Consider the following 42,745-nt stretch of genomic DNA (forward strand, 5'->3'; position numbering starts at 1 on the left):
CGGTGAGGATCGCGGTGGCGCCGGCGGCGAGCGCCGCGGGCACGAAGCTCGCGCCGTGGCTCCGGGAGCCGGGCAGCGCCGCGAAGAGGGTGCCGGGGCGCACATGCCGGCTGTCAACCGCGAGGCCGGTCACGGCGATGTCGCCTCCGCGGCCGCCCGCGGGCGTGAGCCCGAGCGCCGAGAGTGTTGCTGCGCGATCCGCCATCAGCGGTCTCCCTGTCAGTTGCGCACCGCTGTTATCCGATCCACGGGCGGGGCTTCAACCTTGGGGCGCAGGCCGAGGAGCGGCGCCGTGCGGCGGATGATCTCGGCGGCCACGGGCACGGCGGTGTAGCCGGCCGTCCGGCGCGGCTCGGGGCCCGAGGTCTCGACCGGCTCGTCGAGCGTGACGATCAGCACATAGCGCGGGTCCGAGGCGGGGAAGATGGAGGCGAAGGGGTTCACCACCTTGTCGTGGTAATAGCCGCCGCGCGGGTTGGGCTTGTCGGCGGTGCCGGTCTTGCCCGCCACCTCGTAGCCCTCGACGTCGCCGTAGGAGGCCGTGCCGCGCGTCACCACCTGTCGCAGCATCGAGAGCGAATCGCGCGCGACCTCGGGGCGCATGGCGCGCGGGCCCTGCGGACGGTCGTTCTGGTGGAGGAGGGTGGGCTTCACGGTGATGCCGCCGTTCGCGATCGTGCCGTAGGCCGCGGCCAGATGCATCGGGCTCGCGGCGAGCCCGTGGCCGTAGGAGGTGGTGATCGTGGTGATCTCGGGCCATTTCGCGGGGACGAGCGGGCGGGCATAGGGCGCCTCGACCAGCTCGACCGGGGTCGGATCGAAGAAGCCCAGCGATTTCAGGAAAGCCTGCTGGCGCAGTCCGCCGATCTGGAGCGCGAGCCGCGCCACACCCACGTTCGAGCTCTTCACGATCACGTCGGTGACCGACAGGAGCGGGCCGTAATTGTGGTTCTTGAATTCCTTGATGAGGAATCGGCCCCAGCGCATCGGCGCATTGGCATCGACGATGGTCTGCGCATTCACGAGGCCCAGCTCCATCGCCTGAGCCACGGTGAAGATCTTGAAGGTCGAGCCGAGTTCGTAGACCCCCTGCACCGCGCGGTTGAAGAGCGGGCTGTCGCCGGGATCGGCGTTGCGGTCGACGAGGGGCGCCGGGCGGTCGTTCGGATCGAAGTCGGGCAGCGAGGCGAGAGCCAGGATCTCGCCGCTGTGCGCCTCCATCAGGATCGCCGTCGCGCCCTTGGCGTTCATCATCTTCATGCCGGCGCCGAGAACCTCGGTGATGGCCGCCTGCACGGTCAGGTCGATGGAGAGCTGCAGCGGCTCTCCGGCTGCCGCCGGATCGCGCAGCCGCGTGTCGAGCGCCTTCTCGATGCCGGCCGTGCCGATCACTTCCGCCGAATGGACGCCCTCGGCGCCGAAGCTGGTGCCGCCAAGCACATGGGCGGCCAGCCGGCCGTTGGGATAGAGGCGCATCTCGCGCGGGCCGAAGAGCAGGCCCGGATCGCCGATGTCATGCACCTGCTGCATCTGCTCGGGCGAGAGCTTCTTGCGGATCCAGAGGAAGCGGCGGCCGTCTGTGAAGCGCTTGGCCAGATCCTCTTCGTTCAGTTCGGGGAAGATCGCCGCAAGCTCGCGGGCGACCCGGGCGGGATCCACCATGTCCTGCGGGTGGGCATAGAGCGAATGGGTCAGCAGGTTCGTGGCGAGGATCCGGCCCGAGCGGTCGGTGATGTCGGCCCGCTGGTTCAGGATCTCGGCCCCGCTCGCCGCGGCGCGCGGCTCCATGGGCTGGGTCGAGGCCAGAAGCCCCATGCGGGCCCCGATGACGGAGAAGGCGAGGAAGAAGCTGAGGCCGAGCAGGAGGAGCCGGCCCTCGGCGCGGTTGCGCGCCTTGTCGCGCATCGCCTCGTGGCGGATGCGGCGGTTCTCGCGCTCGATGGAATCGGGATTCTCGCCCTTGGCGCGGGCGTCGAGGATCCGGGCCAGGGGGCGCAGCGGCGTGCGGATCACAGCGGCTCTCCCACTTCGCCCGAGATGTCGCCCGGCCGCAGATCCTGCGGCGTGACCACCTGGAGCGGATCCGGCGGATAGGAGACCTGCGCGGCCGAGCCGAATTGCGCGGCCTCGAGCGGCAGGAGGCCCAGACGGTCGAAGTTCAGCGCCGCCAGTTCGCGCAGCCGGTCGGGACGGTTCAGATAGGCCCATTCCGCGCGCTGCACCGAGAGCGACTCGCGCAGGGTCGCGATCTCGCGGTTGAGCGCCGAGACGTCCTTGAGCGCCTGCTGCGTGGCATAGTTCTCACGGTAGGCCCAGAAGGCCAGCCCCATCACGGCGAGGAAGGTGAGGACATAGAGCACGGGGCGCATTCAGCGGCGTCCTTTCTTCGGGATGAGCGGGGTGCCGAGCGCCTGCGGATCGACCTTTCCCGCGGGGGCGTCCGTGCGGACACCCACCCGCAGCCGGGCCGACCGGGCGCGCGGATTCTCGGCGAGTTCCGCCTCGTCCGGGCCGATGGCACGACGCAGCGGAAGAGTGAAGCGGGGCGCGTCGGCGCGCGTCTCGGGGGCGTAGCGGTTGCCCTGCCCCTCGCCGCCCGAGCGGAGCTGGAGGAACCGTTTCACGATCCGGTCCTCGAGGCTGTGGAAGGTGACGACGGCGAGCCGGCCGCCGGGCTTGAGCGCGCGCTCGGCCGCCTCGAGCCCCTCGACCAGTTCCGAGAATTCGGCATTCACCGCGATGCGGATCGCCTGGAAGCTGCGGGTGGCCGGATGCATCTGGCCGGGCTTCGGCCGCGGCAGGCAGCGGGCCACGATCTCGGCCAGGGCGAGCGTGCGGGTGATGGGTGCCGCGGCGCGGGCCTCGACGATGGCGCGGGCGATGCGGCGCGAGGCGCGCTCTTCGCCGTAGTGATAGAGAATGTCGGCCAGCGTCTCCTCGGAGGCGGTATTGACCAGATCGGCGGCGCTTTCGCCCTCCTGGCTCATGCGCATGTCGAGCGGGCCGTCCTTCTGGAACGAGAAGCCGCGCTCGGCCAGATCGAGCTGCATCGAGGAGACGCCGAGATCGAGCACCACCCCGTCGAGGGGCGCGCCCGCATGACTGTCGAGTTGCGAGAAGGTGCCCGCCACGAGGCGCAGCCGGTCGCCGTAGCTTCCCGCCCAGGCGGAGGCCATCTCGAGCGCGAGCGGATCGCGGTCGACGCCGATCCCCCGGTCCGCGCCCGCCTCGAGAAGACCCCGCGCATAGCCGCCTGCCCCGAAGGTGCCGTCGAGCCATGTGCCCTCGACCGGCGCCACCGCGGCCAGGAGCGGACGCAGCAGCACCGGGATGTGGGGCCGGCGCTCGGTGTCGGCCTCGGCCATGGGTCAGAGCCCCGTATCTTCGAGCAGCGAGAGCATGTCCGCCCCCGGAGGCAGGAGCACCTCCTCTTCGGCGGCGAGCTCGGCTGCGTAGGTGTCGGCCTTCCAGATCTGGAACTTGTTGAGCGTGCCCGCGAAGGTGGCCTCGGTGCCGCCCTTCAGCTCGTCGGGCGAGATGCCCAGCTTCTCGCGGCCCTTGGGCGGCAGCACGATCCGGCCGTCCTCGTCGAGCTCCATGTTGAGCGCGAGGGTAATCATGTTGCGTTCGAGATAGCGCCGCTTGGGCGTGCCCATGGGCAGGCTGCGGATCCGTTCCTCGATCCGCTCCATCTCGGAAATGGTGTAGCACTCGACATAGGAGCGGTCGCCGCCATAGACGAGCACGAAGCTCGACCGGCCGCCGGAAAATTTGGGATCGCCCGCTTCGATGACACGACGGAAGGGGGCCGGGATCGACACCCGCGCCTTGGCGTCAACCTTCTGGTTGTATTCGCCTCTGAACGCCTCCGCCACTTCCCTGCGGCTCCTTCACTGTCCGGTGCCGTCCCGGGAGGCGCAACGCGCACCCCGGAAACGAAAGCGGCGGATCGAGCGGCTGCCACTGCCCGATCCGCCGTGCCTGTCCCATCGCTGGGTGTCCAACTGCGCACACACACCTGGGGGGATGTCTGCTCGCATGCGCGCCGGATCTGTCATTGGATGAAAGCGGGTGCCTGTATGAAGCCTGCTTTTCGCCTGTTCGGGGTCTGTCGCCCCTGTTCACTGTCCCGTTCTCATCTCGTGAGCTAGGGATGCCATGGGATTTCATGGGACGCAATGGGCAGATTGGGCCGGCAGGCGCCAAAGCGCGGGAAGCCGCTGACGGTCATCGAAGCGGCCATGTCGAGCTGCACAATCTGCAACCACAGATATAGGGAGTCAGAACTCCCCTACTCCGAAATATTGTGTAAAAGGCGCGGATTGTCCCGTCCCACGATTTCCCACAGGGAATCGCGGCTGCAGCGAATTTGCCACATGTTCGGTTAAATTCGTCCGGGCAGGTCGCCGCCTGACGGTGCGAATCGCGGGGATGTGAGCAGCTTTGATTCCTCGGGATCGGCACATGAGGGCCTGTGTTCCATGGAATCCCGGAGAGGCACCAGCGGCCGGGCGCCTTTCCCACGATTTCCCGGAAGCCCGTGTCTTCCGGGTCGCAGTCCGGCCGCGGGAGGGCCTTGCGGACTCAATCCCATGATTTCCCGTGGCCTTGCGGCCATCCCCTCCCCCGACCGGGATCGCGCCGGGAAAGCCCTCGCGCCCGGTGGGCGCGCAGCCTCGGCCGAAGCCCGCCCTTTCGGGGCGGCTTCGGACGGCTCACAGGCCAGATGAGGAAGGTGGCTCCCTCCCGAGCAGGGGGCGGGAGCCGGGGGCGTCCGGCCTCAGGCCATGCCGCCCGCCACGAGGCGGCGGGCGAGATCGGCATAGGCCTCGGCGATCGGCCCCTCGCCGGCCGCGACGGGGCGGCCCTCGTCACCTGCAAGGCGGACCGACAGATCGAGGGGCAGCTCGCCCAGGAACGGCACGTCGAGGCGCCTCGCCTCCTCCGCCACGCCGCCATGGCCGAAGATATGGGCCTCGTGGCCGCAGTTCGGGCAGACGTAGCTCGACATGTTCTCGATCAATCCGAGAACCGGCGTCTTCAGCTTGCGGAACATGTCGAGCGCCTTGCGCGCATCGAGGAGCGCCACATCCTGCGGCGTCGAGACGACGATGGCGCCCGTGACCTGCGTGCGCTGGCAGAGGGTGAGCTGGATGTCCCCCGTTCCCGGCGGCAGGTCCACGAGCAGCACGTCGAGCTCGCCCCAAGCCACCTGCCCCAGAAGCTGCTGGAGCGCGCCCATCAGCATCGGGCCGCGCCAGATCACCGCCTCGTCCTCCTTCAGCATGAGGCCGAGCGACATCATGGTGACGCCATGCGCCGAGGGCGGCAGGATCGTCTTGCCGTCCGGCGAGGCGGGGCGGCGGTTCACGCCCATCATGCGCGCCTGCGAGGGGCCATAGATGTCGGCATCGAGCAGGCCGACCTTCCGACCCTGCCGCGCGAGCGCCACGGCGAGGTTCGAGGAGACGGTGGACTTGCCGACGCCCCCCTTGCCGGATCCGATCGCGATGATCCGGTCGATCCCCGCGATCGGCTGGGGCCCGGCAGGCTGCGGCGTCGGATGCTGGCCGATCTTGAGCGACGGTGCGGCAGGCCCGTGGGCGGTCATCACCGCCTGCACGCCCGCGATGCCCGGCAGCGCCCGAAGCGCCCGCTCGGCCTCGGCGCGGACGGGCTCCAGCGCACGGGCGGCCTCGGCGCTCGGCGCCTCGATCACGAAGCGCACCGCGTCGCCCTCGACGGTCAGCGCACGAATCAAATCTCTCGAAACGAGCGTGCCCCCGTCCGGCAGCGGGATGCGGTCGAGGACCGCGAGGACGGATTCACGAGCGATCGGCATGGCCTTCTCCTTTGACCCAGGCGGGCCTAGCTTGCAGGGCTTGGACAAAAGGACAAGCCCGCGTTTTCAAAGCGCCCTCGAAGCGGGCGAAGCGCCTGCAAGAGCGCGCAAATCCGGGCGGGAGAGCCATGCAGACGCCGCATGGCAGCATTGCCCATGCGGCGCATTGTGCAGATGCAGCAAATGGCCCATGTTTGCCCTAACAGCGCGACGGAGACGTCACGAACGAACCCGGTCCGCGCAGTCTAGACGAACCTGAGGCAGATGAAATGGCTTACGCAAACACCACCCGTATCGGGCACCACGGTCTGGGAGACCGTGTTTCGGCCCTGGTGGCTTCGGTGAAACTCGCTCTCGCGCAGCGCCGGATCTACCGGCAGACCGTGCGCGAACTGAACTCGCTGACGACCCGTGAACTGGCCGACCTCGGCATCCACCGCTCGATGATCACCCGCATCGCGATGGAAGCCGCCTACGGTCTCTGAGTTTCCTGCGAGGTCCCACCTCCTCCCGGGACCTGTAGCAGCAGCGGCGACGCCTCTCCTCCTCCCTGGTGTCGCCGTCCTTTCTTCCGAAGCGCAAGCTTCCCCCCTCTTCGAACGGCCTCTCCTCCTCCCTGGCCGATCGGAACCGCAGCGGCCCCCTCCTCCTCCCTGGGGTCGCTGCACCAGATCCGGGCATCGGGCCTTGCGCCCCCTGCCCACCGGACTTCGGCACTGCACCTCCTCCCGCGGTGCCGATGACCAAGCGGCGGCTCCCTCCTCCTCCCTGGAGCCGTCGCCCCCCTTCCGGGATCGGGCCTTGCGCCCCCTCCCACCGGACTTCGGTACTGCACCTCCTCCCGCGGTGCCGATGACCAAGCGGCGGCTCCCTCCTCCTCCCTGGAGCCGCCGCCTCCCCTTTCGGACCGGCGTTCCCTCACCGGCCCAGATCGAACGGCGGCGCCTTCCCCAGGGTGCCGCCGTCTTCGTTTCCCTGACCGGATTTCTTCGCTCGATGAGGGACTTCCCCTTGCGCACGCCCCGTGCGCGGGCATAGTCGGCCCGTTCGGGCGGAGGGTCTCATGCGTCTTTCCCTGCTTTCGGCGGCGCTGGTGGCCGCTCTTGTGGGCTATGGCTCGACCATCGCTCTCGTGCTGGCGGCCGCGGCCGCGCTGGGGGCCACGGAGGCGCAGACGGCAAGCTGGGTGCTGGCGATCTGCCTCGGCAAGGCCGTGGGCAGCGCCTTCCTGAGCTGGCGGAGCCGTGTGCCGGTGATCCTCGCCTGGTCGACGCCCGGCGCCGCCCTAGTGGCGGCCACCGAAGGGATCACGATGCCCGAGGCCGTGGGCGCCTTCCTACTGGCGGGGCTGCTGATCGCCCTGACAGGCGCGCTGAAGCCGCTCGGCCGGGCCGTGGCCCTGATCCCCGACGGGATCGCGGGCGGGATGCTGGCCGGCGTGCTCCTGCCCTTCTGCCTGAAGCTCGCCGGGACGGCCGAGGCTCTGCCGCTCCTCGTCCTGCCCGCCATCGCGGTCTTCGCCCTCGTCCGGCTCTGGAACCCTGCGCTGGCCGTGCTCGCGGCGCTGGCGGGGGCCAGTGCGCTGGCCTTCGCAGGCGAGGCCACGATGCCGGTGCTGCCGCTGACGCTGCCCACGCTGACCTTCATCCCGCCGGCCCTCGATCCGACGGTGCTGATCGGACTGGGTCTGCCGCTCTATCTGGTCACGATGGCGTCGCAGAACCTGCCGGGCTTCGCCGTGCTGCGGGCCGCCGGGTACGAGCCTCCGGTGCGCAGCGCGCTGACGGTGACGGGCGGGCTCTCGGCGCTGACGGCGCCCTTCGGCGCGCATACGGTGTCGATGGCGGCCATCACCGCCGCGATCTGTCTCGGCGACGAGGTTCACCCCGACCGGAGCCGCCGCTGGATCGTGGGGCTCGTCTATGCGGCCGTCTGGGTCGGGCTGGGACTGTTCGGCCCGGCGATCCTCGCCTGCATTGCGGCCCTTCCGCCCGCCCTTGTCACGGCGCTGGTGGGGCTGGCGCTGCTCGGGCCGATGACAGGCGCGCTCACGGCGGCCTTCGCCCACCCCGAGCAGAGGTTCGCCGCGGTGGTGACGCTGACCGTCACCGGATCGGGCATGGCCATTGCCGGGATCGGAGCCGCCTTCTGGGGGCTCGCCGCGGGGCTTGCGGTCCATGCGACGGAGCGCGCGGCCCGCAGGGGCTGAGCCCGGCCCCGTGCGACCCCTCTCGCTAGAAGGGGATGTCGTCGGCCTGATGCGCCGCCACCACGAAGCGGGCCACGACCTTCTTCGCTCCCGCCTTCTCGAAATCGATGTCGAGCTTGTCGCCCTCGATCCCCATGACATGGCCATAGCCGAACTTCTGGTGGAAGACGCGGTCGCCCTCGGCGAAGGCCGAGACGGCCTCGAGGTCGATGGTGACATGGCGCGACTCGCGCGGCTGGGCCATGGGGCGGCCGCCGGCACGGGTCTGCATCCGCTTCCAGCCGGGCGAATCGTAGACATCGGCCCGCAGGGCCTGCGCTTCGAGCGAGGAGGCCATGCCGGCCGCCCCGTAGCCGCCGCCATAGAGGCCCGGCGGGGTCAGCACCTCGACATGTGCCGCGGGCAGCTCGTCGATGAAACGCGACGGAAGCTGGCTCTGCCACTGGCCATAGACCCGGCGGTTGGCTGCGAAGGAGATGGTGCAGAGCTGCTCGGCGCGGGTGATGCCCACATAGGCCAGCCGCCGTTCCTCCTCGAGCCCCTTGAGGCCGGTCTCGTCCATCGCGCGCTGTGACGGGAACAGCCCGTCCTCCCACCCCGGCAGGAAGACGACGGGAAACTCCAGCCCCTTGGCCGCGTGGAGCGTCATGATCGTGACCTTGTCGACCGATTCCTCGGTCTCGTTCTCCATGATGAGGGCGACGTGTTCGAGGAACCCCTGCAGATTCTCGAACTGCTCGAGCGCCTTCACCAGTTCCTTGAGGTTCTCGAGCCGGCCCGGCGCCTCGGGCGTCTTGTCGGCCTGCCACATGGCGGTGTAGCCCGACTCGTCGAGGATCTGCTCGGCGAGGCGGATATGGTCATGGTCGCGGTCGAGCGTGATCCCGTGCCAGCGATCCATGCCGTCGACGAAGGCGCGGAGCTGCCCCGCCCCCTCCCCGCCGATCCCGCCGCGGGCCAGAAGGCTGCGCGCGCCCTCGAGAAGCGAGGTGCCATGGGCGCGGGCCTCGCGCTGGATCTCCTGCTGGGCCTTGTCGCCCAGTCCGCGCTTCGGCTGGTTCACCACCCGCTCGAAGGCCAGATCGTCGTCCGGGCTGACGGCGAGGCGGAAATAGGCCATCGCATCCCGGATCTCGAGCCGTTCGTAGAAGCGCGGGCCGCCGATCACGCGATAGGGCAGCCCGATGGTCAGGAACCGGTCCTCGAAGGCGCGCATCTGGTGGCTGGCGCGCACGAGGATCGCCATGTCGTCGAGGCGGAAAGGCCCGAGGTCGCCGCGGCCGCGCTGGAAGCTCTCGACCTCGTCGCCGATCCAGCGGGCCTCTTCCTCGCCGTCCCAATGGCCGATCAGGCGGACCTTCTCGCCCTCCTGCCGCTCGGTCCAGAGCGTCTTGCCGAGCCGGCCCGCATTGGCCGCGATGATGCCCGAGGCGGCGGCGAGGATATGCGGGGTCGAGCGGTAGTTCTGCTCGAGCCGGACCACCTGTGCGCCGGGAAAATCCTTCTCGAACCGCAGGATGTTGCCCACTTCGGCCCCGCGCCAGCCGTAGATCGACTGGTCGTCGTCGCCCACGCAGCAGATGTTGCGGTGCGTCTGCGCCAGAAGCCTCAGCCACATGTACTGGGCGACGTTCGTGTCCTGATATTCGTCCACGAGGATGTAGCGCAGCCAGCGGCGATATTGCTCGAGCACGTCGGGGTGCGTCTGGAAGATCGTCAGCACATGGAGCAGCAGGTCGCCGAAATCGGTGGCATTCAGCTCGCGCAGGCGCTGCTGATACTGGTCGTAAAGCTCGGTGCCGCGGTTGTTGTAGGCCGACGCCTCCGAAGCCGGCACCTTGGCCGGCGTCCAGGCACGGTTCTTCCAGTGGTCGATGAGGCCGGCCAGCATCCGGGCGGGCCAGCGCTTCTCGTCGATGTTGGCCGCGACGATCAGCTGCTTGAGCAGCCGGAGCTGGTCGTCGGTGTCGAGGATGGTGAAGTTCGACTTCAGCCCCACCAGTTCGGCATGCCGGCGCAGGATCTTGACGCTGATTGCGTGGAAGGTGCCCATCCAGGGCATGCCCTCGACCTGCCCCAGGAGGCGCGCCACCCGGTCCTTCATCTCGCGCGCGGCCTTGTTGGTGAAGGTCACGGCGAGGATCTCGTTCGGCCGCGCCTTGCCCGAATCGAGCAGATGCACGATTCGCGCCGTCAGTGCCTTCGTCTTGCCGGTGCCCGCCCCCGCGAGCATCAGCACCGGTCCGTCCAGCGCCAGAACCGCCGCACGCTGCGCCGGGTTCAGCTCGTCGATATAGGGACGCGGGCGCGCGGCCATGGCGCGCTGGCTGAGCGGCACGGCCGCCTCGAAGGCTTCGCTTTCATCGAACTGGCTCATGCCCGCCAATCTAGCCTGCCTCGGCCCGGAGTTAAAGAAGTGTTCTGCAATCGTTCACAAAACCTGTTCGGACAGGCGCAGGATCGGTCAGATTTTCTTCCCGGAGGTCGCCCTTGTGGTATTGCGCCGCACCGCGGCACCACTAGAGTTCGCGCACCAGCCTGAATGCCCGGAGGTGAATGCATGGCCGAGTTCCGAAAGATCCTCATCGCCAACCGTGGTGAGATCGCCATCCGGGTGATGCGGGCGGCAAACGAGATGGGCAAGAAGACGGTCGCCGTCTATGCCGAGGAGGACAAGCTCTCGCTCCACCGGTTCAAGGCGGACGAGGCCTACCGGATCGGCGAGGGCCTTTCGCCCGTGGGCGCCTATCTCTCGATCCCCGAGATCATCCGCGTGGCGCAGATGTCGGGCGCCGACGCGATCCATCCGGGCTACGGGCTTCTGTCGGAGAATCCCGATTTCGTCGAGGCCTGCGACGCGGCAGGCATCGCCTTCATCGGCCCGAAGGCCGAGACGATGCGCGCGCTCGGCGACAAGGCCTCGGCCCGCCGTGTGGCCATGGCGGCGGGCGTGCCGGTAATCCCGGCGACCGAGGTGCTGGGCGACGACATGGAGGAGATCAAGCGGCAGGCGGCCGAGATCGGCTATCCGCTGATGCTCAAGGCCTCGTGGGGCGGCGGCGGGCGCGGGATGCGTCCGATCACTTCCGAGGCCGAACTGGCCGACAAGGTGCGCGAGGGCCGGCGCGAGGCCGAGGCCGCCTTCGGCAACGGCGAGGGCTATCTCGAGAAGATGATCCAGCGCGCGCGCCACGTCGAGGTGCAGATCCTCGGCGACAAATATGGCGCGATCTACCACCTCTACGAGCGCGATTGCACCGTGCAGCGGCGCAACCAGAAGGTCGTCGAGCGCGCGCCGGCCCCGTATCTCACCGAGGAACAGCGGGCAGAGATCTGCGAACTCGGACGCCGGATCTGCGCCCATGTGAACTACGAATGCGCGGGCACGGTCGAATTCCTGATGGACATGGACTCGGGGAAATTCTATTTCATCGAGGTCAATCCGCGGGTTCAGGTCGAACATACCGTCACCGAGGAGGTGACGGGCATCGACATCGTGCAGTCGCAGATCCGCATCGCGGAAGGTGCGACCCTGGCCGAAGCCACCGGCTGCCCGAGCCAGGAAGACATCAAGCTCTCGGGCCATGCGCTGCAGTGCCGCGTCACGACCGAGGACCCGCAAAACAATTTCATTCCCGATTACGGCCGGCTCACCGCCTATCGCTCGGCCACGGGCATGGGCATCCGGCTGGATGGCGGCACGGCCTATGCCGGCGGCGTCATCACCCGCTATTACGATTCTCTCCTCGTGAAGGTGACAGCCTGGGCCCCCACGCCCGAGAAGGCCATCGCGCGGATGGACCGGGCGCTGCGCGAGTTCCGCATCCGGGGCGTGGCCACCAACATCGCCTTCGTCGAGAACCTGCTGAAGCACCCGAGCTTCCTCGACTATTCCTACACGACGAAATTCATCGACACGACGCCCGATCTCTTCAACTTCAAGCCACGTCGCGACCGGGCGACGAAGATCCTGACCTACATCGCCGACATCACCGTGAACGGGCACCCCGAGACGGCGGGCCGCGTTCGCCCCTCGGCGGATCTGAAGGATCCGAAGGCGCCCGAGCCCAGGGGCACGCCGCAGCCCGGCACGCGCACCCTTCTTGAGGAGAAGGGCCCGCAGGCGGTGGCCGACTGGATGGCCGCGCAGACCCGCGTGCTGATGACCGACACGACGATGCGCGACGGCCACCAGAGCCTTCTCGCCACCCGGATGCGCTCGATCGACATGATCAAGGTCACGCCGGCCTATGCGGCGAACCTCGGCGGCCTCTTCTCGGTGGAATGCTGGGGCGGCGCCACCTTCGACGTGGCTTACCGCTTCCTGCAGGAATGCCCCTGGCAGCGGCTGCGCGATATCCGCGCCCGGCTGCCCAACGTCATGACGCAGATGCTGCTGCGCGCCTCGAACGGGGTCGGCTACACGAATTACCCCGACAATGTGGTGCAGGAATTCGTCCGGCAGGCGGCCGAGACCGGCGTCGACGTGTTCCGCGTGTTCGACTCGCTCAACTGGGTCGAGAACATGCGCGTCGCGATGGATGCGGTGATCGAGGCCAACAAGGTCTGCGAGGGCACGATCTGCTACACGGGCGACCTGCTCGATCCCGACCGCTCCAAATACGACCTCGCCTATTACGTCGGCATGGGCCGCGCGCTGCGCGATGCGGGGGCGCATGTGCTGGGGCTGAAGGACATGGCGGGGCTTCTGAAGCCCGCCGCCGCCCGCGTGCTGGTGAAGGCGCTGAAGGAGGAGGTGGGCCTGCCGATCCACTTCCACACCCATGACACGAGCGGGATTGCGGGCGCCACCGTTCTGGCCGCCTGCGATGCGGGGGTGGATGCGGTCGATGCCGCGATGGACGCCTTCTCGGGCGGCACCTCGCAGCCCTGCCTCGGCTCGATCGTCGAGGCGCTGAAGCACACCGACCGCGACACGGGCCTCGACATCGCGGCGATCCGCGAGATCTCGGATTACTGGGGCCAAGTGCGCCAGCAGTATGCGGCCTTCGAATCGGGCCTGCCCTCGCCCGCCTCCGAGGTCTATCTGCACGAGATGCCCGGCGGCCAGTTCACCAACCTCAAGGCGCAAGCGCGTTCGATGGGGCTCGAGGAACGCTGGTCCGAGGTGGCGCAGGCCTATGCCGACGCGAACCGGATGTTCGGCGACATCGTGAAGGTCACGCCCTCGTCGAAGGTGGTGGGCGACATGGCGCTGATGATGGTGGCGCAGGGGCTGACGCGGGAAGAGGTCGAGGATCCGGAGGTCGAGGTGAGCTTCCCGGAGTCGGTCGTGGACATGCTCAAGGGCAATCTCGGCCAGCCCCATGGCGGCTGGCCCGAGCCGATCCTGAAGAAGGTGCTGAAGGGCGAGGCGCCCTCGACCGAGCGGCCGGGCGCGCATCTGCCGCCCGTCGACATCGCGGCCGCGCGCGAGAAGCTCCTGTCGGAGATCAAGCAGGGCGACGACGATCCGCTCGACACGGCTGTCGATGCCGAGGATCTGAACGGCTATCTCATGTATCCGAAGGTCTTCACCGACTACCGCGCCCGTCACAGGATCTACGGGCCGGTCCGGACGCTGCCGACCCGGACCTTCTTCTACGGGATGGAACCGGGCGAGGAGATCTCGGCCGAGATCGACCCGGGCAAGACGCTCGAGATCCGGCTGTCGGCCGTGGGCGAGACCTCGGACGACGGAGACGCCAAGGTGTTCTTCGAGCTGAACGGCCAGCCGCGGGTGATCCGCGTGGCCAACCGGGCGGTCAAGGCCAAGACGGCAACCCGGCCCAAGGCGCAGGATGGCAATCCCTCCCATGTCGGCGCCCCGATGCCGGGCTCAGTCGCCTCGGTGGCGGTCTCGGCGGGCCAGAAGGTGAAGCCGGGCGATCTCCTCGTCACCCTCGAGGCGATGAAGATGGAGACCGGGCTCCATGCCGATCGCGCGGCCACCGTGAAGGCCGTCCATGTCGGACCCGGTGCGCAGATCGAGGCGAAGGACCTGCTGGTCGAACTCGAGGACTGAGCCTCTCGGAAGCTGCCAGCGCCCCCCGCCTTACCGGGCGTGGGGGCCCTTTCCCGACCAACGCTTGCGCGCGGGAGCGGGCCGAGGCGCCGGGCCTGCTCCCTTGCGCGGGTGCCGGGACAGCCCGGCGTGAGCCGCTCTCCCCGCCCCTTGCGGCCGAGCTTCGTGAGCGCCGGAGTCTCCGCGTCACGCCCAGCTCCAGCCAGCGGACCCTCTCCGCAGTCCGAGGCGGCCGCTGCTCGGACGTGACCCGACACGGGCGGAAGCCGGCAAACGATCCATTCACCCCTCCGCGTCGGCCAGGGTCTCGTCGCTTCACTTGGGTCCGACGCAGGCGGCAGCAGGCGAGCGGCGCAGGGTTCGACAGCCAATCAAGAGGCAGACACGTCGCGGCCGGCGCGCTCCGGATGGCCCCTCCCGGGGGCAGCGCGGATGGGCGGCGGGAGAAGGCATTTCCGCCTCGGAAGCGGACCCTGGCCACCTGCCCGCCGGCCCTTTCGAACTTTTTTCTGCCGGGCCGAATTTTCCCCTTGCGGCCGCCCGCGGCTCTTTATAAATCCCCGCTCACCCAAGGACGCGGGCGTAGCTCAGGGGTAGAGCATTACCTTGCCAAGGTAAGGGTCGTGAGTTCGAATCTCATCGCCCGCTCCAAAAACTCTCGCTGGATCAGCGAGTTGAAAACGGAACCGCTTCGGCGGTTCTTTTTCGTTTCAGGCTTGAGGCGCCCTGCGCGGCGCTTCCCCGGGCATCCTCGGGAACGGCTGGCAGCACCCCCTCATCTTCTCCTTCGCGCCGGGGGTCGCCGATCCGCAAGGCCGCGAAGGCCCGGCGGTGACGGGCGCGGACAGTTTGCGGCGCGGGCGATAGAATCAGTCCTGCGCCCTCCGGGGAACGAGCGGCCACGACAGGGGGCGACCCCGCGGGCCTTGCGCAGGGATTTCCCAGCAACGCCAGCCGCTTGAGCCGGCGCCCACCCGCGGCACCCGTGCCGCTGCAAAGCCGCCGGCCCACGCGCTCTCCTCTTCCCGGCGAGGCTGGGACAGGCTATATGCCGCGCATGACCCAGCTCGACCTCATCCGCAACTTTTCCATCGTGGCGCATATCGACCACGGCAAATCCACCCTCGCCGACCGGCTGATCCAGTTGACGGGGACGGTGGCCGAACGCGACATGAAGGCCCAGATCCTGGACTCGATGGAGATCGAGCGCGAGCGCGGCATCACCATCAAGGCCAACACGGTCCGGATCGACTATCCGGCGAAGGACGGCCAGACCTATGTGCTGAACCTGATCGACACGCCCGGCCACGTCGACTTCGCCTATGAGGTCAGCCGGTCGATGCGCGCGGTCGAGGGCTCGCTTCTGGTGGTGGATGCGTCGCAGGGGGTCGAGGCGCAGACGCTGGCCAACGTCTATCAGGCGCTGGATGCCGGGCACGAGATCGTGCCGGTGCTGAACAAGATCGATCTGCCCGCGGCCGAGCCCGAGCGGGTGAAGAGCCAGATCGAGGATGTGATCGGTCTCGACGCGTCGGAGGCCGTGCTGATCTCGGCCAAGTCGGGCTTGGGCATCCCCGATGTGCTCGAAGCCATCGTCCACCGCCTGCCGCCGCCGAAGGGCGACCGTGACGCGCCGCTGAAGGCGATGCTGGTGGACAGCTGGTATGACGCCTATCTGGGCGTCGTGGTCATGATCCGGGTGATGGACGGCGTGATCCGCAAGGGCGACCGGGTCAAGATGATGCAGACGGGCGCCGTCTACGGCATCGACCGCCTCGCGGTGCTCAAGCCGCAGATGGTGGACATTGCCGAACTCGGCCCCGGCGAGATCGGCGTGCTGACCGCCTCGATCAAGCAGGTGCGCGACACGCGCGTGGGCGACACGATCACCCACGAGAAGAAGGGCTGCGCGGCGCCCCTGCCCGGCTTCAAGCCGGCGCAGCCGGTGGTGTTCTGCGGCCTCTTCCCTGTCGATGCGAACGATTTCGAGGCGCTGCGCGAGGCGATCGAGAAGCTGGCGCTGAACGACGCCTCCTTCACCTACGAGATGGAGACCTCGGCCGCCCTCGGCTTCGGCTTCCGCTGCGGCTTCCTGGGCCTCCTCCATCTCGAGGTGGTGCGCGACCGGCTGGAGCGCGAATACGATCTCGACCTCATCACCACGGCCCCCTCGGTGGTCTATCAGATCTACATGAAGGACGGCACGCTGCAGGAACTGCACAATCCGACCGACATGCCGGACCTGACCTATGTCGATCATATCGAGGAGCCGCGGATCCGCGCCACGATCATGGTGCCGGACGAATATCTGGGTGATGTGCTCAAGCTCTGCCAAGACCGCCGCGGCATCCAGCTCGACCTGAGCTACGCGGGCGCGCGGGCCATGGTGGTCTATGACCTGCCGCTGAACGAGGTGGTGTTCGACTTCTACGACCGGCTGAAGTCGGTGACGAAGGGCTATGCGAGCTTCGACTACCAGATCACCGGCTATCGCGAGGATTTCCTCGTGAAGATGTCGATCCTCGTGAATGACGAGCCGGTGGATGCGCTGTCGATGATGGTGCACCGCGACCGGGCGGACATGCGCGGGCGGGCCATGGTGGAAAAGCTCAAGGAGCTCATCCCGCGGCACATGTTCAAGATCCCGATCCAGGCCGCGATCGGGGGGCGGGTCATCGCGCGCGAGACGATCTCGGCGATGCGCAAGGACGTGACGGCCAAGTGCTACGGCGGCGACGCCACGCGGAAACGCAAGCTTCTGGACAAGCAGAAGGCGGGCAAGAAGAAGATGCGCCAGTTCGGGAAGGTCGAGATCCCGCAGCAGGCTTTCATCAATGCCCTGAAGATGGACAGCTGAGGCGGATGCGGCGCCCCCCGGGCGCCGCGTCACGAGCCTTACATCCCGGTTTGCGCCTCGCGCGATTCCTGGCTGATGGCGGTGCCGGCTGCGGAGAGATCCTGGCCCGCGCCCTCGACGGTTTCGCAGGCGGCGAGACCCATCAGGGCGATCAGCGGCAGCAGGAGGAAAGACGTCTTCATGGTGAAACTCCGTGGTTGCTGGGCCCCGAACGCACGAAAGCCGGCAGGCGTTCCCGAAGAAGTCTGCGCTTAATCCCTCCTTAAGAGTCCTGTGGCCAACTGGCCCCATGACCGAGATCGTCCTTGCCCTTTTCCTGACGGTTCTGGCGGCGCTGAGCGCGGCTCCGGTTCTCGTGCGCGACAGGCCGTCGGCGGCACGTCGACGGCTGAAGGCGCCCCGGGCGCTGCACTGGCGGAGCGGTCGCCGCGGGTGTCAGGCCGCGTCGGGGCCCTTGATGACCAGCACCCAGAAGGCATAGCCCCCAAGAAGCAGGAAGATCACGGCCCAGATCGGGCTGTGAAGCGCGAAAAGCTCCACTCCGGACCAGGCGATCGGGAAGATCGCGGTGAGCCAGCGGCGCCAGGCGGCGCGGAAGAACGGGTGGTTGGGGTCGATGAGCTGCATGGGGCGGAGCCTACTCCGCCCCCCGCCGCCCGGGTAGCGCGAAGTTGCCGCAGTCTCTTCGCGGGAAGTTCGGGGCGCAGCGGCGCCTTCCGGGGCGCGCGGCCGTAGGGGGCCGCGCTTGCGGTGCCCGGGGTGCCGCATTTCGCCGCGCTTGTGGCAAGGGGTGGCGCCGCTTAGGCTTTCCGGCAGGAGAGGAGGGCAGCCATGACCCAGATCGACCCGGCCTTCACCGGCCAGACCGTCATCACCACCTTCGAGATGACCCCCGGCACCTGCGCCGATCTGCTCGAGGAGCTGCAGGCGACACTCGACAGCTTCATCCGGCATCAGCCGGGCTTCATCTCGGCAAGCCTGCATGTGAACGACGCCCAGACCCGCATCGCCAACTATTCGCAATGGCAGCGCCGCGAGGATTTCCAGGCGATGCTCCGCACCGCCGAGATGCGCGAGCGCACCCGCCGCTTCGCCACCCTCTGCCGCAGTTTCGAGCCGGTCATGTACGAGGTGGTCGCGGGCTACTGACGCGCTGGCCGGGGCCTGCGCCACACGCTTCCTCATCTTTGTCGGGGGCGCGGACCCGAAGCCCCGCCTGCGGCGTTCGACCTGCAACACGGGGAGAAGATCATGGAAGAATTCATCCAAGGGGTCGGAATCGTCGGGCTCGTGGTGCTGGCCCTGGTGGGGCTCGCCGCCGGCTGGATCGCAAGCACCGTCGCAGGCGGACGCCATCGCGGGCGCTACATGATCATCGGCCTTCTGGCGGCTCTTGCGACGCCCTTGCTCCTGCTGGCGCTGGGTGTGACGGTGCTGGCGGCCTCGGGCCTCGTCGCGATGGTCGTGGCGGCCCTGATCGGCGCGGCGGTGGTTCTCTTCCTCGCCAAGCTCATCTTCGACTGAGAGCCTCAGAACTCGAGCCAGAGGCCCAGTTTCAGCGCAGGCTCGGAAGCGCCTTCGAGGGGCAGGATCAGGCCCATCTCCAGCTTTGCAGGCCGCGCGAGATCGTAGACCAGCGTGGTCGCCAGGCGGGCGTCGAAGCCGGCGTCCCGACCGTATTCCAGCTGAAGCTGCTCGATCCACGTCAGCCGGTCGCGCGGCGAGAGGCCGAGGGTCAGCTCGGCCTTCGCGCTCGTCTCGGGCACGAGATAGGCCACGGTCGCGACCGTCTGCGCATCGAGGCGCTGCTCGAAGGTCACGTTGCGCCCGGTGACGATGCCGCGCATCTCGAGGGCCAGCCAGCCGAGCCCGAAGCGCGTCTCCATCCCCCTGCCCCAGGCGCCGCCCAGTTGAGCCAGTGGCGCCAGCGCACCGTCGAGTCGGACGGCGCCGAGCCCGGCCGAAGCGGCGATCCGGTGCGGGCCCCTCTCCCATGCCTTCTGCGCCCAGAGGATGAGCTTGCCGTCTCCCCGCCCCGACCGGCCGGCATCGAGCCCAAGCGTGATCCGCGGCGTGAGCCCGTACTCCGCCCAGAGCCCGGTCCAGCTCTCGCCCGCGCCGTCCTGCTGCTGTGAGAGCGTGAGAAAGACCCCGCCCTTTTCGCGCGCCCAGGGCCCCGCGAGGCCGGAGGCGGGCGCCGCCATGATCCCGGCAAGCGCGAGGGAGGCGAGAGCGGTGCGCATCGGACGAGCCCTCCGAACCCCCGCCAGCCTGATGCGCCGTGGTTAACGACGGGTTAAGACCCGCAGGCCACCCTCGCCGCATCGAGCCGCCCGACCTTCCCTCCGCAGGCGACGCCCATTGGCACGAGCGATTCTACGGCATCACGCAAAAGCGGCCTGTCTAACGGGGCCGACAGCTCTCGTAACGGAGCCATCCTCCCGGCGGCTTCCCTCCTCCGTGGCCCCTGCGGCGCTTTTGGCCCCTGCCGAAGCCTGCCCTGCTCAGTAGCTCCGGCGGCGCTTGTAGCCGGCGCCGACGCCTGCGCTCCTCCGCGGCCCCGGCGGCGCTTGTCGTCGCTGCCGGCGGTTGCCCTGCTCAGCGGCCCCGGCGGCGCTTGTTGCCGCCGCGCTGGCCCGCGCGGCCGGCCGTGCTGCGGCCCGAGCTTTTCACCGCAGCCTCGGCCGCCTCCTCGACGGCCGTCTGGCGCGCCAGCGGATCGTCGGAAATGGCCAGCTCGACCGCTTCGAGCCGCTTGATCTCGTCGCGCAGCCGCGCCGCTTCCTCGAATTCGAGGTTCTCGGCCGCCTTCCGCATCGAGACGCGCAGCCCGTCGAGATGGGCGGCGAGGTTCGCTCCGACCATCGGCTTGTCGACCTTGGCCGTGACGCGGCTCTGGTCGGTGTCGCCCTGCCAGAGGCCCGCCAGCACATCCTCGACGTTCTTGCGCACCGTCTGCGGCGTGATGCCATGCGCCTCGTTGTAGGCGATCTGCTTCTCGCGCCGCCGCTCGGTCTCGCGCAGCGCCCGCTCCATGCTGCCGGTGATCCGGTCGGCATACATGATGACGCGCCCGTCCGCGTTCCGCGCCGCGCGGCCGATGGTCTGGATCAGCGAGGTCTCGGAGCGCAGGAAGCCCTCCTTGTCGGCATCGAGGATCGCCACCAGCCCGCATTCCGGGATGTCGAGCCCCTCGCGCAGGAGGTTGATCCCCACCAGCACGTCGAAGGCGCCGAGCCGCAGGTCGCGCAGGATCTCGATCCGCTCGATCGTGTCGATATCCGAGTGCATGTAGCGGATGCGGATGCCCTGCTCGTGGAAATATTCGGTCAGATCCTCGGCCATGCGCTTGGTCAGCACGGTGACGAGGACGCGCAGCCCCGCGGCCGCGACCCTGCGGATCTCGTCCAGCAGGTCGTCGACCTGCATCTCGACGGGGCGGATCTCGACCACCGGATCGAGCAGCCCCGTGGGCCGGATCACCTGTTCGGCGAAGACGCCGCCCGCCTGCTCCAGCTCCCACGCGGCAGGCGTGGCCGAGACGAAGACCGACTGCGGGCGCATCGCGTCCCATTCCTCGAACTTGAGCGGCCGGTTGTCCATGCAGGAGGGCAGCCGGAAGCCGTGCTCGGCCAGCGTGAACTTGCGCCGATAGTCGCCGCGATACATGCCGCCGATCTGCGGCACGGTGACATGGCTCTCGTCGGCGAAGACGATGGCATTGTCGGGGATGAATTCGAACAGCGTCGGCGGCGGCTCGCCCGGTGCGCGCCCCGTCAGATAGCGCGAGTAGTTCTCGATGCCGTTGCAGACGCCGGTGGCTTCCAGCATCTCGAGATCGAAGTTCGTGCGCTGCTCCAGCCGCTGAGCCTCGAGGAGCTTGCCCTCGTTCACGAGCTGGTCGAGCCGCTGGCGCAGCTCGCGCTTGATGCCCTGGATGGCCTGCTGCATCGTCGGACGCGGCGTCACATAGTGCGAATTCGCATAGATGCGGATCTGCTTGAAACTGTCGGTCTTGGCGCCGGTCAGCGGATCGAACTCGACGATGCTCTCCAGCTCTTCCCCGAAGAAGGAGAAGCGCCAGGCGCGATCCTCGAGGTGGGCGGGCCAGACTTCGAGCGAATCGCCCCGCACGCGGAAGCTGCCGCGTTGGAAGGCCTGGTCGTTGCGGCGATATTGCTGCGCCACCAGCTCCGCGATCACCTGCCGCTGATCGTAGCTCTCGCCCACGATCAGATCCTGCGTCATGGCCGAATAGGTCTCGACCGAGCCGATGCCGTAGATGCAGGAGACGGAGGACACGATGATGACATCGTCGCGCTCGAGCAGCGCCCGGGTGGCCGAGTGGCGCATCCGGTCGATCTGCTCGTTGATCTGCGATTCCTTCTCGATGTAGGTGTCCGAGCGCGCCACATAGGCCTCGGGCTGGTAGTAGTCGTAGTAGGAGACGAAATATTCCACGGCATTATCAGGGAAGAAGCCCTTGAACTCGCCGTAGAGCTGCGCCGCCAGCGTCTTGTTCGGGGCAAGGATGATCGCCGGGCGCTGGGTCTCCTCGATGATCTTGGCCATCGTGAAGGTCTTGCCGGTGCCGGTCGCCCCGAGCAGCACCTGGTTCTGCTCGCCCCCCCGCACCCCTGCGGCAAGTTCGGCGATGGCTGTGGGCTGGTCGCCCGCGGGCTGGAACGGGGTCTTCATCTCGAAACGCCGACCGCCTTCGAGTTTCGGGCGGGTCAGCACCTCGGGACGGTGCATCGGCAGGGTCGTATTGTTGTGCGGCATGATGATTCCCTTCAGCCGCCTAGATTTGATCCGTTTTTGTTCGCAAACAAGGGTGGAGCGGCAGCTTCTTTACCTTCAATTAACCCAAGACCGCTAGAAAGGCAGGGCAAGCAGCAGAACGCTGTCGGTCGGTTGCACCCCACACCCCACCCACCCCTCCGTGATCGATCGACAGCCGCTTGCCCCGCGGTTGCGGGTCTTGATCTGCGACGGAAAAGCCGCCAATAAACACGGCATCTGTCAGGGAGCATTTCATGCGCGCGCGTATCTATCAGCCAGCCCGAAACGCCATGCAGTCCGGGACCGGGAAGGCCAAGGGCTGGGTGCTCGTGTTCGAGAGCCGCGAGGCGCGCGACATCGACCCGCTGATGGGCTGGACCTCGTCGGCCGACACGCAGAATCAGGTCGTCCTGCATTTCGACAGCCGCGAGGCCGCGCTCGACTATGCCAAGGCGCACCGGATCGAGGTCGAGGTGACCGAAGCGAAGCCGCGCAAGGCCAACATCCGCCCCCGCGGCTACGGCGAGAATTTCGCGACCGACCGCCGCGGCGCCTGGACACACTGAGGCCCCGCGCCGGGCCGCGCGGCCCTGCCCGATGGGCGGCCGCGCAGCACTCCGCGCCCCTTGAAGGCATCCGGCGCCGCGGGCGGACGGCGAGGCCCCATCCGCATGACCGGCCCCGGGTCGCCGGAAGACCGCGCCCCACCCCGGTTTCCTCCACCGCCACGGACGACCGGCACTTCGCCCTGCAGGGACAGGGGCCGTCGGACGAGGCGCAGGCGCGCCCCTTCTCCCCTTGGTCCCGCGCCGCATCCGTGGCATCGGAGAGGTTCGCAAACCGCAGGTTCTTCATGCCGTCCGCCGACATCGACATCCGCCGCGACGATCCCACTGATCCGACCTTCCAGCCGATCTTCGTGCGCCATTTGACCCTCATGCGCGAGACCTCGCCGCCCGAGAGCGTTCATGCGCTCGCCCCCGCCGACCTCGCGGTCCCCGGCGTCTTCTTCTACGGGATGCGCGTCGGGGGCGCCCTCGTCGGCATGGGCGCCTTCAAGGCCATCGACGCCGCGCACTGCGAGATCAAGTCGATGCATGTCCTGTCCGAGGCGCGGGGACAGGGCCTTGCCCGGCGCCTCCTCGAGCATCTGCTGGCCGAAGCCCGCGCGGCAGGCTTTCTCCGCATGAGTCTCGAGACCGGCGTCGAGCCGCCCTTCGCCCCCGCGCGTCTCCTCTACGAGCGGGCGGGCTTTGAGATCTGCGGCCCGTTCGAGGGCTACTGGAACGATCCGAACAGCGTCTTCATGACCCGCAGCCTCTGACCCCTTGCGCCCCTTCTCCGACTGACGCAAAAGAACGGGACGCGGGCTCATAGCTCAACTGGATAGAGCAGCCGACTTCTAATCGGCAGGTTGAGGGTTCGAGTCCTTCTGGGCCCGCCATGTGCCACGCAAGTGGCTGACACTCCCCGATGTTTACGCTCCCGCAGGGTCGCGTTTTACAGGATGCCCTTCGGAGATCACCCGGCGGCGGTCGGCCCGGCGTGTGTATTCCTGCACCTCGAGCAGAGTCGTGTGCCCCACCCAAGACTGCATGACGAGCACCGAGGCGCCATGTTCGGCCAGAGCATTCATGCGGTATTTGCGCAATCCGTGGGCGGTCTGGCCTTCGAGCCCCGCCTCCCGCGCGGTGGCCGAGGCCCACTGGCTGACGCCCTTCTGCATCCTGGACTTGCCGTAGTCCGTCAGAATGTAGACCAGCGATCCGACTGGCAGGCAGCGCATCAGATCCGCGCGCTGCCCGGTCCCCTTCTTCTCCGCTGTCGCACTTGCAGCCATCGTCGTGTTCTGGCCCTGATAATCAATGAGCCTGGACCCTATCGATGGATGCTTTTCAGCATGCCTCGGACGATGACTCCATGCGCGGGCCGCACCGGCAGGATGCCCGGGACGACCAATGTTCGCATCAGATGAACCGTGAACCTTCGAACTGTTCAGACGGAAGATGCGTAGTTTGCCTTTCGCGCACCGAAGCGTGATGCCCTCCCCTTACAGGGCGAGTCCCTTGGGTTGCAAGGGACCGGGGTCGGGCAGAGGCTTCTCTGCGCCGGCCCCCTCGATCATGCGCCGCAAGTCCGGCTCAGGGCCTCGATCAGCATGCGCGGTTGGACGGGCTTCCCGATCACCGTGACATCGGTCAGGCTCTCGCCGCCCGCAAAGTCGAAGGTCCTGTAGGCCGACGTGACGATGAACGGGATCTCGAGCGCGCGCAGCTTCTCGGCCACGGGGATCGAGGATTGCCCCCGCAGGTTCAGATCGAGCGACACCACGTCCGGGCGCGTCTCGTCCAGGATCCTCAGCGCGTCATCGACCGTGCCGACCGGCCCGAGGACGGTGCAGCCCACATCCTCCAGCATCAACTGCAGGTCGATGGCGATCAGGAATTCATCCTCGACGACGAGGACGCGCAAGCCCTGCGTCTGACGAGGCCCGGCCGGCTCGGTCAGCATGGTCCACTCCGTCAGGAGGTCTGGCTCGGAAAGCTCAACTTGGCCACGAAACCGTCAGGCTCATAGGATAGTTCCGCATGCCCGCGCAGTTCGAACTCGGTCGTGAACCTGATCAGACGGGTGCCGAAGCCGGTTCGGGAGGGTGCCGCTGCCCTGGGCCCGCCACGTTCCTGCCAGCGCAGATGCACTTTCGTCGGGCCGACCTCGTCCGAGACGACCTTCCAGTCCAGCGCCACGGTGCCACTCGCTGTGGACAGGGCTCCGTGCTTTGCGGCATTCGTCGCCATCTCGTGAAGGATGAGGCCCAGCGAGGTGGCCTGCGACGAAGAGAGCCGGACGACGGGCCCTTCCGCGATGGCGACAGCCGGAGCCGCCTCGAGATAAGGCTCCATCACGGCTGCGGCCAGATCCCGCAGCTGCGGCGTCTGCTTGTGCGACGCCACTTCGAGCGATCTCGCCAGAGCATCGAAACGTCCGAGCAGCGCCGTGCGATACTCGCCGGCAGTTCTGCCTTCGACGGAGGTCTGTCGGGTCAGGGCCTGCGTCACCGACATCAGGTTCTTGATCCGGTGATCGAGCTCGTTGATCTGGAAGTCCCGGGCGGCCTCCATCTGCCGCCGGACCGTCGCATCCACGATCGAGAGGAGGAGCACGCGCTGCCCATCGTCCGGGTGGACCAGACGCTGCGCGCTGACCAGCAGGGTTCGCGAACCTACGTTCGGAAATTCGGTCTTCATTTCGTAATCCGCGACGGACGCGCTCTTCGGGATCACGTTCTCGAGCAGCAGGCGCAGCTCGGCGACGTTCCACTGGCCGTTGCCGAGCTCGTAGAGCGGGCGGCCGATGGTGCTGTCCCGGTCGGTCGCGAAGGTCCGGTAGAAGGCCGGGTTCGCGCTGATGACGGTCAGATCGCCTGAAAGGACAAGCAGCGGATCCCGGATGGTATCGACGATGTCCTGAGCCTGCACATGCGACACACGCAGAAGGCGATATAGATCATCGAGGTCCATGGGGGGTCCTTGTCAATCGATCTGCTTTAATATTCGGAGCCATCATCGCAGGCGCATGGTGATCTTGTGGCACTCCCCGATGCGCGCATCAAGCAGCACCAATGCAGGACCGCGGGGCTGTGACCCCGAATGGCATGGGATCCGGCGCTCTGGAACCGGCGGCTTCGGCGGCGAGAGCGATTGCGGCCGCGGGATCGTCGACCGGGCGCGTTTCGCGCGGATGGCCGATGCTGGCGGAGCTGACGGGTCTTCAGCCCGCATCACATGTCCCGGATCCGGGCGCTCTTCGGACGGTTCCAGCTCGAGCCGGTGCGGCTGAACTCCTCGATCTTCAGGGAGCACGGAGGCGCAGGACCTCCTCGTCTCGAACCGAGAGCGGATCGCGGTGCTTCTCTGAATGCCCATTCTCTCGCCCCCGCCCTGCCCCGCCTGAGGCAGGCCCATCAAACTCGGCCTTGAGCGCAACCGGCTCCGTTGGGGCTGCATGCCTTGTGGGAAAACTGCCTGCCGGGCAGGGGAGTTTTCCGGTCTTCAAGGTCGTCGGACTTCTTCGGGAGGCGGCCCCGACTTTCGTCCGGTCCTCGAAAGCCGGTTTCCTGCTTTTGTCGATCCAATGGAGCGCCAGTCAAAACAGGAGACCGACGATGAGAACCCGCAACCTGCTCAAGACGACAGCCTTGGTCACGCTCTCCGGCGTGATGACCCTCGCACCGTGGAGTGTCAGCTTCGATGCCAGCCGAGGGTTCGTCTCGGTGCATGACGCCGTCGCGCAGGCGAAGGGCGGCGATGACCGTGGCGGGGACGACCGCGGTGGGGACGACCGCGGGGGAGACGACCGCGGTGGCGATGACCGCGGCGGGGACGATCGCGGCGGAGGCCGCCACGGGGGCGACGACCGGGACAAGGACCGGGACGAGGATGACCGGTCGAGGGGTCGCGGACGGTCGGGGGCGGACGACATCGATGGCCCGCGGGCGCGGTCCAAGGACGATGCGCACGAGGCGACGCTGCGGGACGGCTCGCGGATCGAGATCGAGAACGGCCGCTTCGAGATGAAGAACCCGGCCGGTCGCACCATCGTCGAGCGCCCGGCCACGCCGGCCGATGTCCGGCTTCTGGAGCGGGCCCGGCAAGGGGCCACCCTCGCCTCGGCACGCAAGCCGCAAGCAGCCCCTGCCCGCCGGGGCGCCGGCGGCGGCGGTGTCGTGGCCAAGCTGGAGATCAGCGGCCGCAACATCGAGGTCACCTATTCCGACGGCTGGAAGGAGGAGATCGAGAACGGTCGCTACGAGCTGAAGGACGACCTGAACCGCACCGTCATCGAGCGCCCCGCGCGGCGGGCCGACCGCGAGCGGCTGATGACAGCCGCAAGATGAGCGGGCTCAGGACCCTCCCCAGTGCCGATGCGCGATCAGCGCGGCCTCGGTGCGGTTCCTGACCTGCAGCTTCTGCAGGATCGCCGTCATGTAGTGCTTCACCGTCTTCTCCTGGAGGTCGAGCGCCAGCGCGACCTCCTTGTTGCTGCGCCCCTCCGCCACGAGCCGCAGGATGTCCTCCTCGCGTGCGGTCAGCTGGTCGATGGGCGCGGCTGCCCCCTGCGCCCGCGGCGACTTCAGCCGTGTGAGCACCTTGGCCGCCAGCGTGGGGGCCACATAGGTGCGGCCGGCGACCAGATCTTCCAGAACCGAGATCAGCTCGCGCGAGCCGATGCCCTTCAGCAGATAGCCCGCCGCCCCGGCCGCCAGCGCCTCGATCACCCGGTCGTCGTCCTCGGAGACCGTCAGCATCGCGATCAGCGGCGCAGGCTGGCGCGACCCGATCTCGCGCAGGGCCATCATGCCGCCGTCCGGCATGGAGAGGTCCAGAACCACCAGATCGGGGGCGAGCCGATCCGCAAGCTCCACCGCCTCGCGCCCCGAGGCCGCTTCGCCCACGACGTCGAAACTTCCGCTTTCCTGCAGGGTTCGCACGACGCCCGCGCGGAACAGCGGGTGATCGTCGGCCAGCAGGACGCGCTTTCGTGTCATCTCTCTCCCCCGGTCCATAGGGTCATGCCGATCTCGGCGCCACCCGTTGCAGAAATCCCCGTCTCGAAGCGGCCCCCGAGGCTCTCGATGCGATCCCTGAGGCCGCTCAGTCCGAGGCCGAAGGCCGGTCCTCCCGCGCCGAAGCCGCTGCCGCTGTCCGCCACGCGCAACTCGATGCGGGTCGCATCGCCGGTGATCGAGACGCGCAGGCCCGCGCCCCCGCCGTGGCGGCTGGCATTGTTCAGCCCTTCCTGAACGAAGCGGTAGATGCAGATGCGGGTGGCAGGCGTGATGCCCGCCTCCGGGACCGGCTCGATCCGCTCGTCCACGGCCTCGCCGGTCCGGTCGCGGTGCGCGGCGATCGCCATGCGGGCCACTTCGGCGGGAGGCTTCTCGGCGATGTCGGGCAAGGTCAGGCCACGCGAGATCCCCCGCACCTCCTCCATCGCCATCGCCAGCGCATCCCGCACGCTGTCCAGCTCGCGCCGGGCGGCGTCGCCCGCCTGCGCCTCGCGAAGATCGTCGAGCCGGAGCGCCGCGAAGGCGAGATACTGCGCAGGCCCGTCGTGCAGGTCGGCCCCGATCCGGCGCAGGGCATGTTCCGCGGTCGCCGTGGCCCGTCCCGCAGCCTCCTCGATGCGCAATCGCAGGTCGCGGTTGTGGTGGGACAGGCCGCGCAGCTCCCGAAGCCGGGCGTCAAGGTCGCGCTTCTGCGCCTCGATGGTCCGGCTGCCGCCCAGCACGATGAGGTAGAGCGCCGCCCCGAGGCAGGCGCCGACCACGATGACCGCCAGCCAGGCCGTCCGGCGCGAGGCGGCGAGATCGTCGGCGAGCTGCTGGTTGATCTCGTAGAACTCGGCCACCGCGATGATCTCGCCCGACCAGGCCTCCCGGATCGGGCTGTAGATCTCGAGCAGCGGCAGGCCCATCGCCGCCTCGCCCCGGTCTTCGGCGTCGCCCAGACGCTCGAACTCCGCCGTGACCCTGCCGGCCCAGGCGCCGCGCAGTCCCTCGGTCGGGGGGAAGGTGCGGCCGATCAGGGTCGCGTCCGAGGCCTCGACCACCAGTCCGCCGGGCTTCCAGATCTTGTAGGAGACGACGCGCTTGCCGAGCGGCGTGTTGGTGAAGATTTCCTCCAGCGCCCGCCGGGCATTGTCCGACAGGTGCTTGCTGCCGGCCAGTTGCTGGCTGATCGGAGAGATGAAGCTCTCCATGTAGAGAGCGGTCGAGGTCGCGGTGTTCCTGACCACGCTCGCCTCGATGCGCGCGCTGACGAAGAGGCCGACCAGAAGCGACGCCACGGCCAGCACCACGCCCCCCGCGAGGCCGAAGCGCGCGGCGAGGGACAGGTGCCGCCAGCGGCGGGCGATGGCTCGGGCGTAGGTCATGGCATCTTATCGCAGAGGCCGCCGGCCCGGCCTACGGGCTTTCGTCCGGGGGTCTGTCCATCCGTCGCCGCTGCCGCGACACCGATGGGCGGAAGAGCACGAAGCCACCGCGGGAAACGCAAAAGCTGGCTGGACCTTGATCGGACAGAGGGTCAAGGCTTGACACCAGCTTCAGCAGCTGCGGCACTCCCGGACAGGGGTGAAGCCGGGTGATCGGCCCCCCGTGCGAGGCAGGCCGGCTCTCCGGCCTCCGGGTCGGCCGTCGTCGCTGTGCGGCGCCGGGCATGTCGGGCAGATGCGGGCTGACCGCGGGTGCGGTGCGAGAGGCTGATTTTCATGGGCCGGGCTTCCTGTCTTGCCGCAACGCACGGCCATGGCTTACAGAAGGCGGTCAACGACAGGCGGAGACCCTATGACCGATCCGTTTGCGTTTCTGGATCTCAGCGTGCCCATGGCGAAGCGCGTCGCGGCCTTCGACTGGGCGGCGACACCTCTGGGCCCGATCCGGGACTGGCCGCCTGCCCTCAAGGTCAGCGTGGCGATGACGCTGAACTCGGGCTTCGCGCAATGTCTGTGCTGGGGGCCGGACCACATCGCGATCTTCAACGACGCGTTCGTGCCGATCCTCGGCAACAAGGGCGATTGTCTGGGCTTGCCCTTCTCGGTGATCTGGCACGAGGCATGGTCTTCCATCGGGCCCATCGCGGCGAGGGCCCTGGCGGGCAAGTCCACCTTCATCAAGGATTTCCCGCTGTCGGTCCTGCGCAATGACCGCGGGATGGAGAAGGCCTTCTTCACCTTCTCCTACAGTCCCGTCGCGGACGAGGCGGGCGTGATCCGCGGCTTCATCGACACGGTGGTGGAAACGACCGATCGCGTCCGGTTCGAGCGCCGCGCCGCCATCAGCAACCGCGAGCTCGTTCACCGGATGAAGAATTCCTACGCTCTCGTTTCCGCCGTCGTGCGGCAGAGCGCGCGCCGGGCGGCGACGGTGGAGGACCTGACCGAGAAGCTGCTCCACCGCCTTGAAGACATGGGACAGGCGCAGAATATCCTGTCCCTGCGCGGCACCTCGCGGGCCACGGTCAACGAGGTTCTGGCCCGCGTCCACCGGCGGCTCGACGACAAGGGCTGCAGGTTCCTGGCCTCCGGCCCGGAGGTTTCCCTGACCGGCAAGCAGACGTTCGCCCTGACGCTTGCCATGTTCGAGCTGGCGACCAACGCGGTGAAATACGGCGCGCTGTCCGCGGACGAAGGGCGGGTCACGGTCGAATGGTCCGAAACCCGGGACGCAGGGGCCCGCAGGTTGCATTTGTCCTGGACCGAGCGCGGCGGACCGCCTGTCACACCTCCGAGGCATCGCGGCTTTGGCAGCTTCCTCGTCAAGCAGCTTCTCGCGGCCGAGTTCGACGGCACGGTCGAGGTGAGCTACGAGCCCGCGGGCCTCCACTTCGAACTGATCGCGCCCCTGGGCGGCGCCTGACCGGCCCGGCGACCACTCCGGACGGGCCGCAGCCCTTCGCCGGCCACTGTCTGGAAGCGATAGCAGTCTTTGCCATCGCGTCTGCATCGGCCCGCCGCCCTCTCGGGGGCGACTCCGGGCCTCTTCGGCTCAGGCGGGCGGCTTCGGTCTCCATCGCGGCCCGGCCCTCACACCGTGGGCACCGTGCCCCCGTCGATCACATGTTCCGTCCCGGTGATGCTCGCCGCCCGGTCCGAGGCGAGGAAGGCGATCAGGTTCGCGATCTCGGCAGGGGCGGAGGGGCGGCCGAGGGGGATGCCGCCGAGCGAGGCCATGATCCTGCGCTTGCCGTCCTCGAGATCGGTGCCCGCCTCGGCGGCCAGACGCTCGGCCAGCCGGAGCGAGGCCTCGGTCGCGATCCAGCCGGGCGCCACGCGCACCACGCGCACGCCCTTCGGCGCCACCTCCTTCGACAGGCTCTTGCTGTAGGCCGACAGCGCGGCCTTGGCGGCGGCATAGCCCGTCGTCGCTTCGGGCAGCGGCAGGAGGCGCTGGATCGAGGTGACATGGACGACGACGCCCGCCCCCCGCGCCACCATGCCGGGCAACAGCGCGCGGTCGAGGCGGACGGCAGGCATCAGGTTCAGGTTCAGCTCCGCCTGCCATTCCGCCTCGCCCAGAGCGGCGAAGCCGCCGCCCGGCGCAGAGGATCCGCCGAGCATATGGACGAGGATGTCCACCCCGCCCAGTCGGTCGCGCACCGCCGCGGCCACCGTCTCGCAGCCTGCAGGCGTCGTCAGGTCGGCGGCGACGAACATCTCCTCCGGCAGGTCGCCCGGGCGGTTGCGCGCCGAGGTCAGGACCTCCGCCCCGAGCTCGCGGAAAAGCGCGAGCGTGGCGGCGCCCGCGCCCTGCGTGCCGCCGGTGATGAGGGCGCGCTTGCCCTGCAGCGTCAGGAACCCGGTCATCCGCCGATCCTCAGATCGGCGATGCGGTCGCCCGACAGGCCGAAGGTGAAGGTCAGCACCGCCGGGCTGCCGGGGAAATCGCCGCTGACGCGCGCGCGGACCACGGTCTTGCCGCGGGCCTCGGTCACCTCCAGCGGTTCGGCGCGGTGGCGATAGGTCGCCTTGGCGGCCTTCCACCATGCCTCGATCTCGGCGGGGCCGCGATGGCTTCTCCCTTCGTCATGGACGATGGCGTCCGGCGCGAACGCCGCGGCAAAGCGCGCGCCATCCTGGGGCGCCTCTGCGGTGAAATAGGTCTCGATCGGCGCGGGAAGGGTCATGGGAAGCTCCTTTGCTGTGAGCCCCATCATAATCCTCGACGAAGAGCCCGATAATCGGGATAGATCGGCATCTGGAGATGACAGGATCGGGACAATCATGGAGAGCGGATTGAAGGGGCTCGAGGCGGTTCTGGCCATCGCGCGCAAGGGCTCGTTCCGGGCGGCGGCGCTGGATCTGGGCGTCTCGACCACCGCGCTGTCGCATACGGTCGGGCGGCTCGAGGCGAGCCTCGGCGTGCGGCTCTTCCACCGCACCACCCGCAGCGTGGCCCTCACCGAGGCCGGACGCGACTTCGTCGCCCGCATCGCCCCGGCCCTGACCGAGATCCGCGCCGCGATGGAGACGGTCCGGTCGCAGCGCGCAACGCCCTCGGGCATGCTGCGGATCAACGCCTCCGTGCAGGCCGGGCGGGCGGTGGCGCCGCTCGTGCTGGCCTTCCTGCGCCGCTACCCCGAGATGCGGGTCGATCTGGTGACCGAGGGGCGGCTGGTCGATATCGTGGCGGAGGGGTTCGATCTCGGCATCCGGCCCGCCGATCTGGTGCCGCGCGACATGATCGCGCTGCCGCTGGGCCGTCCCGTGCGCCATGCGGTGGTGGCCTCTCCCGACTGGCTGGCCCGCCATCCGGCGCCGCGCTCGCCCGCCGATCTGGATCCTGAAGAGTGCCTCCGCGTGCGCCTGCCGAACGGTGCGCTGCTGCGCTGGCCTTTCGAGAAGGACGGGGTGTCGCTGCCCTTCGAGGCCAGGGGCCGCCTGACGGTGGACGAGGCCGCCATCGCCCGTGCCGCCGTGCTGGACGGGGCGGGGATCGGATATGTCATCGAAGCGGATGTGGCCGAGGACATCGCCGCCGGCCGCATGATCCGCCTGCTGGAGGAGTGGACGCCCGACCGTCCCGGCTTCAGCCTCTATTACTCCGGCCGCCGCAACCCCTCGGCCGGCTTCACCGCCTTCCTCGCCCTCGTCCGCGAGAGGGAGGGGACATGAGGCGGGAAGCAGCCACCGACGCGAATCTTTCGGAGACGGGCCTCCGGGATCGGAAGAGGCCCTGTCTGTCCCGGGGCCGGATGCCGGCCGCGCCGATTTCGCCTTGTGGATAGTGCCCCCCCGGAGGGTTTGGCTAGGATGTCCGGGGCGAACATCCGTCTTCGGCCTCGGCCGGAACGCTCCGCAGGGGGAGGCTGTGACGATGAGGCGTCATCGACTGGCAGTTGCTGCCGCCGCGCTTTGCTTTCAGACCGGCGCGCCGGCGCAGGCAGAGATGAGCGACAAGGACGCGGCCGTGGCGGCGCTGGCCCTGCTTGGCGTGGCCGCGCTCGCCCACAACAGGCACCATTGCCGCGAGGGCTATGCCCCGCAGGGCGGCGACCGGATGGCCGAGTTCGAGCGCGGCTATCGCGACGGTGTCCACGGCCATGCCTACACCAGCCACGGCAGCACCGTGGATTATGCCGAGGGCTATCGGGCCGGCGACAGGGAGCGCGAGAACAGCATGGCGCATCGCAGGAACACCACGGCCGCGAGCAAGGCTCTGCCGATGGCAAACCAGGGATGTGCGAGGATCGTCGCGCAGAACTTCGCAGTCGGCACCCATCAGGTGCATATCATCCGGGCCCGGTCGCCCGCGAAGCACGAATGGCAGATCGAGGCGGCCGTGGGCCACAGCCACATGGTCTGCAGGATGCGCGACAGCGGCGAGGTGATCGAGGTGCGCGGCGGGCGCCTCTGACCCGCCTTTCCCTGTCGGAGAACCGCCATGCCCGATCCCCGCCGCCCGTCCCGACTTGCCGCAGGCATCTTCCTGTCTCTTGCCCTCGCTCAGGCGAGCCCCGCACAGCCCACCCGCACCGAGACCGTGCCGGCCCCGGCGCTCGTCGCAGGCACGATCCTGAAAGGCACCCTGCAGGGCGACGAGAGCAGGATCTATGCGGTGGACGGCGCGGCCGGGCAGACCCTGTCGGTCGATCTTCAGACCTCCAACGCCAGCCTCTCCTTCACCGTTCTGCCCGAAGGATCTCAGGAGGCGCTGTTCGATGCCTCCACCTCCGGTCCTGTGGCGGACATCCCGCTGCCCGCCCCCGGAATCTATCTGGTGCAGGTCCATCTGATGCGCAGCGCCGCCCGGCGCGCCGAGGGCGCCCGCTATGCTCTGGGGATCGGCCTCGCCGGGGCGGATCTGGCCGACGGCCTCGCTGGGGGGCCGGACTGGTGGCAGGTATCGGGGATCCGCGAGGGCGCGCTGAACGTCCGGTCAGGGCCCGATGCGCGCTACGGCGTGGTGGGCAAGGCGCAGAACGGCGAGCTGGCGCAGAACCGCGGCTGCCGGATGACCGGACCGGCCCGCTGGTGCAGCATCCGCGTCGCCGGATCGGGGCTGCAGGGGTGGGTCGCGGGACGGTATCTGATCGAAGGGGCCGCCCCTGCCGCGGCCGAGGTGCCGGAGGGCGGCCCGAAGGGCAATGGCGTGCCCTTCGATGCCGCCGGCACCGCCCGCTGTGCGCAGGCCCCGGACGCGGCGCTGGGCCCCTGCCCCTTCGGCGTCGTGCGCGAGGGTCCGGGCAGGGCCGGCGTCTGGATCGCCCTCGGCGACGGGACAGAGCGCGCCATCCTGTTCGAGGGCGGCCTCCCGGTCTCGGCCGACGCGGCCGCGCCGCTGAGCTTTTCGAAGGAGGGCGACCTGTTCACGATCACGGTCGGCGCGGAGCGCTACCAGTTTCCCGAAGCGGTGATGAACGGCGGCTGACGAAGCTCGCGCCTTCGGCTGCCGGTTCCTCGGGCGCGGGCCTCGCATCGGCACGGACCGGGGATCTGAGGCCGGCACCCGGCGGGGCAGAGCAACCCTTCGCTGCCCGAGGCCACCACCGTCCCGCACAGAGCACCTCGAAGGCCCGAGATCGCCCGGTTGCCACTGCCGGAAACCGGCGCGGTCCGGGTGGAAAGCCCTGCCGCACCCGCAGCATCGGAAGAGGTGGCTCCGACAGGCGCCTCAGAAATGAAAAACGGGCGGCCGAGCCGCCCGTTCTTGCCTTGATGTCGACCTGCCGATCAGGCGAGAGCGAGGTTCGTTGCCGATTCGCGGCCGTTGCGGTCGGTTTCGAGATCGAAGGTCACGGCCTGGCCGTCATTGAGCTGACGGATGCCGGCGCGCTCGAGGGCGCTGATGTGGACGAACACGTCCTTCGAGCCACCCGCCGGAGCGATGAAGCCGAAACCTTTGGTGGCGTTGAACCATTTCACGGTGCCATTGGCCATCGTGGTATTTCCTTATCTTGACGCCATCCGCTGTATGCGATGGCCCGGCCCAGTCTCGTCAGAGTCGCAACTGAAGCCGCAAGGAAACAGAAGGTCGAAAGAGATGCTTTGCCCCGCCTGTATGACAGAAACCGAGCGGCAAAACAACCTTTGTCGAGCGACCGGCCCCTGATCCCCTCACGGCGGCAGGCGGATGGCCGCGCATCGACCCCGTCCAGACCCTCGCGAGGGACGCTCGTCCAGCCTCTGCGGCCCGGAGGCCGGGGCTCTCTCAGGCACAGGCTCTTGCCGCGCGGGGCCCTCCCGTGGGGTGAGGGACAGAGGCGGATCGGTGCAGCCGATGTCGCACCTTCCCGCAAAGCGCAGGAGCATGTGGAGCTGTGGCCGCCTGCCATACCGGCGCCGGGCGCCGCCTGTTCGACGACGACGGACCGGCGTCTTCCACCTCGGCCGGGCTCCCGGCGGCGCCTGCCCGCACCGGGGGTCGCGGCAATGGTGGGGCCGCGAGGGGCCAGGCATCATCCTGCGACCCATGCCGCCCGACAGCCGAAAGTCAGGGCAGGTGCCCCGACTGCACCCTCCCTGCCCGGATCATCCGACGAGGGCCGCGAACCGGAAGCTCTCGGCCGCGTTCCTCTGCAGGATCACCGACGCGAGGAGCACAGGGAGGCCATGAGGACGGATCTTGCCATCGGGAGGGCGCGCGGGGCGCCGATCGTTGCGGCTTCTGGACCGGGGTGCGGTGACATCGGCTCAGGCAGGCGGGGGGCGCCACGCCATCCCGTCCTCCTCTCCGGAGGCCCGCGCTGATGCGCCCGCGGACCCTCCTCCTCGGCCTGGGCCTCTTGGGGCTCGGCGCGGTGGCGCTGGGCGCGCGGAGCCGCGGGCGGCCGGGCTGGCTCCGCCGCCTTCCGAGCCCCGCGCCGCATATCCTCGCCTTCGAGCTGGGCGGTCACGTCGGACGGCCCGAGATCCGGCGAATGGCGGAGACCGTCCTCGCGGCCTTCGACCGGTTCGAGAGCGTCGATATGCTGGTGGTGCTGCCGGAGTTCACCGGTCTCACCCCCGCCGCGGCCCTCGATCTCGAGGGGCTGAAAGCGGGCTTCCGCTCGCTCGGCAGGGTCCGCCGCTATGCCGTCGTCGAGCCTCCGAAGATCGCAGCCCTGATAATCGAGACGAGCGACTGGTTCATCCCGGTTCAGGCGCGCACCTTTCCGCTGGCGCAGAGGGCCGCCGCGGAGGAATGGGTGGCGCGCCCCTGAGCGCGTCCCGCGACGGGGGGAAGGCCCAAGCGCACGTCCTCGGGCCGTGCGGCCGCTGCGCGGCCCGAGGCGGCGGAGGCATGGCGCAGGGGGGCCGGGGGCGCTCGCGGGACCGTGATCTCTGAAGATCGCGGTGCAAGGCTCGAATCAGTTTGAAGAAATCCGCCTTTCGGGCATATTTCCCGAAGACCAAGGCGGCGGGATCAACCTGCCGGAGCAGTAAACGAGGCAGACGATGAAGAAACCGGCCCTGGCAGCGGCGGCTTTTGCCGCGCTCGTTCTTCCCACAATCGCCACCGCCGGAGGTCCGATCGAACGGGCCTGCCTGCGCTCCGACCGGCAGGCCGCCAATGTGGCGACCTGCAACTGCATCCAGCAGGTTGCGGACATGACGCTGCCCTCGGGCGACCAGCGGCGCGCGGCGAAGTTCTTCGCCAATCCCGACGAGGCGCAGGACGTGCGCTTCTCGAGCCGCAGTTCGGACACGGCCTTCTGGAAGCGCTACAAGTCGTTCGGGGAAGCGGCTCAGGCCTATTGCGGCGGCTGACGGCCGAGGGCGCGCCTCATCGCGCGCCCGGCCCGCACATCCGTGCCCTGAGGCAAGGCTCTGCGCCCATCCCGAGGAGCTGCACTTCTCGAGCCGCAGCCCGGCCGCGGCCTTCCGGAAGCCCCGCAGATCGTTCGGGGAAGCCGCTCAGGCCTGCTGCGGCGGCTGAAGGACGAGGGCGCGCGTCATCGCGCGCCCTGCCCGCATGTCAGTTGCCGTGCGTCATGCCCTTCATATGCTCGCCCATCGGCGCCTCGCGGCTCAGGTCCACCGGCGCCGTCACCTCGAGCACCTTGCCGCTCTCGAAGGTGAGCGTCAGCGCGACCTCATCGCCCTCCTTCAGCGGCTTCGCGAGGCCCATCAGCATCACATGATCGCCGCCGCGGGCGAGCGCATGGCTGCCGTGCGCGGGCACCGCGAAGCCCTCGGTCACCTCGACCATCTGCACGACCCCGTCCTGTCCGGCGAGGTGCGTGTGGAGTTCGGCCCGGGCGGCCGCGTCGGTTGCGACCGAGACGAGGCGATCATCGCTGGAACCGTGGTTCTCGATCACCATGAAGATGGCGCCCGACTGGGCGGCGGGGCTCGCAACGCGGGCATAGGCGTCGGTCACGGCAAGCTCGCTGTCGGCGAAGGCCGGCAGGGCGAGGGTCACGGCGGCGGCCGCGAGGATGGCTTGGAACGGGGTCATCTGTCTCTCCTGAATGTCTGGGATGGCGATCAGGCGGAAGAGACAGGCGGATCCCGGGCGCAGGGGACGGGAGATGCGGCCGCGATGGCGCGGATCGGGGGCGGCAGGGCCAGAGCCTCGCCCCGCCCGAGCGACAGGACGGGCAGCGCCGGGACCTGCGGAAGCGCCAGAAGGGTCAGACCTCCGAGGCAGTCCGGGCAGGGATGGAGCGGGCCCACCGGACGGCCCTGCGCATCGAGCGCGACCGCGGTCACGCCATAGCCCGTGCAGATCACCACCTGCTGCGCCCCCGCCGCGCGACCGCGCGCCTCGGCCACCGTCAGCGAGGCTGCAGCGAGACCGAGGGCGAGGAGGCAGGCCAGGAGGGAGCGCATCATGGCGCCGATCATAGGCCGCCCGGCGCCGGCCACAAGCGGCCCTCGGCGCGAAGATTGCGCCGGCGCAACCCGGGCCGCGAGGCCCGCGCTTCCGGCCGGGTCCGGGCCGCAGAGCGAGGCTTTCCGCAACGAAAAAGGCCCCGCGGGACGCGGGGCCTCGGCTCATGCGGCGAAGGCGCCGGATCAGGCCGCGGTGGCCTGGGCCTTCTCGATCTCTTTCTTGATCGCGCGGGCCTTCAGCGACAGCTCGTCGTCCTTGGCCTTGGCGAGGAACGCGTCGAGGCCGCCGCGGTGGTCGACCGTCCGCAGCGCCGCCGCCGAGATGCGCAGCTTGAAGGACTGGCCGAGCACGTCCGAGATCAGCGTGACATCGTTCAGGTTCGGCAGGAAGCGCCGACGGCTCTTGTTGTTGGCGTGGCTGACCGTGTTGCCGGTCATCGGAGCCTTACCGCTAAGTTCGCAGACGCGCGACATGGTCGAGATCCTCGTGGTTGTGCATGAAGGGCACCGCCAAAGGCAGCGCGCCGAATTCCATCGAGGCCGTTTAGGGGCAAAGCGGGGCGGCGTCAAGCGATTCAGGGGGGGAGGGAGAGTCCGCGGGCCGGGAGGCGGAGGGCGACCGCGCGGGGGCTTCGCGCCCCCGCACCCCCGCGGGATATTTGGGCCAGAATGAAGGGCCGGGGCCCTCAGAGCGTGGTCAGAAGCTCGGCCGCGGCGGCCTCGGGGGTGATCTCGCCGCGCGTCACGGCGGCGCCGAGCCGGGCCATCCGGTCGCGGGCGGGGCCGGGGCGGCTCAGGACGGCGAGGAGCCCCTCGCGCACCTCCTCCTCGAACCAGTGACGCGCCTGCTCGGCGCGGCGGCGGTCGAAATGGCCGGTCTCGCGGCGCCAGGCCACGAGCGCCTGCATCTCGGCCCAGGCATCGGCGAGACCCTGCTCCTCGAGCGCGGAGACGGGCATCGCCTTGGGGAAGCCCTCGGGATCCTGCGGCCTCCGGCGCAGGAGCCGCAGCGCGCCGGCATAGTCGGCCACGGTCCGCAGCGCGGCGGGTTTCAGATCGCCGTCGGCCTTGTTCACGAGGATGAGGTCCGCCATCTCCATGATGCCGCGCTTGACGCCCTGCAGCTCGTCGCCGCCCGCGGGCGCGAGCAGGAGCAGGAAGAGATCGCAGAGCTGGGCCACCACGGTCTCGGACTGGCCCACCCCCACCGTCTCGATCAGGATGACATCGAAGCCCGCGGCCTCGCAGAGCGCCACCGCCTCGCGCGTGCGCCGCGCGACGCCGCCCAGATGGGTCTGGGAGGGCGAGGGCCGGATGAAGGCCTGCGGGTCGCGCGAGAGCCGCTCCATCCGGGTCTTGTCGCCGAGGATCGAGCCGCCCGAGCGCGCCGAGGACGGATCGACCGCGAGCACCGCGACCTTCAGCCCCTGCCCCGTCAGCCGGAGGCCGAAGCTCTCGATGAAGGTGGATTTGCCCACGCCGGGCGTGCCCGAGAGGCCGATGCGCAGCGCCTCGCGCCCGCTCCGGGCCAGATCGGCCAGGAGCGCGAGCGCCGCCTCGCGGTGATCGGCGCGGCGGCTTTCGACCAGGGTGATGGCGCGCGCCAGGGCACGGCGGTCGCCGCTGGCGAGACGGGAGGCGAGATCGGTCATGTCCATCGGGCGCTCCGGCATGAGGGTCTGGCGATCGCGGGCGCGGTGACGCGATTGTCAGGCCCGCCCGGGGATGCGGGGCTGTTGTGCCCTCTCTTCCCGCGATATGCCAGAGGCTCGGATGCGGCAAAGGAGGGTTCGATGCGGATCGGGTTCGGGATCGCGGCGTTGATGCTGCTTCTGGCGGGGCCGGCGGCGGCCCAGTCCGACGAGGCGGTGTTCGACCTCGTGCTGCGCGGGGTGCGGGCGGGCACGCTGTCCTTTGCGGGCAGCGAGCAGGACGGGCGCTATGCGGTGAACGGGCGGCTGCAGAGCGGCGGGCTCGTGAGCCTCCTGCGCACGGTCCGCTACGATGCGCGCGCCAGCGGCCGGATCGTGCGCGGCAGGCCGCAGGCCAGCGCCTACAGCGAGACGGCCGACACCGGGCGGCGCCGGTCCGAGGTGCAGCTCGCCTGGCGGAACGGCCGGCCGGTGGTCGAACGCTACGAGCCTGCGCGCAAGCCCCGCTCCTACGATGTGGATCCGGCCGCGCAGCGCGGCACGGTCGACCCGCTGACCGCGCTCTATGCCGCGCTGCGCGACGTGGATCCGGGGCAGGAATGCCGGACCTCGCTCGAGATCTTCGACGGGCGGCGGCGGACGCAGCTCGTGCTCGGGGCGCCGCAGGCGGCCGAGGGCGGCGTCGCCTGCGCCGGCGAGTTCCGGCGGATCGCGGGCTATTCCGAAGAGGACATGGCCGAGAAATCGCGCTTCCCCTTCACGCTCCGCTATGAGCCCACCGCCGAAGGGCGCATGCGCGTGGTGCAGGTCGCCACGGACACGATCTACGGCCGGGCCACATTGCGGCGGCGCTGACCGCCCGCTCTGGCGCGCGGCCGCGCCGGGCGCCATAAGGGCCGCATGACCGAAACGCTTCCCATCGATGCCGCCCTGCCCGGGCTGATCGCGGCGCTCCGCGCGCAGCGGATGGCGGTGCTGCAGGCGCCGCCCGGCGCGGGCAAGACCACGCGCGTGCCGCTGGCGATCCTGAAGGCCGGGCTCACCGGGGGGCGCATCGTGATGCTCGAGCCACGGCGTCTGGCCGCCCGCGCGGCCGCCGAACGGATGGCCGCGACGCTGGGCGAGCCCGTGGGCCGCACGGTGGGCTACCGCATCCGGGGCGAGGCCCGCGTCTCGCGCGAGACGCGGATCGAGGTGGTGACCGAGGGCATCCTCACCCGCACCCTCCAGGACGACCCGGAGCTCACCGGCATCGGCGCGCTTCTCTTCGACGAATTCCACGAGCGCAGCCTGAATGCCGATCTGGGGCTTGCCCTCGCGCTCGAGGTGCGGAGCGCGCTGCGCGAGGATCTGCTGCTCCTGGTCATGTCCGCGACGCTCGACGCAGGCCCCGTGGCTGCGCTGATGGGCGGCGCGCCGGTCGTGACCTCCGAGGGTCGCGCCTTTCCGGTGGAGACGCGGTGGCTTTCGCGTCCCCTGCCCGGGGGCGCGCGGCTCGAGCCCGAGGTGGCGGCCCTCGTGCGGCAGGCGGTGGCCGAGACCGAGGGCGACCTGCTCGTCTTCCTGCCGGGCGAGGGCGAGATCCGCCGCGTCGAGGGGCTTCTCGGCGGCTTGGGCTGCGAGGTAGCGCCGCTCTTCGGCGCGCTCGATCTCGCGGCCCAGCGCCGGGCGCTGGAGGAGGGCCCCGGGCGGCGGATCGTGCTCGCGACCTCGATCGCCGAGACCTCGCTCACCATCCCCGGCGTGCGGGTCGTGGTCGATGCGGGCCGGGCGCGGCGGGCGCGGTTCGATCCCAGTTCCGGCATGTCGCGGCTGGTGACCGAGCGGGTGACGCGGGCCGAGGCCGACCAGCGCCGCGGCCGTGCCGGTCGGGTGGCCGAGGGCATCTGCTACCGGATGTGGACCCGCGGCGAGGAAGGCGCGCTCGCGGCCTATCCGCCGGCCGAGATCGAGGCGGCCGATCTCACCGCGCTGGCGCTCGAGCTTGCGGTCTGGGGCAGCGCCGATCTGCCCTTCCTCACGCCGCCCCATCCGGGGGTGCTGGCCGAGGCGCGCACGCTTCTCGAGGGTCTGGGCGCGCTCGAGGAGGGGCGGGTCACGGCGCACGGACAGGCGCTGGCCCGGCTGCCGCTCCATCCGCGCCTGGGCCACATGCTGACGGTGGCCGGGCCTTCGGCCGCGCCGCTCGCGGCCCTGATGGCCGACCGCGATCCGGTGAGGGGACCGCCCGACCTTGCGCTGCGTCTCGCGGCGCTGGCCGATCCGAAGCGGTTCTCGGACGAGCATCCGCATGAGGTGAACCGCCCCGCCCTCGCCCGCATCCGCGAGGAGGCCCGCAGGCTCGCCCGCGCGGTGACGACGCCCGAGGCGGGGCTCTCGGTGGGTCAGATGGCGGCCCTGGCCTATCCCGACCGCGTGGGGCTCCGGCGCAAGGGCGAAGCGCCGCGCTGGGTGCTCTCGGGCGGCAAGGGCGCCGCGATGGAGCCGGGCCAGCCGCTCGCCGGGGTCCGGCTGATCGTGGCGACCGATCTCGACGGGGATGCGCGCGAGGCGAAGGTGCGGCAGGCGGCGCCGATCCCGGAGTCCGATCTCCGCGCGCTCTTCGCGCCGCAGATCCGCTGGCGCGAGGTCTGCCACTGGTCGCGCCGCGAGGGCCGGGTGGTGGCGCGCCGGCAGGAGAGCTTCGGCGCGCTCGTGCTCGACGACCGGACCTGGCCCGAGGTGCCGCCGGAGGCGCTGGCCCTCGCCGCCGTCGAGGGGCTGCGCCAGATCGGCCTGCCCTGGAGCGCGGCCGCGCGGCGGCTCCGGGCGCGGGTGGAGCTCCTGCGGGCGGAAGGGGCCGAGATGCCCGACATGTCGGATGCGGCCCTCTTGGAAGACCCGGGCTGGCTCCTCCCCTTCCTCGGCGGCCGGCGCACCGAGGCCGATCTCCGCGCGCTCGACCTCACCGAGGCCCTGCGCGCCCGCCTCGGCTGGGAGGGGATGCAGCTCCTCGACCAGCTGGCGCCGCCGCATTTCGAGACGCCGCTCGGCCGCCGGGTGCCCATCGACTACGAGGGCGAGGCGCCGGGGATCGAGATCCGCCTGCAGGAGCTCTTCGGGGTGACGGTGCATCCGACGGTGGGGCCCAAGCGGCTGCCGCTGCGGATCACGCTCCTGTCGCCGGGCCAGCGGCCGGTGCAGGTGACGATGGACCTGCCGGGCTTCTGGTCCAGCTCCTATGCCGATGTGCGCCGCGACATGCGCGGGCGCTATCCGCGCCACCCCTGGCCCGAGGATCCGACGGTGGCCGAGCCCACGCTGCGGGCGAAGCCCCGCGGAAGCTGACCGGATCGGCGCCGGGCGGCACCTCGTCCGGGGCAGCGCCGTTCCGGCTGCGATGCTCGAAGGCAGCGCCCCGCCGCGGTCCTGGCCCGGATACGCGCAGCAGGGATCGGAGCTTCGGGGGGCGGCCGGTCGCTGACCGCAGGGATCGGCCTCGCTGGCGCCTCGCCCGCGGCAGCGCCGGTCCCGGTGTGCCCCCTGAAGGCGGCAGCCCGCTTCCGTCCTGGCCCGGGCCCGG

Annotated in this window: 40 protein-coding genes and 2 tRNA genes; 19 read left to right on the forward strand and 23 right to left on the reverse strand. The window is 69.5% G+C overall.

Going from position 1 to position 42,745, the window contains the following annotated elements; translation table 11 throughout:
- The 6 genes from A9O63_RS13590 to A9O63_RS13615 all read right to left on the reverse strand — a co-directional run.
- Positions 1-205 (reverse strand): Mur ligase domain-containing protein (locus tag A9O63_RS13590; protein WP_235836989.1); only part of this gene is annotated, 205 nt, incomplete at its 3' end.
- Between the two features lie 14 nt (positions 206-219).
- Positions 220-2,013, reverse strand: coding sequence for a peptidoglycan D,D-transpeptidase FtsI family protein (locus A9O63_RS13595; protein ID WP_069332423.1), 1,794 nt, complete (start codon positions 2,011-2,013; stop codon positions 220-222).
- Positions 2,010-2,369, reverse strand: coding sequence for a cell division protein FtsL (gene ftsL / locus A9O63_RS13600; RefSeq protein ID WP_009562985.1), 360 nt, complete (start codon positions 2,367-2,369; stop codon positions 2,010-2,012). Before ftsL ends, A9O63_RS13595 begins: the two co-directional genes overlap by 4 nt.
- Entirely contained in the window at positions 2,370-3,365 is a 996-nt protein-coding gene (rsmH, locus tag A9O63_RS13605; RefSeq protein WP_069332424.1) for a 16S rRNA (cytosine(1402)-N(4))-methyltransferase RsmH, read from the reverse strand. It lies immediately after the preceding gene.
- Positions 3,366-3,368: 3 nt separating this feature from the next.
- A complete protein-coding gene (gene mraZ / locus A9O63_RS13610) occupies positions 3,369-3,875 on the reverse strand; it encodes a division/cell wall cluster transcriptional repressor MraZ (RefSeq protein WP_069332425.1) in 507 nt (168 codons plus the stop codon).
- Between the two features lie 905 nt (positions 3,876-4,780).
- Positions 4,781-5,842 (reverse strand): Mrp/NBP35 family ATP-binding protein, encoded by a 1,062-nt coding sequence (locus tag A9O63_RS13615; RefSeq protein ID WP_069332426.1) that lies wholly within the window; start codon positions 5,840-5,842, stop codon positions 4,781-4,783.
- 269 nt (positions 5,843-6,111) lie between these two features.
- On the opposite strand from A9O63_RS13615, the gene A9O63_RS13620 reads away from it, so the two are divergent.
- On the forward strand, positions 6,112-6,327 hold the full coding sequence (locus tag A9O63_RS13620; RefSeq protein WP_041669202.1) for a DUF1127 domain-containing protein: 216 nt from the start codon (positions 6,112-6,114) through the stop codon (positions 6,325-6,327).
- Positions 6,328-6,905: 578 nt separating this feature from the next.
- On the forward strand, positions 6,906-8,051 hold the full coding sequence (locus tag A9O63_RS13625; RefSeq protein WP_069332427.1) for a benzoate/H(+) symporter BenE family transporter: 1,146 nt from the start codon (positions 6,906-6,908) through the stop codon (positions 8,049-8,051).
- Positions 8,052-8,076: 25 nt separating this feature from the next.
- On the opposite strand, the gene A9O63_RS13630 is transcribed toward A9O63_RS13625, so the two are convergent.
- Positions 8,077-10,428, reverse strand: coding sequence for an ATP-dependent helicase (locus A9O63_RS13630; RefSeq protein WP_069332428.1), 2,352 nt, complete (start codon positions 10,426-10,428; stop codon positions 8,077-8,079).
- Positions 10,429-10,611: 183 nt separating this feature from the next.
- On the opposite strand from A9O63_RS13630, the gene A9O63_RS13635 reads away from it, so the two are divergent.
- The 3 genes from A9O63_RS13635 (at position 10,612) to lepA (ending at position 16,933) form a co-directional block, all read left to right on the forward strand.
- Positions 10,612-14,076, forward strand: a complete 3,465-nt coding sequence (locus A9O63_RS13635) for a pyruvate carboxylase (protein ID WP_069332429.1) — start codon at positions 10,612-10,614, stop codon at positions 14,074-14,076.
- A gap of 576 nt (positions 14,077-14,652) precedes the next feature.
- Positions 14,653-14,727: transfer RNA gene (locus tag A9O63_RS13640), tRNA-Gly, on the forward strand.
- Positions 14,728-15,133: 406 nt separating this feature from the next.
- Complete coding sequence (lepA, locus tag A9O63_RS13645) at positions 15,134-16,933, forward strand: translation elongation factor 4 (protein WP_069332456.1); 1,800 nt, start codon at positions 15,134-15,136, stop codon at positions 16,931-16,933.
- Positions 16,934-16,971: 38 nt separating this feature from the next.
- Here lepA and A9O63_RS13650 read toward each other — a convergent pair whose 3' ends face one another.
- Positions 16,972-17,115, reverse strand: a complete 144-nt coding sequence (locus A9O63_RS13650) for an entericidin A/B family lipoprotein (protein WP_069332430.1) — start codon at positions 17,113-17,115, stop codon at positions 16,972-16,974.
- Between the two features lie 253 nt (positions 17,116-17,368).
- Positions 17,369-17,560, reverse strand: a complete 192-nt coding sequence (locus tag A9O63_RS13655) for a hypothetical protein (RefSeq protein WP_069332431.1) — start codon at positions 17,558-17,560, stop codon at positions 17,369-17,371.
- Positions 17,561-17,764: 204 nt separating this feature from the next.
- On the opposite strand from A9O63_RS13655, the gene A9O63_RS13660 reads away from it, so the two are divergent.
- Together A9O63_RS13660 and A9O63_RS13665 are read left to right on the forward strand one after the other, a co-directional pair.
- Entirely contained in the window at positions 17,765-18,082 is a 318-nt protein-coding gene (locus A9O63_RS13660; protein WP_002719241.1) for an antibiotic biosynthesis monooxygenase family protein, read from the forward strand.
- Between the two features lie 102 nt (positions 18,083-18,184).
- The gene (locus tag A9O63_RS13665; RefSeq protein WP_069332432.1) at positions 18,185-18,457 is read left to right on the forward strand and encodes a hypothetical protein; all 273 of its coding nucleotides are present in this window, start codon (positions 18,185-18,187) and stop codon (positions 18,455-18,457) included.
- Positions 18,458-18,462: 5 nt separating this feature from the next.
- Here A9O63_RS13665 and A9O63_RS13670 read toward each other — a convergent pair whose 3' ends face one another.
- Together A9O63_RS13670 and uvrB are read right to left on the reverse strand one after the other, a co-directional pair.
- A complete protein-coding gene (locus A9O63_RS13670) occupies positions 18,463-19,176 on the reverse strand; it encodes a hypothetical protein (RefSeq protein ID WP_069332433.1) in 714 nt (237 codons plus the stop codon).
- A gap of 355 nt (positions 19,177-19,531) precedes the next feature.
- Positions 19,532-21,715, reverse strand: a complete 2,184-nt coding sequence (gene uvrB / locus A9O63_RS13675) for an excinuclease ABC subunit UvrB (RefSeq protein WP_069332434.1) — start codon at positions 21,713-21,715, stop codon at positions 19,532-19,534.
- 254 nt (positions 21,716-21,969) lie between these two features.
- Between uvrB and A9O63_RS13680 the strand changes: the two genes are divergently transcribed.
- The 3 genes from A9O63_RS13680 (at position 21,970) to A9O63_RS13690 (ending at position 23,159) form a co-directional block, all read left to right on the forward strand.
- The gene (locus A9O63_RS13680; RefSeq protein ID WP_069332435.1) at positions 21,970-22,281 is read left to right on the forward strand and encodes an ETC complex I subunit; all 312 of its coding nucleotides are present in this window, start codon (positions 21,970-21,972) and stop codon (positions 22,279-22,281) included.
- A 287-nt stretch (positions 22,282-22,568) separates the two neighbouring features.
- Positions 22,569-23,039 (forward strand): GNAT family N-acetyltransferase, encoded by a 471-nt coding sequence (locus A9O63_RS13685; protein ID WP_069332436.1) that lies wholly within the window; start codon positions 22,569-22,571, stop codon positions 23,037-23,039.
- Between the two features lie 43 nt (positions 23,040-23,082).
- Positions 23,083-23,159, forward strand: a tRNA-Arg gene (locus A9O63_RS13690).
- Between the two features lie 33 nt (positions 23,160-23,192).
- Here A9O63_RS13690 and A9O63_RS13695 read toward each other — a convergent pair.
- The 3 genes from A9O63_RS13695 to A9O63_RS13705 all read right to left on the reverse strand — a co-directional run bounded on the left by A9O63_RS13695 (position 23,193) and on the right by A9O63_RS13705 (position 25,236).
- Positions 23,193-23,555 (reverse strand): tyrosine-type recombinase/integrase, encoded by a 363-nt coding sequence (locus A9O63_RS13695; protein ID WP_069332437.1) that lies wholly within the window; start codon positions 23,553-23,555, stop codon positions 23,193-23,195.
- A gap of 281 nt (positions 23,556-23,836) precedes the next feature.
- Positions 23,837-24,226 carry a response regulator gene (locus A9O63_RS13700; protein WP_069332438.1) on the reverse strand — a complete coding sequence of 130 codons (390 nt, stop codon included), beginning with the start codon at positions 24,224-24,226 and terminating at the stop codon, positions 23,837-23,839.
- Between the two features lie 11 nt (positions 24,227-24,237).
- A complete protein-coding gene (locus tag A9O63_RS13705; RefSeq protein WP_069332439.1) occupies positions 24,238-25,236 on the reverse strand; it encodes an HWE histidine kinase domain-containing protein in 999 nt (332 codons plus the stop codon).
- A gap of 644 nt (positions 25,237-25,880) precedes the next feature.
- Here A9O63_RS13705 and A9O63_RS23435 point away from each other — a divergent pair.
- Entirely contained in the window at positions 25,881-26,612 is a 732-nt protein-coding gene (locus A9O63_RS23435) for a hypothetical protein (protein ID WP_235836990.1), read from the forward strand.
- Between the two features lie 6 nt (positions 26,613-26,618).
- Here A9O63_RS23435 and A9O63_RS13715 read toward each other — a convergent pair whose 3' ends face one another.
- On the reverse strand, positions 26,619-27,263 hold the full coding sequence (locus A9O63_RS13715) for a response regulator (protein WP_069332440.1): 645 nt from the start codon (positions 27,261-27,263) through the stop codon (positions 26,619-26,621).
- Positions 27,260-28,651: a sensor histidine kinase gene (locus A9O63_RS13720; protein WP_069332441.1), complete on the reverse strand. Its 1,392-nt coding sequence runs from the start codon at positions 28,649-28,651 to the stop codon at positions 27,260-27,262. The genes A9O63_RS13715 and A9O63_RS13720 overlap by 4 nt, the downstream gene beginning before the upstream one ends.
- A gap of 412 nt (positions 28,652-29,063) precedes the next feature.
- On the opposite strand from A9O63_RS13720, the gene A9O63_RS13725 reads away from it, so the two are divergent.
- Positions 29,064-30,134 (forward strand): sensor histidine kinase, encoded by a 1,071-nt coding sequence (locus tag A9O63_RS13725; RefSeq protein WP_069332442.1) that lies wholly within the window; start codon positions 29,064-29,066, stop codon positions 30,132-30,134.
- Positions 30,135-30,301: 167 nt separating this feature from the next.
- On the opposite strand, the gene A9O63_RS13730 is transcribed toward A9O63_RS13725, so the two are convergent.
- Entirely contained in the window at positions 30,302-31,081 is a 780-nt protein-coding gene (locus A9O63_RS13730) for an SDR family oxidoreductase (protein WP_069332443.1), read from the reverse strand.
- Positions 31,078-31,401, reverse strand: a complete 324-nt coding sequence (locus A9O63_RS13735) for a nuclear transport factor 2 family protein (RefSeq protein ID WP_069332444.1) — start codon at positions 31,399-31,401, stop codon at positions 31,078-31,080. Before A9O63_RS13735 ends, A9O63_RS13730 begins: the two co-directional genes overlap by 4 nt.
- Positions 31,402-31,498: 97 nt before the next feature.
- On the opposite strand from A9O63_RS13735, the gene A9O63_RS13740 reads away from it, so the two are divergent.
- From A9O63_RS13740 to A9O63_RS13750, 3 genes are all read left to right on the forward strand, one after another.
- A complete protein-coding gene (locus tag A9O63_RS13740) occupies positions 31,499-32,389 on the forward strand; it encodes a LysR substrate-binding domain-containing protein (protein WP_069332445.1) in 891 nt (296 codons plus the stop codon).
- 274 nt (positions 32,390-32,663) lie between these two features.
- Positions 32,664-33,131, forward strand: a complete 468-nt coding sequence (locus A9O63_RS13745) for a hypothetical protein (protein ID WP_205631850.1) — start codon at positions 32,664-32,666, stop codon at positions 33,129-33,131.
- A 27-nt stretch (positions 33,132-33,158) separates the two neighbouring features.
- Positions 33,159-34,145, forward strand: coding sequence for an SH3 domain-containing protein (locus A9O63_RS13750; protein ID WP_069332447.1), 987 nt, complete (start codon positions 33,159-33,161; stop codon positions 34,143-34,145).
- Between the two features lie 302 nt (positions 34,146-34,447).
- Here A9O63_RS13750 and A9O63_RS13755 read toward each other — a convergent pair whose 3' ends face one another.
- The gene (locus A9O63_RS13755) at positions 34,448-34,654 is read right to left on the reverse strand and encodes a cold-shock protein (protein ID WP_002719178.1); all 207 of its coding nucleotides are present in this window, start codon (positions 34,652-34,654) and stop codon (positions 34,448-34,450) included.
- Between the two features lie 809 nt (positions 34,655-35,463).
- Between A9O63_RS13755 and A9O63_RS13760 the strand changes: the two genes are divergently transcribed.
- Positions 35,464-35,916: a SpoIIAA family protein gene (locus A9O63_RS13760; RefSeq protein ID WP_069332448.1), complete on the forward strand. Its 453-nt coding sequence runs from the start codon at positions 35,464-35,466 to the stop codon at positions 35,914-35,916.
- A 235-nt stretch (positions 35,917-36,151) separates the two neighbouring features.
- Positions 36,152-36,463 (forward strand): hypothetical protein, encoded by a 312-nt coding sequence (locus A9O63_RS13765; RefSeq protein ID WP_069332449.1) that lies wholly within the window; start codon positions 36,152-36,154, stop codon positions 36,461-36,463.
- A gap of 208 nt (positions 36,464-36,671) precedes the next feature.
- Here A9O63_RS13765 and A9O63_RS13770 read toward each other — a convergent pair whose 3' ends face one another.
- From A9O63_RS13770 to meaB, 4 genes are all read right to left on the reverse strand, one after another.
- Positions 36,672-37,154 carry a copper chaperone PCu(A)C gene (locus A9O63_RS13770; protein WP_069332450.1) on the reverse strand — a complete coding sequence of 161 codons (483 nt, stop codon included), beginning with the start codon at positions 37,152-37,154 and terminating at the stop codon, positions 36,672-36,674.
- 29 nt (positions 37,155-37,183) lie between these two features.
- Positions 37,184-37,543 (reverse strand): hypothetical protein, encoded by a 360-nt coding sequence (locus A9O63_RS13775; RefSeq protein WP_069332451.1) that lies wholly within the window; start codon positions 37,541-37,543, stop codon positions 37,184-37,186.
- 171 nt (positions 37,544-37,714) lie between these two features.
- Entirely contained in the window at positions 37,715-38,005 is a 291-nt protein-coding gene (gene rpmB, locus A9O63_RS13780; protein ID WP_069332452.1) for a 50S ribosomal protein L28, read from the reverse strand.
- A gap of 212 nt (positions 38,006-38,217) precedes the next feature.
- Entirely contained in the window at positions 38,218-39,189 is a 972-nt protein-coding gene (meaB, locus tag A9O63_RS13785) for a methylmalonyl Co-A mutase-associated GTPase MeaB (protein ID WP_069332453.1), read from the reverse strand.
- A 135-nt stretch (positions 39,190-39,324) separates the two neighbouring features.
- On the opposite strand from meaB, the gene A9O63_RS13790 reads away from it, so the two are divergent.
- Positions 39,325-40,038 carry a DUF3108 domain-containing protein gene (locus A9O63_RS13790; RefSeq protein ID WP_069332454.1) on the forward strand — a complete coding sequence of 238 codons (714 nt, stop codon included), beginning with the start codon at positions 39,325-39,327 and terminating at the stop codon, positions 40,036-40,038.
- Between the two features lie 45 nt (positions 40,039-40,083).
- Positions 40,084-42,510 (forward strand): ATP-dependent helicase HrpB, encoded by a 2,427-nt coding sequence (gene hrpB, locus A9O63_RS13795; protein WP_069332455.1) that lies wholly within the window; start codon positions 40,084-40,086, stop codon positions 42,508-42,510.
- Positions 42,511-42,745 lie beyond the last annotated feature (235 nt).

Origin of the sequence: Cereibacter johrii (assembly GCF_001720585.1) — a bacterium.
In the GTDB taxonomy this organism is placed as follows: Bacteria; Pseudomonadota; Alphaproteobacteria; order Rhodobacterales; family Rhodobacteraceae; genus Cereibacter_A; species Cereibacter_A johrii.

What these genes read in the sequence shown, in the direction of transcription:
- A9O63_RS13755 (WP_002719178.1), bottom strand. Translation starts at nt 34,654, where the DNA reads ATGGCCAATGGCACCGTGAAATGGTTCAACGCCACCAAAGGTTTCGGC.
- A9O63_RS13670 (WP_069332433.1), bottom strand. Translation starts at nt 19,176, where the DNA reads ATGCGCACCGCTCTCGCCTCCCTCGCGCTTGCCGGGATCATGGCGGCG.
- A9O63_RS13655 (WP_069332431.1), bottom strand. Translation starts at nt 17,560, where the DNA reads ATGCAGCTCATCGACCCCAACCACCCGTTCTTCCGCGCCGCCTGGCGC.
- A9O63_RS13765 (WP_069332449.1), top strand. Translation starts at nt 36,152, where the DNA reads ATGAAGAAACCGGCCCTGGCAGCGGCGGCTTTTGCCGCGCTCGTTCTT.
- A9O63_RS13695 (WP_069332437.1), bottom strand. Translation starts at nt 23,555, where the DNA reads ATGGCTGCAAGTGCGACAGCGGAGAAGAAGGGGACCGGGCAGCGCGCG.
- A9O63_RS13625 (WP_069332427.1), top strand. Translation starts at nt 6,906, where the DNA reads ATGCGTCTTTCCCTGCTTTCGGCGGCGCTGGTGGCCGCTCTTGTGGGC.
- A9O63_RS13685 (WP_069332436.1), top strand. Translation starts at nt 22,569, where the DNA reads ATGCCGTCCGCCGACATCGACATCCGCCGCGACGATCCCACTGATCCG.
- uvrB (WP_069332434.1), bottom strand. Translation starts at nt 21,715, where the DNA reads ATGCCGCACAACAATACGACCCTGCCGATGCACCGTCCCGAGGTGCTG.
- A9O63_RS13790 (WP_069332454.1), top strand. Translation starts at nt 39,325, where the DNA reads ATGCGGATCGGGTTCGGGATCGCGGCGTTGATGCTGCTTCTGGCGGGG.
- A9O63_RS13665 (WP_069332432.1), top strand. Translation starts at nt 18,185, where the DNA reads ATGGAAGAATTCATCCAAGGGGTCGGAATCGTCGGGCTCGTGGTGCTG.
- A9O63_RS13660 (WP_002719241.1), top strand. Translation starts at nt 17,765, where the DNA reads ATGACCCAGATCGACCCGGCCTTCACCGGCCAGACCGTCATCACCACC.
- A9O63_RS13740 (WP_069332445.1), top strand. Translation starts at nt 31,499, where the DNA reads ATGGAGAGCGGATTGAAGGGGCTCGAGGCGGTTCTGGCCATCGCGCGC.
- A9O63_RS13680 (WP_069332435.1), top strand. Translation starts at nt 21,970, where the DNA reads ATGCGCGCGCGTATCTATCAGCCAGCCCGAAACGCCATGCAGTCCGGG.
- A9O63_RS13705 (WP_069332439.1), bottom strand. Translation starts at nt 25,236, where the DNA reads ATGGACCTCGATGATCTATATCGCCTTCTGCGTGTGTCGCATGTGCAG.
- A9O63_RS13615 (WP_069332426.1), bottom strand. Translation starts at nt 5,842, where the DNA reads ATGCCGATCGCTCGTGAATCCGTCCTCGCGGTCCTCGACCGCATCCCG.
- A9O63_RS13720 (WP_069332441.1), bottom strand. Translation starts at nt 28,651, where the DNA reads ATGACCTACGCCCGAGCCATCGCCCGCCGCTGGCGGCACCTGTCCCTC.
- A9O63_RS13620 (WP_041669202.1), top strand. Translation starts at nt 6,112, where the DNA reads ATGGCTTACGCAAACACCACCCGTATCGGGCACCACGGTCTGGGAGAC.
- A9O63_RS13745 (WP_205631850.1), top strand. Translation starts at nt 32,664, where the DNA reads ATGAGCGACAAGGACGCGGCCGTGGCGGCGCTGGCCCTGCTTGGCGTG.
- lepA (WP_069332456.1), top strand. Translation starts at nt 15,134, where the DNA reads ATGACCCAGCTCGACCTCATCCGCAACTTTTCCATCGTGGCGCATATC.
- A9O63_RS13630 (WP_069332428.1), bottom strand. Translation starts at nt 10,428, where the DNA reads ATGAGCCAGTTCGATGAAAGCGAAGCCTTCGAGGCGGCCGTGCCGCTC.
- A9O63_RS13760 (WP_069332448.1), top strand. Translation starts at nt 35,464, where the DNA reads ATGCGCCCGCGGACCCTCCTCCTCGGCCTGGGCCTCTTGGGGCTCGGC.
- rpmB (WP_069332452.1), bottom strand. Translation starts at nt 38,005, where the DNA reads ATGTCGCGCGTCTGCGAACTTAGCGGTAAGGCTCCGATGACCGGCAAC.
- A9O63_RS13775 (WP_069332451.1), bottom strand. Translation starts at nt 37,543, where the DNA reads ATGATCGGCGCCATGATGCGCTCCCTCCTGGCCTGCCTCCTCGCCCTC.
- A9O63_RS13635 (WP_069332429.1), top strand. Translation starts at nt 10,612, where the DNA reads ATGGCCGAGTTCCGAAAGATCCTCATCGCCAACCGTGGTGAGATCGCC.
- A9O63_RS13770 (WP_069332450.1), bottom strand. Translation starts at nt 37,154, where the DNA reads ATGACCCCGTTCCAAGCCATCCTCGCGGCCGCCGCCGTGACCCTCGCC.
- A9O63_RS13715 (WP_069332440.1), bottom strand. Translation starts at nt 27,263, where the DNA reads ATGACACGAAAGCGCGTCCTGCTGGCCGACGATCACCCGCTGTTCCGC.
- meaB (WP_069332453.1), bottom strand. Translation starts at nt 39,189, where the DNA reads ATGGACATGACCGATCTCGCCTCCCGTCTCGCCAGCGGCGACCGCCGT.
- A9O63_RS13730 (WP_069332443.1), bottom strand. Translation starts at nt 31,081, where the DNA reads ATGACCGGGTTCCTGACGCTGCAGGGCAAGCGCGCCCTCATCACCGGC.
- A9O63_RS13725 (WP_069332442.1), top strand. Translation starts at nt 29,064, where the DNA reads ATGACCGATCCGTTTGCGTTTCTGGATCTCAGCGTGCCCATGGCGAAG.
- A9O63_RS13700 (WP_069332438.1), bottom strand. Translation starts at nt 24,226, where the DNA reads ATGCTGACCGAGCCGGCCGGGCCTCGTCAGACGCAGGGCTTGCGCGTC.
- rsmH (WP_069332424.1), bottom strand. Translation starts at nt 3,365, where the DNA reads ATGGCCGAGGCCGACACCGAGCGCCGGCCCCACATCCCGGTGCTGCTG.
- A9O63_RS13750 (WP_069332447.1), top strand. Translation starts at nt 33,159, where the DNA reads ATGCCCGATCCCCGCCGCCCGTCCCGACTTGCCGCAGGCATCTTCCTG.
- A9O63_RS13735 (WP_069332444.1), bottom strand. Translation starts at nt 31,401, where the DNA reads ATGACCCTTCCCGCGCCGATCGAGACCTATTTCACCGCAGAGGCGCCC.
- A9O63_RS13650 (WP_069332430.1), bottom strand. Translation starts at nt 17,115, where the DNA reads ATGAAGACGTCTTTCCTCCTGCTGCCGCTGATCGCCCTGATGGGTCTC.
- hrpB (WP_069332455.1), top strand. Translation starts at nt 40,084, where the DNA reads ATGACCGAAACGCTTCCCATCGATGCCGCCCTGCCCGGGCTGATCGCG.
- A9O63_RS23435 (WP_235836990.1), top strand. Translation starts at nt 25,881, where the DNA reads ATGAGAACCCGCAACCTGCTCAAGACGACAGCCTTGGTCACGCTCTCC.
- ftsL (WP_009562985.1), bottom strand. Translation starts at nt 2,369, where the DNA reads ATGCGCCCCGTGCTCTATGTCCTCACCTTCCTCGCCGTGATGGGGCTG.